The 46,883-nt window shown below is 72.9% G+C and carries 47 protein-coding genes and 1 pseudogene; 25 read left to right on the forward strand and 23 right to left on the reverse strand.

Going from position 1 to position 46,883, the window contains the following annotated elements:
- Positions 1-178 (forward strand): annotated as a pseudogene (locus tag ABTY56_RS38890) (peptide chain release factor 1); the annotation flags it as partial.
- Here the strand turns inward: ABTY56_RS38890 and ABTY56_RS33415 are convergent.
- Positions 149-934: an ABC transporter permease gene (locus ABTY56_RS33415; RefSeq protein ID WP_350633133.1), complete on the reverse strand. Its 786-nt coding sequence runs from the start codon at positions 932-934 to the stop codon at positions 149-151. The pseudogene ABTY56_RS38890 and the gene ABTY56_RS33415 sit on opposite strands and share 30 nt — an antisense overlap.
- On the reverse strand, positions 931-1,857 hold the full coding sequence (locus ABTY56_RS33420; protein WP_350633134.1) for an ABC transporter ATP-binding protein: 927 nt from the start codon (positions 1,855-1,857) through the stop codon (positions 931-933). The genes ABTY56_RS33415 and ABTY56_RS33420 overlap by 4 nt, the downstream gene beginning before the upstream one ends.
- Positions 1,858-2,020: 163 nt before the next feature.
- On the opposite strand from ABTY56_RS33420, the gene ABTY56_RS33425 reads away from it, so the two are divergent.
- The 8 genes from ABTY56_RS33425 to ABTY56_RS33460 are packed head-to-tail and all read left to right on the forward strand — an operon-like array spanning position 2,021 to position 8,789.
- The gene (locus ABTY56_RS33425; RefSeq protein WP_502893242.1) at positions 2,021-2,863 is read left to right on the forward strand and encodes a helix-turn-helix transcriptional regulator; all 843 of its coding nucleotides are present in this window, start codon (positions 2,021-2,023) and stop codon (positions 2,861-2,863) included.
- A 9-nt stretch (positions 2,864-2,872) separates the two neighbouring features.
- Positions 2,873-4,288 (forward strand): Fe-S cluster assembly protein SufB, encoded by a 1,416-nt coding sequence (gene sufB / locus ABTY56_RS33430; RefSeq protein WP_350633136.1) that lies wholly within the window; start codon positions 2,873-2,875, stop codon positions 4,286-4,288.
- Between the two features lie 57 nt (positions 4,289-4,345).
- Positions 4,346-5,575, forward strand: a complete 1,230-nt coding sequence (gene sufD, locus ABTY56_RS33435) for a Fe-S cluster assembly protein SufD (protein WP_350521374.1) — start codon at positions 4,346-4,348, stop codon at positions 5,573-5,575.
- 5 nt (positions 5,576-5,580) lie between these two features.
- Positions 5,581-5,898, forward strand: a complete 318-nt coding sequence (locus ABTY56_RS33440; protein ID WP_350633137.1) for a bifunctional 3-phenylpropionate/cinnamic acid dioxygenase ferredoxin subunit — start codon at positions 5,581-5,583, stop codon at positions 5,896-5,898.
- Positions 5,899-5,904: 6 nt separating this feature from the next.
- Positions 5,905-6,669: a Fe-S cluster assembly ATPase SufC gene (gene sufC, locus ABTY56_RS33445; RefSeq protein ID WP_196952639.1), complete on the forward strand. Its 765-nt coding sequence runs from the start codon at positions 5,905-5,907 to the stop codon at positions 6,667-6,669.
- On the forward strand, positions 6,666-7,925 hold the full coding sequence (locus ABTY56_RS33450) for a cysteine desulfurase (RefSeq protein ID WP_350633138.1): 1,260 nt from the start codon (positions 6,666-6,668) through the stop codon (positions 7,923-7,925). The genes sufC and ABTY56_RS33450 overlap by 4 nt, the downstream gene beginning before the upstream one ends.
- A gap of 15 nt (positions 7,926-7,940) precedes the next feature.
- Positions 7,941-8,393, forward strand: coding sequence for a Fe-S cluster assembly sulfur transfer protein SufU (sufU, locus tag ABTY56_RS33455; protein WP_350633139.1), 453 nt, complete (start codon positions 7,941-7,943; stop codon positions 8,391-8,393).
- A gap of 21 nt (positions 8,394-8,414) precedes the next feature.
- Positions 8,415-8,789, forward strand: a complete 375-nt coding sequence (locus ABTY56_RS33460) for a metal-sulfur cluster assembly factor (RefSeq protein ID WP_350633140.1) — start codon at positions 8,415-8,417, stop codon at positions 8,787-8,789.
- 168 nt (positions 8,790-8,957) lie between these two features.
- Here the strand turns inward: ABTY56_RS33460 and ABTY56_RS33465 are convergent, their stop codons facing one another.
- A complete protein-coding gene (locus tag ABTY56_RS33465) occupies positions 8,958-10,292 on the reverse strand; it encodes an MFS transporter (protein ID WP_350633141.1) in 1,335 nt (444 codons plus the stop codon).
- Between the two features lie 375 nt (positions 10,293-10,667).
- On the opposite strand from ABTY56_RS33465, the gene ABTY56_RS33470 reads away from it, so the two are divergent.
- On the forward strand, positions 10,668-12,227 hold the full coding sequence (locus ABTY56_RS33470) for a hypothetical protein (protein WP_350633142.1): 1,560 nt from the start codon (positions 10,668-10,670) through the stop codon (positions 12,225-12,227).
- 24 nt (positions 12,228-12,251) lie between these two features.
- Here ABTY56_RS33470 and ABTY56_RS33475 read toward each other — a convergent pair whose 3' ends face one another.
- A complete protein-coding gene (locus ABTY56_RS33475; RefSeq protein ID WP_350633143.1) occupies positions 12,252-12,731 on the reverse strand; it encodes a VOC family protein in 480 nt (159 codons plus the stop codon).
- 136 nt (positions 12,732-12,867) lie between these two features.
- Here ABTY56_RS33475 and ABTY56_RS33480 point away from each other — a divergent pair, with 136 nt between their 5' ends.
- Both ABTY56_RS33480 and ABTY56_RS33485 read left to right on the forward strand, forming a co-directional pair.
- Positions 12,868-14,058 (forward strand): hypothetical protein, encoded by a 1,191-nt coding sequence (locus tag ABTY56_RS33480; protein ID WP_350633144.1) that lies wholly within the window; start codon positions 12,868-12,870, stop codon positions 14,056-14,058.
- Between the two features lie 260 nt (positions 14,059-14,318).
- A complete protein-coding gene (locus ABTY56_RS33485) occupies positions 14,319-15,809 on the forward strand; it encodes an alkaline phosphatase PhoX (RefSeq protein ID WP_350633145.1) in 1,491 nt (496 codons plus the stop codon).
- 7 nt (positions 15,810-15,816) lie between these two features.
- Here ABTY56_RS33485 and ABTY56_RS33490 read toward each other — a convergent pair whose 3' ends face one another.
- Positions 15,817-17,448 carry a PucR family transcriptional regulator gene (locus ABTY56_RS33490; protein ID WP_350633146.1) on the reverse strand — a complete coding sequence of 544 codons (1,632 nt, stop codon included), beginning with the start codon at positions 17,446-17,448 and terminating at the stop codon, positions 15,817-15,819.
- A 188-nt stretch (positions 17,449-17,636) separates the two neighbouring features.
- On the opposite strand from ABTY56_RS33490, the gene ABTY56_RS33495 reads away from it, so the two are divergent.
- The 4 genes from ABTY56_RS33495 to ABTY56_RS33510 all read left to right on the forward strand — a co-directional run bounded on the left by ABTY56_RS33495 (position 17,637) and on the right by ABTY56_RS33510 (position 22,536).
- Positions 17,637-18,233, forward strand: a complete 597-nt coding sequence (locus tag ABTY56_RS33495) for a PadR family transcriptional regulator (protein WP_350633147.1) — start codon at positions 17,637-17,639, stop codon at positions 18,231-18,233.
- A complete protein-coding gene (locus ABTY56_RS33500) occupies positions 18,230-19,582 on the forward strand; it encodes an FAD-dependent oxidoreductase (protein ID WP_350633148.1) in 1,353 nt (450 codons plus the stop codon). Before ABTY56_RS33495 ends, ABTY56_RS33500 begins: the two co-directional genes overlap by 4 nt.
- A 233-nt stretch (positions 19,583-19,815) precedes the next feature.
- Entirely contained in the window at positions 19,816-21,444 is a 1,629-nt protein-coding gene (gene pruA, locus ABTY56_RS33505; protein WP_350633149.1) for an L-glutamate gamma-semialdehyde dehydrogenase, read from the forward strand.
- Between the two features lie 162 nt (positions 21,445-21,606).
- On the forward strand, positions 21,607-22,536 hold the full coding sequence (locus ABTY56_RS33510; RefSeq protein WP_350633150.1) for a proline dehydrogenase family protein: 930 nt from the start codon (positions 21,607-21,609) through the stop codon (positions 22,534-22,536).
- Positions 22,537-22,615: 79 nt separating this feature from the next.
- On the opposite strand, the gene ABTY56_RS33515 is transcribed toward ABTY56_RS33510, so the two are convergent.
- Positions 22,616-22,897, reverse strand: a complete 282-nt coding sequence (locus ABTY56_RS33515; protein ID WP_350633151.1) for a PDDEXK family nuclease — start codon at positions 22,895-22,897, stop codon at positions 22,616-22,618.
- A gap of 127 nt (positions 22,898-23,024) precedes the next feature.
- Here ABTY56_RS33515 and ABTY56_RS33520 point away from each other — a divergent pair, with 127 nt between their 5' ends.
- Positions 23,025-23,717, forward strand: a complete 693-nt coding sequence (locus tag ABTY56_RS33520) for an RraA family protein (protein WP_350633152.1) — start codon at positions 23,025-23,027, stop codon at positions 23,715-23,717.
- 5 nt (positions 23,718-23,722) lie between these two features.
- Here the strand turns inward: ABTY56_RS33520 and ABTY56_RS33525 are convergent, their stop codons facing one another.
- The 4 genes from ABTY56_RS33525 to ABTY56_RS33540 all read right to left on the reverse strand — a co-directional run bounded on the left by ABTY56_RS33525 (position 23,723) and on the right by ABTY56_RS33540 (position 28,234).
- Positions 23,723-24,211 carry a GNAT family N-acetyltransferase gene (locus ABTY56_RS33525; protein ID WP_350633153.1) on the reverse strand — a complete coding sequence of 163 codons (489 nt, stop codon included), beginning with the start codon at positions 24,209-24,211 and terminating at the stop codon, positions 23,723-23,725.
- Positions 24,212-24,322: 111 nt separating this feature from the next.
- Positions 24,323-25,288, reverse strand: a complete 966-nt coding sequence (locus ABTY56_RS33530; RefSeq protein WP_350633154.1) for an SGNH/GDSL hydrolase family protein — start codon at positions 25,286-25,288, stop codon at positions 24,323-24,325.
- Between the two features lie 185 nt (positions 25,289-25,473).
- On the reverse strand, positions 25,474-26,775 hold the full coding sequence (locus ABTY56_RS33535; protein WP_350633176.1) for a TerD family protein: 1,302 nt from the start codon (positions 26,773-26,775) through the stop codon (positions 25,474-25,476).
- Between the two features lie 196 nt (positions 26,776-26,971).
- Complete coding sequence (locus tag ABTY56_RS33540; protein ID WP_350633155.1) at positions 26,972-28,234, reverse strand: hypothetical protein; 1,263 nt, start codon at positions 28,232-28,234, stop codon at positions 26,972-26,974.
- A 329-nt stretch (positions 28,235-28,563) separates the two neighbouring features.
- On the opposite strand from ABTY56_RS33540, the gene ABTY56_RS33545 reads away from it, so the two are divergent.
- Positions 28,564-29,064: an SsgA family sporulation/cell division regulator gene (locus ABTY56_RS33545; RefSeq protein ID WP_350633156.1), complete on the forward strand. Its 501-nt coding sequence runs from the start codon at positions 28,564-28,566 to the stop codon at positions 29,062-29,064.
- Positions 29,065-29,156: 92 nt separating this feature from the next.
- Here the strand turns inward: ABTY56_RS33545 and ABTY56_RS33550 are convergent, their stop codons facing one another.
- From ABTY56_RS33550 to ABTY56_RS33560, 3 genes are all read right to left on the reverse strand, one after another.
- Positions 29,157-30,593: a GAF domain-containing protein gene (locus ABTY56_RS33550; RefSeq protein ID WP_350633157.1), complete on the reverse strand. Its 1,437-nt coding sequence runs from the start codon at positions 30,591-30,593 to the stop codon at positions 29,157-29,159.
- 147 nt (positions 30,594-30,740) lie between these two features.
- On the reverse strand, positions 30,741-31,895 hold the full coding sequence (locus tag ABTY56_RS33555; protein ID WP_350633158.1) for a M56 family metallopeptidase: 1,155 nt from the start codon (positions 31,893-31,895) through the stop codon (positions 30,741-30,743).
- On the reverse strand, positions 31,892-32,311 hold the full coding sequence (locus tag ABTY56_RS33560; protein ID WP_350633159.1) for a BlaI/MecI/CopY family transcriptional regulator: 420 nt from the start codon (positions 32,309-32,311) through the stop codon (positions 31,892-31,894). The genes ABTY56_RS33555 and ABTY56_RS33560 overlap by 4 nt, the downstream gene beginning before the upstream one ends.
- Before the next feature lie 229 nt (positions 32,312-32,540).
- On the opposite strand from ABTY56_RS33560, the gene ABTY56_RS33565 reads away from it, so the two are divergent.
- The 3 genes from ABTY56_RS33565 to ABTY56_RS33575 all read left to right on the forward strand — a co-directional run bounded on the left by ABTY56_RS33565 (position 32,541) and on the right by ABTY56_RS33575 (position 34,612).
- Positions 32,541-33,209 carry a DedA family protein gene (locus tag ABTY56_RS33565; protein ID WP_350633160.1) on the forward strand — a complete coding sequence of 223 codons (669 nt, stop codon included), beginning with the start codon at positions 32,541-32,543 and terminating at the stop codon, positions 33,207-33,209.
- Positions 33,209-33,877 (forward strand): phosphatase PAP2 family protein, encoded by a 669-nt coding sequence (locus ABTY56_RS33570; protein WP_350633161.1) that lies wholly within the window; start codon positions 33,209-33,211, stop codon positions 33,875-33,877. Before ABTY56_RS33565 ends, ABTY56_RS33570 begins: the two co-directional genes overlap by 1 nt.
- 219 nt (positions 33,878-34,096) lie before the next feature.
- On the forward strand, positions 34,097-34,612 hold the full coding sequence (locus ABTY56_RS33575) for a pyridoxamine 5'-phosphate oxidase family protein (RefSeq protein WP_350633162.1): 516 nt from the start codon (positions 34,097-34,099) through the stop codon (positions 34,610-34,612).
- Positions 34,613-34,680: 68 nt separating this feature from the next.
- Here the strand turns inward: ABTY56_RS33575 and ABTY56_RS33580 are convergent, their stop codons facing one another.
- The 7 genes from ABTY56_RS33580 to ABTY56_RS33610 form a co-directional block, all read right to left on the reverse strand.
- On the reverse strand, positions 34,681-35,172 hold the full coding sequence (locus tag ABTY56_RS33580; RefSeq protein WP_350633163.1) for a hypothetical protein: 492 nt from the start codon (positions 35,170-35,172) through the stop codon (positions 34,681-34,683).
- Positions 35,173-35,286: 114 nt separating this feature from the next.
- Positions 35,287-35,607 (reverse strand): DMT family transporter, encoded by a 321-nt coding sequence (locus tag ABTY56_RS33585; RefSeq protein ID WP_350633164.1) that lies wholly within the window; start codon positions 35,605-35,607, stop codon positions 35,287-35,289.
- Positions 35,608-35,614: 7 nt separating this feature from the next.
- Positions 35,615-36,322: an HAD family hydrolase gene (locus ABTY56_RS33590; protein ID WP_350633165.1), complete on the reverse strand. Its 708-nt coding sequence runs from the start codon at positions 36,320-36,322 to the stop codon at positions 35,615-35,617.
- A gap of 50 nt (positions 36,323-36,372) precedes the next feature.
- Complete coding sequence (locus tag ABTY56_RS33595) at positions 36,373-37,458, reverse strand: ABC transporter ATP-binding protein (protein ID WP_350633166.1); 1,086 nt, start codon at positions 37,456-37,458, stop codon at positions 36,373-36,375.
- 52 nt (positions 37,459-37,510) lie between these two features.
- On the reverse strand, positions 37,511-38,320 hold the full coding sequence (locus ABTY56_RS33600) for an ABC transporter permease (protein ID WP_502893243.1): 810 nt from the start codon (positions 38,318-38,320) through the stop codon (positions 37,511-37,513).
- Positions 38,320-39,297: an ABC transporter permease gene (locus ABTY56_RS33605; protein WP_350633167.1), complete on the reverse strand. Its 978-nt coding sequence runs from the start codon at positions 39,295-39,297 to the stop codon at positions 38,320-38,322. Before ABTY56_RS33605 ends, ABTY56_RS33600 begins: the two co-directional genes overlap by 1 nt.
- A 6-nt stretch (positions 39,298-39,303) precedes the next feature.
- Positions 39,304-40,467, reverse strand: a complete 1,164-nt coding sequence (locus ABTY56_RS33610) for an ABC transporter substrate-binding protein (protein WP_350633168.1) — start codon at positions 40,465-40,467, stop codon at positions 39,304-39,306.
- A gap of 441 nt (positions 40,468-40,908) precedes the next feature.
- Between ABTY56_RS33610 and ABTY56_RS33615 the strand changes: the two genes are divergently transcribed.
- Entirely contained in the window at positions 40,909-41,643 is a 735-nt protein-coding gene (locus ABTY56_RS33615; protein ID WP_254802083.1) for a GntR family transcriptional regulator, read from the forward strand.
- Positions 41,644-41,686: 43 nt separating this feature from the next.
- Here ABTY56_RS33615 and tmpA read toward each other — a convergent pair whose 3' ends face one another.
- A complete protein-coding gene (gene tmpA / locus ABTY56_RS33620) occupies positions 41,687-43,267 on the reverse strand; it encodes a 2-trimethylaminoethylphosphonate dioxygenase (RefSeq protein ID WP_350633170.1) in 1,581 nt (526 codons plus the stop codon).
- A gap of 182 nt (positions 43,268-43,449) precedes the next feature.
- Here tmpA and ABTY56_RS33625 point away from each other — a divergent pair, with 182 nt between their 5' ends.
- Positions 43,450-44,028, forward strand: a complete 579-nt coding sequence (locus ABTY56_RS33625) for a hypothetical protein (protein ID WP_350633171.1) — start codon at positions 43,450-43,452, stop codon at positions 44,026-44,028.
- A gap of 7 nt (positions 44,029-44,035) precedes the next feature.
- On the opposite strand, the gene ABTY56_RS33630 is transcribed toward ABTY56_RS33625, so the two are convergent.
- Together ABTY56_RS33630 and ABTY56_RS33635 are read right to left on the reverse strand one after the other, a co-directional pair.
- Complete coding sequence (locus ABTY56_RS33630) at positions 44,036-44,572, reverse strand: GNAT family N-acetyltransferase (protein ID WP_350633172.1); 537 nt, start codon at positions 44,570-44,572, stop codon at positions 44,036-44,038.
- Positions 44,569-45,843 (reverse strand): NsdA family TPR-like regulatory protein, encoded by a 1,275-nt coding sequence (locus ABTY56_RS33635; protein WP_350633173.1) that lies wholly within the window; start codon positions 45,841-45,843, stop codon positions 44,569-44,571. Before ABTY56_RS33635 ends, ABTY56_RS33630 begins: the two co-directional genes overlap by 4 nt.
- Before the next feature lie 183 nt (positions 45,844-46,026).
- Here ABTY56_RS33635 and ABTY56_RS33640 point away from each other — a divergent pair, with 183 nt between their 5' ends.
- Positions 46,027-46,446, forward strand: coding sequence for an ATP-binding protein (locus ABTY56_RS33640; RefSeq protein WP_350633174.1), 420 nt, complete (start codon positions 46,027-46,029; stop codon positions 46,444-46,446).
- A gap of 86 nt (positions 46,447-46,532) precedes the next feature.
- On the forward strand, positions 46,533-46,769 hold the full coding sequence (locus ABTY56_RS33645) for a hypothetical protein (RefSeq protein ID WP_350633175.1): 237 nt from the start codon (positions 46,533-46,535) through the stop codon (positions 46,767-46,769).
- Positions 46,770-46,883 lie beyond the last annotated feature (114 nt).

Below are 46,883 nucleotides of genomic sequence, written 5' to 3' on the forward strand. Positions count from 1 at the left end.
ACCGAGATCATCGACTCCAACGAGTCCGACCTCGGCGGCTACAAGGACGTCTCGGTGGCCGTGAAGACCAAGGGCAACGCCGAGCCCGGCCAGGGTGACGCCCCCCGGCCTCAGGCGGCCGGGGGGCGTCGCGCGTCGCCGGGGCGGATCACTCCCAGCGGAAGAAGCGGGCGGCCGCGGCCAGGCCGAGCACGGCCCAGCCGGCCAGGATCCCGAGGTCCGCCCAGGGCACCCCGGCGCCGGTCTGCAGCACCGAGCGCAGGCCGTCCGAGAGCGCCGAGATCGGCAGCAGCTCCAGCACCGACCGCACGGCGTCGGGGAACTTGCCCAGCGGCACGATCACCCCGCCCGCGAGCAGCAGCAGGATGAACACCAGGTTGGCGGCGGCCAGCGTGGCCTCGGCCTTCAGGGTGCCGGCCATCAGCAGGCCGAGCCCGGAGAAGGCGGCGGTGCCGAGGACCAGCAGCGCGACGACGGCCAGGGCCCCCTGCGGTGTCGCGAGCCCGTGCGGGGACCAGCCGAGCGCCAGCGCGATCACCGTCAGCAGCGTGATCTGCAGCGCCTCCGTCACCAGGACGCACCCGGTCTTGGCGGTCAGCAGCGTCCAGCGGGGGAGCGGGCTGGCGCCGAGCCGCTTCAGCACGCCGTAGCGGCGCTCGAAGCCGGTGGCGATGGCCTGCCCGGTGAAGGCGGTGGACAGCACGGCCAGCGCGAGCAGGCCGGGGGCGAGGAAGTCGACCCGCTTGCCGGGGCCCTCCACGGCGACGATGTCCACGGCGGAGAACAGCACCAGCAGCACGGTCGGGATGACCACGGTGAGCAGCAGCTGCTCACCGTTGCGCAGCAGCATCCGGGTCTCGAACGCGGTCTGCGCGAGCAGCATCCGGCCTACGGGCGCTGCGCCCGGCCGGGGGGCGTAATCGGTGGCACTCACGATCGGAGCTCCCGTCCGGTCAGGTCGAGGAAGACGTCTTCGAGGCTGCGGCGCTGCACGGACAGCCGTTCGGGCAGCACGCCGGAGGCCGCGCACCAGCCGGTGACGGTGGCGAGCAGCCGGGGGTCGACGGGCGCCTCGACGCGGTAGTTGCCGGGGGCGGTCTCGACCGCGGCGGCGCCCTCGGGCAGCTCCTTGAGCAGCGGACCGAGGTCGAGCCCGGGCGGGCCGTCGAAGCGCAGGGTGCTCTCGGCGCCGCCGCGGCACAGCTCCTCGGTGGTGCCGTCGGCGATCACCCGGCCGCGGTCCACGATGGCGACGCGGTCGGCGAGCTGCTCGGCCTCGTCCATGTGGTGGGTGGTGACGACCACGGTGACGCCGTCCCGGCGCAGGTCGCGGACCAGCTCCCAGGTGGCGCGGCGGGCCTGCGGGTCGAGGCCGGCGGTGGGCTCGTCCAGGAAGACCAGCTCGGGGCGGCCGACCACGGCCATGGCCAGGGCGAGCCGCTGCTGCTGGCCGCCGGACAGCCGTCGGTAGGTGGTCCGGCCGCAGGAGCCGAGGCCGAGGCGCTCGACCAGGGCGTCCACGTCCAGCGGGTGGGCGTGCAGCTTGGCGGTGTGCCGCAGCATCTCGACGGCGCGGGCGCCCGCGTACACGCCGCCGGACTGCAGCATGACGCCGATCCGGGGGCGCAGCGCGGCGTTCTGGGTGACCGGGTCGAGGCCGAGCACGCGGACGGTGCCGGCGTCGGGGCGGCGGTAGCCCTCGCAGGTCTCGATGGTGGTGGTCTTGCCGGCGCCGTTGGGGCCGAGGACGGCGGTGATCGCGCTGCGAGCGATGGTGAGGTCGAGGCCGTCCACCGCGGGCTTGTCGCCGTAGCGCTTGACCAGCCCGGCGATCTGGACCGCGGGTTCGGAGTGCATACCGGCGAGTCTAAGAGGCGCTCACACGGAGGCCGGACGGTGCCTCGGTGATCGTTTTCGCCGGTCAGGTAAGGCTTACCTGCGTGATCGATGACACCGGTGAGGCATGGATCACGGCTTGTCGCGGCGGAAGTAATTACGCAACACTGGTGTTGTGAAAAACATGCGCGAGCACGCCACGCAGCAGGAGGCCGAGTCGGCCTCCCACTGCGACGTGCCCGTGACGGCGGCCGAGGTGCTGCTGGACGGCCACCGTGCCACCCGGGACCGGGTCGCCCGGTCGATCCTGGACCACGGCCCCTCCTCCGCCGCCGACCTGGCGAGCCGGCTCGGCCTCACCGCCGCCGCCGTGCGCCGCCACCTCGACGGACTGGCCGCCGCCGGCCTGGTCGAGTCCCGCGAGCAGCGGGTCTACGGCAGCCGCGGCCGGGGTCGTCCGGCCAAGGTCTTCGCCCTCACCGACGGCGGCCGGGACGCCTTCTACCAGGCGTACGACCAGCTCGCCGCCGACGCCCTGCGCTGGATATCGGACTCGGTGGGCGGCGGCAAGGCGGGCGAGGAGGCCGTCGCCGCCTTCGCCCGGGCCCGTTTCGGCAAGCAGGGCGAGAAGTACCTGGAGGCGTTGGGCCGGGCCGGGGCGGGGGAGCGCACCGAGGCGCTCGCCCAGGCGCTCAGTGCCGACGGGTACGCTGCCACGGTGCGGCGTGTCCCGTCGGCCACGGCGAAGGCCCCGGCGGGCGCCCAGCTCTGCCAGCACCACTGCCCGGTCGCGCACATCGCCGAGCAGTTCCCGCAGCTCTGCGAGGCGGAGACCGAGGTCTTCTCCCGGCTCCTGGGCACCCATGTGCAACGGCTGGCCACCATCGCCCACGGCGACGGGGTCTGCACCACCTATGTGCCGGCACCCGGTGCCGCATCGTCGCCCGCCCGGGGTTCCGCGGGCCGCGGCTCCGATGCAGTGCCGACTGCCGGTACGTCCACCGAAGATTCTGCGTCCGCGCGTTAGGAAGCTCGCATGACTGACACCGTTTCGCACCCGGAGCTCGAGGGCCTGGGCAACTACGAGTACGGCTGGGCCGACCCGGACGCCGCCGGCGCCGTCGCCAAGCGCGGGCTCAGCGAGGAGGTCGTGCGCGACATCTCCGCGAAGAAGAGCGAGTCCGAGTGGATGCTGAACCTGCGGCTCAAGGGCCTGAAGCTGTTCGGCAAGAAGCCCATGCCGACCTGGGGCTCCGACCTCACCGGCATCGACTTCGACAACATCAAGTACTTCGTCCGCTCCACCGAGAAGCAGGCCGAGTCCTGGGAGGACCTGCCGGCGGACATCAAGGCCACCTACGACAAGCTCGGCATCCCGGAGGCGGAGAAGCAGCGCCTGGTCGCCGGTGTCGCCGCCCAGTACGAGTCCGAGGTCGTCTACCACCAGATCCGCGAGGACCTGGAGGAGCAGGGCGTCATCTTCCTGGACACCGACACCGCGCTGCGCGAGCACCCGGAGCTGTTCAAGGAGTACTTCGGCACCGTCATCCCGGCCGGTGACAACAAGTTCGCCGCGCTGAACACCGCGGTGTGGTCCGGCGGCTCGTTCATCTACGTGCCGAAGGGCGTGCGCGTCGACATCCCGCTGCAGGCCTACTTCCGGATCAACACCGAGAACATGGGCCAGTTCGAGCGGACGCTGATCATCGTCGACGAGGACGCCTACGTCCACTACGTCGAGGGTTGCACCGCGCCGATCTACTCCTCCGACTCGCTGCACTCCGCGGTCGTGGAGATCATCGTCAAGAAGGGCGGCCGCTGCCGCTACACGACCATCCAGAACTGGTCGAACAACGTCTACAACCTGGTCACCAAGCGCGCCGTGGCGTACGAGGGCGCGACCATGGAGTGGATCGACGGCAACATCGGCTCCAAGGTCACCATGAAGTACCCGGCCGTCTACCTGATGGGCGAGCACGCCAAGGGCGAGACCCTGTCGATCGCCTTCGCGGGCGAGGGCCAGCACCAGGACGCCGGCGCCAAGATGGTGCACATGGCGCCGAACACCTCGTCGCACATCGTCTCCAAGTCGGTGGCGCGCGGCGGCGGCCGGACCTCCTACCGCGGTCTGATCGAGATCGGCGAGGGCGCGCACGGCGCCAAGTCCAACGTGCTGTGCGACGCGCTGCTGGTCGACACCGTCTCCCGCTCGGACACCTACCCGTACGTGGACGTCCGCGAGGACGACGTGTCGATGGGCCACGAGGCGACCGTCTCCAAGGTCAGCGAGGACCAGCTGTTCTACCTGATGAGCCGCGGTCTGACCGAGACCGAGGCCATGGCGATGATCGTCCGCGGCTTCGTCGAGCCGATCGCGCGTGAGCTGCCGATGGAGTACGCGCTGGAGCTCAACCGGCTGATCGAGCTGCAGATGGAGGGCGCGGTCGGCTGACGTCCAGCCGCCACCGCCGTCCACCGAATTCCGAGGAAGAGAGCACTACGAACAGCCATGGCTGAGCAGAACACCACCGGCTCCACCACCGCCGGGTCGATCGAGGTCGGCACCGCCGGCGCGGGCGCGCAGCTCGCCGGCCCCGGCACCGGCCGTGCCACGGTCCAGCAGCCGATCGACGCGCGCGTCGCGGTCAAGCCGTCCTTCGACGTGAACGACTTCCCGGTCCCGCACGGCCGCGAGGAGGACTGGCGGTTCACCCCGCTGCACCGCCTCGGCGGGCTGCACGACGGGACCGCCGCCCAGGCCGAGAAGGGCGAGGACAAGGTCGAGTTCACGCTGCCGGACGGCGTCACCGCCGAGACCGTCGGCCGTGACGACGCCCGCCTGGGCAAGGCCGGCACGCCGGTGGACCGGGTCGCCGCGCAGGCGTTCAGCGCCTTCGAGCAGGCCCTCGTGGTCACCGTCCCCAAGGACGCGGTGCTGACCGAGCCGGTCAGGATCGACGTGCGCGGCGAGGGCGGCGTCCGCTTCGCCCACGTGGTGATCGACGTCAAGCCGTTCGCCGAGGCCGTCGTGGTGCTCAACCACGCGGGCACCGGCACCCGGGCCGCCAACGTCGAGCTGCTGGTCGGCGACGGCGCCAAGCTCACCTTCGTCTCCGTCCAGGACTGGGAGCGCGACGCCGTCCACGTCGCCCAGCACAACGCGCTGGTCGGCCGGGACGCCACGTACAAGTCCGTGGTCGTGACCTTCGGCGGCGACCTGGTCCGCCTGCACCCGCGGGTCAACTACGCGGGCCCCGGTGGCGAGGCCGAGCTGTTCGGCCTCTACTTCGCCGACGCCGGCCAGCACCTGGAGCACCGCCTGGTGATCGACCACGACACGCCGCACTGCCGGTCGAACGTGGCGTACAAGGGCGCGCTGCAGGGCCAGGACGCGCACGCGGTCTGGGTCGGCGACGTGCTGATCCGCGCCGCCGCGCTCGGCACCGACACCTACGAGCTCAACCGGAACCTGGTGCTCACCGACGGCGCCCGGGTCGACTCGATCCCGAACCTGGAGATCGAGACCGGCGAGATCGTCGGCGCCGGCCACGCCTCGGCGACCGGCCGCTTCGACGACGAGCAGCTGTTCTACCTGCAGGCCCGCGGCATCCCGGCGGACGAGGCCCGCCGCCTGGTGGTGCGCGGCTTCTTCGCCGAGCTGCTCCAGCAGATCGGCGTGGCCGAGGTCCAGGAGCAGCTCATGGAGAAGATCGACGCAGAGCTGGAAGCGGCGGTCTGAACGCGATGACCTTCCTCCGTGCCTGCGCGCTGAGCGACCTCCAGGAGGACGTCCCCAAGCGCGTGGACCTCAACGGCGTGCCGGTCTCCGTCGTCCGCACCGACGAGGGGGTGTTCGCGGTCAACGACGTCTGCTCGCACGCGAACGTCTCGCTCTCCGAGGGCGAGGTCGAGGACTGCATGATCGAGTGCTGGCTGCACGGCTCCAGCTTCGACCTGCGCACCGGCAAGCCCTCCGGCCTGCCCGCCACCAAGCCGGTCGCTGTCTACCCCGTAAAGATCGAAGGGGACGATGTGCTCGTCTCCGTCAACCAGGAGTCCTGAGTACACATGGCAACCCTTGAAATCCGCGACCTGCACGTCTCCGTCGAGGCCGAGAACGGCCCGCGCGAGATCCTGAAGGGCGTCGACCTGACCGTGAAGCAGGGCGAGACCCACGCCATCATGGGTCCGAACGGCTCCGGCAAGTCCACCCTGGCCTACTCGCTGGCCGGCCACCCCAAGTACACCGTCACCGGCGGCTCGGTGCTGCTGGACGGCGAGGACGTCCTGGAGATGTCCGTCGACGAGCGCGCCAAGGCCGGTGTCTTCCTGGCCATGCAGTACCCGGTCGAGGTCCCCGGCGTCTCGGTCAGCAACTTCCTGCGCACCGCCGCCACCGCCGTCCGCGGCGAGGCCCCGAAGCTGCGGCTGTGGGTGAAGGAGGTCAAGGAGGCGATGGCCGCCCTCCAGATGGACCCGGCCTTCGCCGAGCGCAACGTCAACGAGGGCTTCTCCGGCGGCGAGAAGAAGCGCCACGAGATCCTCCAGCTGGAGCTGCTCAAGCCGAAGATCGCGATCCTCGACGAGACCGACTCCGGCCTGGACGTCGACGCGCTGCGGATCGTCTCGGAGGGCATCAACCGGGTCCGCTCGACCGGCGAGGTCGGCACCCTGCTGGTGACCCACTACACCCGCATCCTGCGGTACATCCAGCCCGACTACGTCCACGTCTTCGCGGGCGGCCGCATCGTCGAGTCCGGCGGTGCCGAGCTGGCCGACAAGCTGGAGAACGAGGGCTACGAGGCGTATGTGAAGGGGGGCGCTTCCGAGTGACCCATACGTTTACGGGACTGCTCGACACCGACGCGATCCGCAAGGACTTCCCGGTCCTGCAGCGGCTGCTGCACGACGACAAGCCGCTGGTCTACCTGGACAACGCGGCGACCTCGCAGAAGCCGCGCCAGGTGCTGGAGGCACTGACCGCCTACTACGAGCGGCACAACGCCAACGTCCACCGCGGCGTGCACGTGCTCGCCGAGGAGGCCACCGCGCTGTACGAGGGCGCCCGGGACAAGGTCGCGGCCTTCGTCAACGCGCCGAGCCGCAACGAGGTGATCTTCACCAAGAACGCCTCGGAGTCGCTCAACCTCGTTGCCAACATGCTCGGTTGGGCCGACGAGCCGTACAAGGTGGACGCCGACTCCGAGATCGTCATCACGGAGATGGAGCACCACTCCAACATCGTCCCGTGGCAGCTGCTGTCGCAGCGCACCGGCGCGAAGCTGAAGTGGTTCGGGCTGACCGACGAGGGCCGGCTCGACCTGTCGAACATCGACGAGCTGATCACCGAGAAGACCAAGGTGGTCTCCTTCACCCTGGTCTCCAACCTGCTCGGCACCGTCAACCCGGTCGAGACGATCGTCCGCAAGGCCCAGTCGGTCGGCGCGCTGGTCGTCATCGACGCCTCGCAGGCCGCGCCGCACATGGTGCTGGACGTGCAGGCGCTGGAGGCCGACTTCGTCGCCTTCACCGGCCACAAGATGCTGGCCCCGACCGGCATCGGCGTGCTCTGGGGCCGCCAGGAGCTGCTGGAGGACCTCCCGCCGTTCCTCGGCGGCGGCGAGATGATCGAGACCGTCACCATGGGCTCGTCCACCTACGCCCCGGCGCCGCACAAGTTCGAGGCCGGCACCCCGCCGATCGCCCAGGCGGTCGGTCTCGGCGCGGCCATCGACTACCTGCAGGGCGTCGGCATGGAGAAGATCGCGGCGCACGAGCACGCGATCACCGAGTACGCCGTCGAGCGGCTGCTGGAGGTCCCCGACCTGCGGATCATCGGTCCGCGCACGGCCGTGGACCGCGGCGCGGCGATCTCCTTCACCCTCGGTGACATCCACCCGCACGACGTGGGTCAGGTGCTGGACGAGCAGGGCATCGCCGTGCGCGTCGGACACCACTGCGCGCGACCGGTCTGCCTCCGGTACGGAATTCCTGCGACCACGCGGGCGTCGTTCTACCTGTACTCGACGCCGGGCGAGGTCGACGCGCTGATCGACGGCCTGCACCACGTCCGGAACTTCTTCGGCTGACGGGACGCGCAGGACATGAAGCTCGACTCGATGTACCAGGACATCATCCTGGACCACTACCGCAACCCCCACGGCAAGGGGCTGCGGGACGGCGACGCCGAGGTGCACCACGTCAACCCGACGTGCGGCGACGAGATCACCCTGCGGGTGAAGCTCGACGGCGCGACGGTTGCCGACGTCTCGTACGAGTCCCAGGGCTGTTCGATCAGCCAGGCGAGCGCCTCGGTGCTCAACGACCTGGTGGTCGGCAAGACCGTGGGCGAGGCGCAGGCGGTCCAGGAGGCCTTCCTGGAGCTGATGCAGAGCAAGGGCCAGGGCGAGGGCGACGAGGAGGTGCTGGAGGACGCGGTCGCGTTCGCCGGCGTCTCCAAGTACCCGGCCCGGGTCAAGTGCGCCCTGCTCAGCTGGATGGCCTGGAAGGACGCCACCGCCCAGGCGCTCGCCCAGCACCCCGCCGTGAACGACTGATCCCGCAGAGGAGGACAGACCATGAGTGACGAAACCCCCTCCGCTGCGGAGGAGCAGACCGGCATCATCGTCGGCACCACGGCCGGCACCGTCTCGGTGGAGGACCTGACCGAGGCCCTGATGGACGTCGTCGACCCCGAACTGGGCATCGACGTCGTCAACCTGGGCCTGATCTACGGCATCCACATCGACGAGTCCGACGTGGCCACCATCGACATGACGCTCACCTCGGCGGCCTGCCCGCTGACCGACGTCATCGAGGACCAGGCCAAGACCGCCACCGACGGCCTGGTGAAGGACCTGCGCATCAACTGGGTCTGGATGCCGCCGTGGGGCCCCGACAAGATCACCGACGACGGCCGCGAGCAGCTCCGCGCCCTCGGCTTCAACGTCTGACGGACGGGCCTTCGTCCTTCGTCAACCCACTGCCGCGCAAACCTCTCCCTCGGGGGAATGGTTTGTGCGGCAGTGGTATATCTGCCAGCCGTGGGAGTAGAGACGAAACGCCGCTGCCCGGGACTTCTTCGGAAGTCCCGGGCAGCGGCGTTTCGGTGTCTCCGGGGGTCAGGCCGTGCGCTCGGGCTTGCGGGCGACGGCCACCGCCAGGGCGGCGCAGAGGACGGCGGCGAGGGTGGCGAAGCCGCTGACGGCGGGGAGGAGGCCGTACTGCTGGACGAGGGCGCCGACGCCGATGATGGGCGCGGAGCTGCCGAGGTAGACGATGATCCACAGGGCGCTCAGTTCGGAGCCGCGGCGCTCCGGGTTCATGGCGGCGACGGCGGTGGTGAACAGGGAGCGGAAGGCCACGCCCTGGCAGATGCCGCCGAGGACGCTGCCGATGAAGAGCAGCGCCGGGGTGCCCGTGTACCCGGCGGCGACGACCAGGCCGAGGCCGGTGGCCAGGCCGGTCATGCCGAGGGCGATCACCGTGCGGTCGGCAGTCGGCGGGACGACGAGCTGGGCGGCGGCCGAGGAGCCGAGCAGCAGGGCGGCCACGATCGCGCCGGTGAGGTGCGAGGACGTGTGCAGCAGCTTGGCGGAGAAGGCCGGGGCGAGGGCCAGGTAGACCCCGAAGACGCCGTACGAGATGAAGCCGGCGCCGGCGGCGAGCAGGAACTCGCGGCGGCCGGTGCGCGGCAGCCGCAGGCGCTGCGGGCGCAGGTGGGCCGGGGTGGTGATCCGGGGCGGGGCGGCCGGCGGGCGGTTGCGGCCGGGCATCCGGGGGTGGACGAGGGCCAGCGGCACGCAGAGCGCGAGGAGCGCGATGGCGTGCAGCAGGAACGGCGTCAGCAGCGGGTCGGAGCCGCCGGTCAGCAGGGCGCCGACGACGGGGCCGAGCGCGACGCCGCCGGCGGAGCAGGCCAGGGTGAGCTTGGCGGCCAGGGTCGGGTGCTCGGGCAGCAGGTCGCCGAGGGCGGCTCCCGCGGCGCCGGTCGACAAGCCGACGGCTATGCCCTGGATCGCCCGGCCGGCCGCGAGCTGCCAGAAGCTGCCCGAGGTGGCGAAGACGACGTCGCCGGCAGCGGCCATGGCGACGGCGGGCAGGATCAGGGCACGGCGGCCGAGGTGGTCGGACCAGTGGCCGACGATGGCCAGCACCGGGACGAGCGCGAAGACGTAGATCGTGAAGAGGATCGTGGTGTCGAGCGGGCCGAGCCCGAGGCGCTGCTGGAGGAGCGGGTAGATCGGCGTCGCCAGGTTGGCACCGATCAGCATCAGCAGCAGGGCGGCGGCCACCAGGCCGACGCGGACTCCGCGCATCGCGTTCCAGCGGCTGATCGCGGAGAGCTGGAGCTGGGCGCGCGGCGCGAGCTCCAGGGGAAGCAGGGCCTCCGACAGTCGGCGTCCGTCGAGCTGCGCGGTGCGCAGGCCGGCGCCGGCGGGGGAGAGGTCCGCCATGTGAGGGGTCTCCTGTGGCAGGGCGCCACCGGGGTCGGCGGGGTATGCCGGCGCGCCCGTCCTGAGGCGCTGTGGTGGTGGCCGCGGTGCGGGGCTCCCTGGTGGAGCGGATGAGCTGAGAGAAGGGGGGCTTCGTTGCCCGGTGGCCCGCGCGGGGTGTGCACGGTACCAATGCGAAGGATAAGGGGTGGGCGCACGGATGCGGCGCGCGCCCCTGCGTGCGCCCCTTGCGGCCGGGCATCGGGGGTGCCACACCTATACGCTGAGGTGGTAGATCGGTACGCGGAGCTGTTTGGGCTGACCGCTGGCTGAGGGAGAGCGCAAACGATGGCCGGACGACGTCGGAAGAACGCCGGGGCTGCAGGGGGAGAAGGCGTGGCCGAGGCGGTGCTGCCAGCCGACATGGAGCTGCAGGACCTCTACGGGGCGTTCGCCGCGCACGGCCTGGACGAGGAGGACCTGGACGACGCGGCCGTGCTGGTCCCGCCCGTCAAGCTGCCCGCCGAGCAGGAGCTGGCCGAGCAGGCAAAGGCCGTCCCGATGTTCGGGTACGCGCTGACGCTGGCCCGCTGGGCGGCCCCGCACCGGGCCGTGGACGAGTTCGGCGACCTGGTGGAGGCGGACCGGGCCCCCGCCGCGCGGCTGCTGGGCCTGGCCCCGGCCGAGGGCGAGGTGCCGGAGGAGGCCGAGGTCGAGGCGCTGCGGGCCTGGTCGCTGGCGTGCGACCTGGACCTGGTGGAGCTCGGCACGACCGCGGAGGACGAGCACGTCGCCGTCCCGGGGCCGGACCTGGAGCCCGCCGAGCAGGGCGATCCGGAGACCGTCCTGGAGCTGTGGCTGACCGCCGCCGGGATCGTCCGGGAGCTGGCGGTGGAGGCGGACTCGATGCCCGAGGAGGGTACCGAGGAGGCGACGGCCGAAGAGGACGAGGACGGCCTGAACGAGGTCGAGGAGGCCCGGGACGAGGCCGCCGAGCTGCTGGACGAGGCGCTGCAGGTGCTCTACGAGACCACCGCCTTCGCCGACCCGGGCAACGAGACCGTGCCGCTGGGCGTGCTGGCCGCGCTGCTGGTGGTGCCGGAGGGCGAGGAGCCGAGCGAGGAGCTGCTGGGCGACATCACCGACGTGATGGTCGCGCTGGACCCGATGCTGGGCGACCTGGCCGAGCTGGGCCTGCTGGAGTACCGCCCGATCGACCCGGAGCTGTTCGACGAGGAGGAGGGCGAGGAGCCCGCCGTCGTCGGCGAGGAGCCGCTGGACGAGGAGGAGTCGGCCCGCTTCGGCCTGGTCCGGCTCACCCCGCTCGGCCAGTACGGCATCCGGCAGTGGCTGCTGGAGGACGGCTACGACGCGCCGCTGGTCGGCGAGCTGGCCCAGGGCGACGCGGCCGAGCTGCTGCGCGGTGTGTGCGAGTCGGCCAACGTGCTGCCGGAGGAGGAGCTGCGGGTGTGGACCGCCGGCCGGGAGCCGGTGGCGGCGGCGCGCGAGCTGCTGGCGGCGGCGCGCGGCGACGACGCGTACGGGCCGCTGCGGCGGATGCTCTGCGTCTCGGCGCTCGACCTGCTGGGGCCGGGCGCCGAACCGGCCGTCCGGGAGGTGCTGGACGACCCGGAGCTGGGCGGTGCGGGGCGGGCCTGGCTGACCGCGCAGGGCGCGACGGACGTGCCGGTGCCGCCCCGGACGATGACGCTGTGGACGGTGGTCGACACCTTCGCCGCCCAGCTGCTGGACAGCGGCGGTGACGCCGCGCTGCTGCGCGAACTGGTCGCCGACCTGCCGGTGAAGGGCGATCCGGCGACCTGGTTCGGCGAGCTGTGGCGGGTCGACCACCCGTACACGGCGGACGTCCTGGAGGCGATCGGGGAACTGCACCTGGACCGGGCGGTGGCCAAGGAGGCGCGCAAGGCGGCCTTCAAGGCCCGTTCGAGGAAGTGAGCGGGCCCGGGAGAGCCCGGGGGGCTACTCCGGGAGGTCCAGCGAGCCGTCCTCGGTGAAGGGGAAGAACGGGTTGTGGGCCAGCTCCCAGAGGTGGCCGTCCGGGTCCTCGAAGTAGCCGGAGTAGCCGCCCCAGGTCGTCGGGACCGGCGGCTTGACCACGACGGCCCCGGCCTCGACGGCCGTCTTCATCGCGGCGTCCACCAGCGCGGGGGACTCCAGGTTCACCGCGAGGGTGACGCCGCGGAAGGACGGCTCGCCGGTGGCGGGCACGCCCGCGTCGGCCGCCAGCTCGTCGGTGGGGAAGAGGCCGAGCGCCGAGTCGGCGGTGCGGAACCAGACGATCTCCGGGCTGGAGGCGGTGGAGCGCCGCCAGCCGAGGCCTTCGTAGAAGCGGGCGCTGCGGTCGAGGTCGGAGACGCCGAGGGTGACGACGCTGATCCTGGCGGGGACGCCGTCCGGTGCCGTGCTGCTGCCCGTGGTGGTGCTGCTCTGTGCTGTCATGCGGCCAGGTTAGGGAGGGCGGCTGACAACCGGGGGTCCTGACACGGCCACCGCCCGCGTCCGGCAGTCGGGCTGATGACCCGGCAGCTGCGGGCACGTAAGGTGGCGTCAGCGGTGCGGGCGCGAGGAGTCGGGGGTGCGGCACAGGATGGTGCGGGAGAGCGGCGGCAGGCCCCAGGAGTGGAACACCGGGCCCTTGGGTCGCGCCCCGGTCCCGGACCGGTCGGGCCAGGAGGATCGATTCGCCGACCAGGAGGACTTCTCCCGCCGAACCCTGGCCGCGCTCGACTTCCCGGTGTACGGCGTGACCGCCGGGCCGGGCCGCACCGGAGAGGCGCTGGCCGCCTTCGAGACCTCCGGCGGCGTGCTGCGCTGGGTCGAGGTGCTGTGCGGCGACTGGCGTTCGGCGGCGGGCCCGTACGTGACGGTGCGGACGTACCGGCCGGGCGCCGAGCGCTGCGAGCCGCTGCCCGAACTGGAGGACGTGGTCGAGGACGAACGGGACCGCGTATACGAGCAGTTGGGCGTCGACGAGGGCGACGGGCCGGGCCGGGTGCGGGCGCTGCGCGCGTGGATCACGGTGGACGGCGAGCCGCGCGCGGTGGAGGTGCACGAGGACCGGCCGGTGCTGCGACCCGGGGCCGCGGCGGCCGACGGGCCCGGGCCGGTGTGGGCCGGGCGGCTGCGGATCGGCGGGCTGACCGTGACGGTCTGCGGGCGCGGGGTGGACCCGGGCGCGGTGGAACTCGGCGGGATCGGCGACTTCGAGCGGTACCTGTGCGGGCGCACCGACCTGCTGCGCGACCTCGCCTCCCGGCGGGCCCGGTACGTCCCGGTCGAGGAGCGCGAACTTCCGCCCGCCGTCGGGCTGGAGGCGCACCGGTCGCTGATCGCGCAGAGCATCGCCGAGACCGCCGCGATCGAGGCGCAGGTCCGGGCCGGGCGCACGCCGCGGCTGCCGCGCGGGCTGCGCGGGGACGCCTGCGCGGTGCGCTGGGAGGCGGCGGTGCGCCAGCAGATGCGGCTGGCCACCGAGACCCGGGAGGAGGCCGCGGCGGCGGTGACCTCGATGGTCAACCACCTCAACCGGCTGTCCCGGCAGACGCACTGGCTGGTGGGCACGGCGGAGGGGGAGGCGGCCGTCGAGGAGGTCGTCCGGTACACGGTGTTCGCGAGCGAGGTGGCGAGCCTGCCCGCGCAGCGGGCCTGGGCGCAGCTGTGGCGGGAGCGGCCCGGCGGCGGTGGGGCCGGGGTGTGGGAGGAGCACCGGCTGGCCGAGCAGCTGTGGCTGGCGGCCTGGGAGCAGTGGCGGACGGCGCGGCGCTGAGGGGGTGGCGCGGCGCTGAGGGGACGGCGCCGTGCCGGGCGATCGGGGCCGGGAACGGGGTGGGGCCGGAGCCGGGAGTGCCGCGAAACCGGTGCTCCCGGACGGGCACTTGGCAAAGCAGAGGTCATATGAAGGTCATCGGTCGGCAAATGGCCGCTCGGATGTGAGGTGGGCGTCACGTCGGGTTCACCCGCCCGGCGGAGCCTGCTGGGCGTCGGCATCCCGCCCCGACGCCCGCTCATCCTTCAGGAGTTGCTGCCATGTCGCTGTCCCGCCGGGACTTCGTCAACCGTTCCACCCTCGTCGGGGCCGGCGTGCTGATCGCCGGCAGCGCCGAGGCCCTGGCCAGCGCCCCCGGTGCGATCGCCGCCCCGGCCGGCGGCGAGGCTCCGGCCGCGGCGGCCGCCGGGACCAACGCGGCGGGCGGCACCGCCGTCGGCTACGGCCAGCTGGTGCAGGACCAGGCCGGACTGCTGTCCCTGCCGAAGGGCTTCTCGTACAAGGTCCTGAACCGGGCCGGCGTCACCAAGCTGCGCACCGGCGAGTTCACCCCGAGCAACCACGACGGCACCTCCGCCTTCGAGGACGAGCACGGCGGCAACTTCATGGTCGTCAACCACGAGCTCTCCGGCGCCCGCGCCAACTGGCCGCACCCGGTGCCGCTGACCGAGGGCCACGTCTACGACCCGGGCGCGGCCGGCGGCTGCACCATCGTGCACGCCAAGCGGGACGGCTCGGTCGAGCAGTGGGTCGGCATCGCCGGCACCGCCACCAACTGCGCGGGCGGCGTGACCCCGTGGGGCACCTGGCTGTCCGGTGAGGAGACCGAGGACAAGGCCGGCAAGAACGGCTTCACCAAGGACCACGGTTACATCTTCGAGGTCGACCCGTTCGACGACGACTACAACCGTGACCCGCAGCCGGTGAAGGCCTTCGGCCGCTACGCGCACGAGGCCGTCGTCGTGGACCCGAAGCGCGGTCAGGTCTACCTGACCGAGGACGCCTCGAACCCGAACGGCCTGCTGTTCCGCTGGACCCCGCCGGCCGGCTTCAAGCACGGCCGCTACCAGCTGCGCAAGCTGGCCGCCGACGCCGGTGTGCTGGAGGCCTTCAAGGTCTTCGACGCGCAGGGCAAGTTCATCGACGACCTCTCCCGCGCCACCAAGGTCGGCACCACCTACGGCGTGGACTGGGTCAAGGTCCAGGACCGCGACGCCACGACCGTCTCCGTCCGCAAGCAGTTCAAGGACGGCGAGGTCACCCGCGCCCGCAAGCTGGAGGGCATGTGGTGGGGTGACGGCGGCTTCTACTTCGTCTCCAGCTTCGCCCGCTCGGAGAGCCCGCTGCAGCACGACGGCCAGGTGTGGTTCTACAACCCGGCCCGCCGCACCATCACCCTGAAGGTCCTGCTGGGCGTCAACACCGACGTCTGGGGCGACCACGACAACTACGACGGCCCGGACAACATCACCGTCTCGCCGTACGGCGGCATCGTGATCTGCGAGGACGGCGAGGGCGTCTCGCACCTGTTCGGCGCCACCGAGGACGGGCTGGTCTACCCGATCGCCCGCAACGAGCTGAACATCGGCACCGCCGAGAAGCCCGAGTTCAGCGAGTTCACCGGGGTGACCTTCTCGGACGACGGCAAGACCCTGTTCGCCAACATCCAGACCCCGGGCATCCAGCTGGCCATCACCGGCCCGTGGCGCCGGCTGAACGAGCACAAGCGCGGCCAGGGCTACGGCGAGTGACGGTCCGTCAGTCCTGATCCCGACGGCTGCCCGCGGACCACTCGTCCGCGGGCAGCCGCAGTTGCAGCATCGCCAGCAGCCGCTGCTGCGGCTGGGCGAGGTCGATGCCGGTCAACTGCTCGGCGCGGCGCACCCGGTAGCGCAGGGTGTTGGGGTGGATGTGCAGGGCGTCCGCGGCCACCCGGACCTCACCGAGCGCGTCCAGCCAGGCCAGCACCGACTCGGCCAGCCGGGTGCCGTGCCGGCGGTCGTACTCGGTGAGCGCGGTGAGCCGCGGGTCCCGCAGGCCGGTGCGCTCCTGCAGCAGCGCGACCATCTCGCTGACCAGCACCTCCGCCTGGACGTCGATCAGTGCCGCGACGTCGAGGTCGACGCCGCCGCGGCCCATCGCGTCCAGGATGCGGTCCGCCTGCGCGCGGGATTCGGGCACCTGGGCCAGGCCGTCGACGGTCGAGCCGATCGCGGCGCGCAGCGTGACGCCGAGGTGCTCCCGGGTCGCCGTCACCACCTCGGAGGCCCAGTCGCGCACGGTGGTCATCGGCAGGCCCGGCGGCAGCTCGGGCAGCAGCACGTACACCCTGGACTCGATCGGGGCGAGCAGCGCGGTGCGGTGCCGGGCGGCGGTGTGCACCGAGATCAGGCCGGTGACGTCGGCGCGGTGCAGCGCCTCGGTGGTGTGCGCGCCGTACGCCAGCACGGTGGCCGGGCGGCGCAGGTCCAGGCCGAGGTGGGTGGCGAGCGACTGGGGGCCGGTGGAGCCCTCCAGCAGCCCGGTGAGCAGCGTCTGGGTCAGCCGGACGTCGGCGGACAGCTCCCGGCGGCGGCGCACCAGCTGGGCGGCCGCGACGCGGGCGGCGCCGACCAGCGCCTGCTCGGCCAGCGGGGCCAGGGGTTGCGCGCCCTCCTGCACCCAGATGGTGCCGAGCGGCTGCGTCCCGGCCCGGATGCCGACGGCCAGGCGGCGGCGCAGGCCGAGCTCGGGGTGCGGCTCGACCGCGATCGGGGTGTCCGAGCTGCGCAGGTGCTGGAAGATGCCCCACTCGCGGAGCTTGGACAGGTACGGCTCCGGGCCCTGCCAGCCGAGGATGGAGAGCCGGCGCAGGTCGTCGACCTCGTCGGAGTCGGAGGAGCGGGAGTAGGCCAGCACCCGGCTCGAGGTGTCCTCGATCGAGACGATGCCGTTGGTGAGCACGGCGACGGTCTGGGCGAGGGAGAAGAGGTCGCCCGCGTTGGGCTCGGGGGCGCCGGGCGCGTCCGGGGCGTCCGGCCCGGCGATGATCGCCCGGGCCAGCGAGTCGAGGTGCTCCCAGCGGGTCTCCCGGCGCACCGAGAGCAGGGCCACGCCCGCCTCGGTGGCGGCCTCGCGCAGCGCGTCGGCCTGGCCGGGGCCGTCCAGCTTGACCGCGACGGCGGCCGCGCCGGCCCGGCCGGCCGCGCGCAGGGCGGGGAAGGCGGCGCGGCCGCGGGCGCCGATCGCGAGGACGAGTTCGCCGGGGGAGGCGGTCGGCGGGTCCTCCGGGTCGAGGATCGCGACGTCGCGGACGGGGACGTCCAACCCCTGCGGAGCGGCCTGGAGTTCGACCAGGGGCTCGCCGAGGGACATCAGCAGCCGGCGGAGTGGCAGGCCGGGCGTGGTCACTGTGGGCCTCCTTCCCGCCGTCCTCATCCGTCTTCGTCCCCCTTCATTCCGCCTTCATCCGTTCGGACAACGGCGTGTGGTTGATTTTAGCCGGATGGACAGAGTCGGGATTCGTCGATCCTGAATAGTTGACCCTGACTATCCGAGAATGGATAGTCAGTACCGACCAAGTGATGGGGAACGCTCTCATGGCGAAGCGACGCAAGGTGTCGAACCCGCTGGCCCTCGCGGTCATGGCCGAGCTCACGGCCGAGCCGATGCACCCGTACGAGATGGGGCGCCGGCTCAAGGAGCACGGCAAGGACCGCAACATCAAGTACAACCGCAGCTCGCTCTACATGGTCGTGGAGCAGCTGCGGAAGGCCGGGTTCGTCGCCGAGCAGGAGACCGTCCGCGACACCCAGCGGCCCGAGCGCACCGTCTACGCCCTCACCCCCGAGGGCAAGGCGGAGCTCGACGACTGGATGCGCGAGTGGATCGCCGAACCGCAGGTGGAGTACCCGGCCTTCGGGGTGGCGCTGTGCCTGCTCGTGGTGGTGCCGACCGCCGAGGCGGTCGACCTGCTCGGCCGGCGGCTGGCGGCGCTGGACGCGCGGATCGACGAGACCCGCGGCCAGCTGCACAAGGCCGCGGGGATGGCCGTCCACCCGATGTTCGTCATCGAGGACGAGTACGAACTCGCGCTGCTGAGGGCGGAGCGGAGCTTCACCGAGAACCTCATCGCACAGCTCGGGGACCCGGAGTTCAACCGGACCCTGCAGGACTTCATGAGGAGCCTGGAATGAGCACCATCGGAACCACCGGCAACACCGGAACCACTGGCAACTCCGGCACTACCGGCAACCCCGGCACCACCCGGAAGGCGCTGGTCATCGGCGGCGGCATCGCCGGACCGGTGATGGCGCTGGCACTGCGCAAGGCCGGCATCGAGCCGGTCGTGTTCGAGGCGTACGGCAGCTCCGCCGAGGGCATCGGCGGCGCCTTCATGATCGCCCCCAACGGGCTCGGCGCCCTGGCCGTCGTCGGGCTGGAGGCGGAGGTCGGCCGGATCGGGCAACCGGTCGGGCCGATGGTGATCGAGGACGGCAAGGGCGGCGTGCTGGCCGAGTTCGCCGGCCTCGCCGACCTGCCGCGTGGCCGGGTGATGCGCCGCGCCGAGCTCTACGAGGTGCTGCAGCGGCGCCTGCAGGAGACCGGCGTCGAGGTGCACTGGGGCAAGCGGCTGGTCGGCGCCGAGGAGGGCGCCGACGGCGTCACCGCCCGGTTCGCCGACGGCAGCAGTGCCACCGGCGACCTGCTGATCGGCACCGACGGCACCCGCTCCACCGTCCGCACCCTGATCGACCCGGCCGCGCCCGCCGCCCGGTACACCGGACTGTTCGGCATCGGCGGCTACAGCTCCTACCGGCTGCCAGGCCGGGCCGGACGCGGCGAGTCCGTCCACTTCGCCAACGGCGCCCGCGCCTTCTTCGGCTACTGGGGCCTGGCCGACGGCAGTGGCACCGCCTGGTTCAGCAACATCCCGCAGCCCGAGCCGCTGGCTCCCGAGGAGGCCCGTGCCGTCGGCATGGCGGAGTGGCTGCGCCGCTGCCGCGAGCTGCACTCCGCCGACGTGCCCGCCCGCGAGGTGCTGCGGATGGCGGACGCGGAGACCATGGACATCTTCCCGCGGCTGGAGATCATGCCGTCCGTGCCGCGCTGGTACCGCGGCCGGATGGTCCTCGTCGGGGACTCGGTGCACGCCCCGTCCAACAGCTCCGGCCAGGGCGTCTCGCTGGCCGTCGAGAGCGCCGTCGAACTCGCCCGCTGCCTGCGCGACCTGCCCGACCACACCGCCGCCTTCGCCGCGTACGAGGCGCTGCGGCGGCCCCGGGTCGAGAAGATCGCCGCCGACGCGGCCCGCACCAACAGCCAGAAGTCCTCCGGGGCGGTCGGGCGGATGATGTTCAAGCTGGTCGCGCCGATCGCGATGCGGACCTTCATGAGCCCGGAGAAGATGCTCCGGCCGGTGCACGGCTACCGGATCGACTGGGATCGCCGGGTGGCCCCGGTCGCCCTGGATGGCCCGGGTGCCGGCACGCGGACGGGCGCGGGTGCGACGGGGCGTCACGGGCGGGACAAGCACGCGGCCTGACGGTCGGGCGCGGGGACGGCGGCGGAGACGGTAACGGGTCGGCCGACGCGGGGGCGGGGCCGACCGTGACCGCGGCGTGACCCCCTTCGTCGGGCCGGACAACGCCGTACGGGGGAATTTAGCCGCCCGGCCAATCAAGAGGCCGGGTAGCCAGGAATAGCGTTCGTGCTGTGGCCGGCGTGCGACCCGCGCCGGCAATCCCCCCGCATTGAACGAAGGAGAGCGTGCGCTCTATGGACGCTGTGACCCAGGTCCCCGCGCCGGTGAACGAGCCGGTCCACAGCTACGCCCCCGGGAGCCCGGAACGGGCCCGTCTGGAGGCCAAGCTGAAGGAGCTGGGCGGCCAGGAGCCGGTCCAGCTGACCATGACGATCAACGGTGAGCGCCGGATGGGCGGCGGCACCGAGATCCACGTCGTCCAGCCGCACAACCACGCGGCTCGGCTCGGCACCCTGCGCAACGCCACCCAGGCCGACGCGCAGGACGCCATCGACACTGCCCTGGCCGCGGCCCCGGCCTGGCAGGCGCTCTCCTTCGACTCCCGCGCCGCGATCTTCCTCAAGGCCGCCGACCTGCTGGCCGGCCCCTGGCGCGAGACCCTGGCCGCCGCCACCATGCTCGGCCAGTCCAAGACCGCGCAGCAGGCCGAGATCGACACCCCCTGCGAGCTGGTCGACTTCCTGCGCTTCAACGTGCACTTCGCCCGCCAGATCATGGCCGAGCAGCCGGTCTCCTCGGACGGCGTGTGGAACCGCAGCGACCACCGCCCGCTGGAGGGCTTCGTCTACGCGATCACCCCGTTCAACTTCACCGCGATCGCCGGCAACCTGCCGACCGCGCCCGCGCTGATGGGCAACGTGGTGCTGTGGAAGCCGTCCCCGACCCAGCAGTACTCCGCGCACCTGCTGATGCAGCTGCTGGAGGAGGCCGGCCTGCCCAAGGGCGTCATCAACATGGTGACCGGCGACGGCCTGGCCGTCTCCGAGGTCGCGCTGAAGCACCCGGCGCTGGCCGGCATCCACTTCACCGGCTCCACCGCCACCTTCCAGCACCTGTGGCGCGAGGTCGGCACCAACATCTCGCAGTACCGCACCTACCCGCGGATCGTCGGCGAGACCGGTGGCAAGGACTTCCTGGTTGCCCACCCGTCGGCCGACCCGAAGGTCCTGAAGACCGCGATGACCCGCGGCGCCTTCGAGTTCCAGGGCCAGAAGTGCTCGGCGCTCTCCCGCGCCTACGTCCCCGCCTCGCTGTGGGCCGGACTGAAGGACGAGTTCGCGGCCGAGGTCGACGGCCTCACCATGGGCGACGTCACCGACCTGTCGAACTTCATGTCGGCCGTCATCGACGACCGCGCGTTCGCCAAGAACAAGGCCGCGATCGACCGCGCCCGGGCGGACTCCTCCGTGGAGGTCCTCGCCGGCGGCACCTACGACGACTCGGTCGGCTACTTCGTCCGCCCGACCGTCCTGGTCTGCCAGGACCCGGCGAGCGAGTACTTCAAGGACGAGTACTTCGGCCCGATCCTGGCCGTGCACGTCTACGAGGACGAGAAGTACGAGGAGATGCTGGCCCAGATGGAGTCGGTGTCCGCGTACGGCCTGACCGGCGCGATCATCTCCCAGGACCGCGCGGCGGCCCAGGACGCGATGCACAAGCTGCGCTTCGCCGCCGGCAACTTCTACATCAACGACAAGCCGACCGGCGCCGTCGTCGGCCAGCAGCCCTTCGGCGGCGGCCGGGCCTCCGGCACCAACGACAAGGCCGGCGCCAAGCAGAACCTGGCGCGCTGGACCTCGACCCGCTCGGTCAAGGAGACCTTCGTCCCGCCGACGGACTACCGCTACCCGCACATGGGCTGACACGCCCCGAAGTGCCGACCGCACGGTTCGTCCAGTAGCCACCGGTCACCCGCGACGCCCGGCCCCGCAGCCGGGCGTCGCCCGCCGGGGCGGCGGACCACCCCCGTACCGCCGCCCCGGCCCTTCTGCCACCCTTAAGAAGCACCAGCTCCAGGAGTCACGATGCTCCGTTCCGCCCTTCTCGCGGCCTCCCGGTCCCCGCAGGTCCGCACCGTGGTCGAGAAGTTCCCCCCGACCCACGCGATAGTCGAGCGCTTCGTCGCGGGCGAGGCCCTCGACGACGCGGTCACCGCCTGCGACGACCTGGTCGCCACCGGCCGCAAGGTCACCCTGGACCACCTCGGCGAGGACACCCAGGACGCCTCCCAGGCCGCCGGCACCGCCGAGGCCTACGAGCACCTGCTCAAGGCCCTCAAGGAGACCGGCCTGGCGGCCGGCGCCGAGGTGTCGGTCAAGCTGTCGGCCGTCGGCCAGTTCCTCCCGGTGGACGGCGAGAAGATCGCGCTGGAGAACGCCCGCCGCATCTGCGAGGCCGCCGCCGACGCGGGCACCACGGTGACCCTCGACATGGAGGACCACACCACCACCGACTCCACCCTCGCCATCGCGCGCGAGCTGCGGGCGGACTTCCCCTGGCTGGGCGTCGTGCTCCAGGCCTACCTGCGCCGCACCGAGGCCGACTGCCGCGAGTTCTCCGGCCCCGGCTCGCGCGTGCGCCTGTGCAAGGGCGCCTACAAGGAGCCCGAGTCGGTCGCCTTCCAGGGCAAGCACGACGTCGACCTCGCGTACGTCCGCGCGCTGAAGATCCTGATGGCGGGCGAGGGCTACCCGATGATCGCCTCGCACGACCCCAACATGATCAAGATCGCCGGCCAGCTGGCCCAGTGGAACAACCGCACCCGGGACTCCTTCGAGTACCAGATGCTCTACGGCATCCGCCCCGAGGAACAGCTGCGCCTCGCCGGCGAGGGCAACACGATGCGCGTGTACCTCCCGTACGGCCAGGAATGGTACGGCTACTTCATGCGCCGCCTCGCCGAGCGCCCGGCCAACCTGACCTTCTTCCTGCGCGCCATGGCCACCCGCAGCTGACCCCGGCGCCACCGAACGGACGGCCCGCACCCCTGACGGGGGGTGCGGGCCGTTTTCGTGGTTTCCGGAGTACGTGGTTCTAGAGGAAGTCCTTGGTGTCCAGGTCGAACTCGAAGGGGGCGGGGATCGTGAGCGGCTCGCCGAAGGCGGCGAGGCGAATGCCCTTGTGCTGCGACATCTGCATCTCGGTGGCCGACTCCTGCCACACCTGATCGGCCAACTCGCTGAGGAGGTGGGCGTGATGGCCGTCACCGGGTGGTTCGATGAGGATCTCGCCTTCGAGGAGTTCGGCGCGGAGTCCTTCAGGGGTGTCGAGATCGAGAAACAGCTCGAGGAGGATGGCGCTCTCGGTCGCGTCCATGGAAGTCCTCTCGTTCCGGCTTGCGCGCAGCCTATTGGGTTCGATGATGTGTCGGGCGGGTTCGCGTGGAGATCACTCGATGGCGTGGTTTGCTGGTGAACTGGGCTTTCGGTGGGAGGAGTTGGGGATGCTGAAGGAGTTCGCGGGGCTGTCGACCCCGTTGGTGGCGGATGCGTGTGTGCGGCTCGGGGTGGGGCTGCGGGCGGCCCCGGTGGGGGTCGGCGGGGTGGCCGCGGGGAGCCGGGTGGCGGGGCGCGTGCTGCCGGTGCGCCACTACGGGAGCGTCGACGTGTTCCTGGAGGCGTACGGGGCCGCGCGGGACGGGGACGTCCTGGTGATCGACAACGGCGGGCGGACGGACGAGGCCTGCATCGGGGACCTCGCGGTGCTGGAGGCGCGGGCCGCCGGCGTGGCCGGGATCGTGGTCTGGGGGCTGCACCGCGACACCCCCGAGCTGCTGGAGATCGGGCTGCCGGTGTTCAGTTACGGCGCGCTGCCGCTCGGGCCCGTGCGGCTGGACGAGCGGGAGCCGGAGGCCCTGCTGTCGGCGCGGGTCGGGCCGCACGCGGTGACCGTCGGGGACGTGGTGTTCGCCGACCCGGACGGGGTGCTGTTCGTCCCGGCCGACCGGGTCGAGGAGGTACTGGAGACGGCGGGCGCGATCGCCCGGACCGAGCGCGCGCAGGCCGGGCGGATCGCCTCCGGGGACACGCTGCGCCGCCAGACCGCCTTCGACGACTACCTGGAGCGCCGCGCCGCCGACCCGTCGTACAGCTTCCGGCAGCACCTGCGGCGGGTCGGCGGGGCGATCGAGGAGTAACCGCTCTACAGGGGGCGGTACATGACGTGCAGGCCGACGTAGCCGTCGACGGGGTGGCGGAAGGCCTCGGGGACGGTGCCGACGATCTCGAAGCCCAGCGACTCGTAGAGCTTCACGGCGTGGTGGTTGTTGGCGACCACCGCGTTGAACTGCATGGCGCGGAAGCCCGCCCGGCGGGCCCAGTCGAGGGTGTACTCGACCAGGGCCCGCCCGATGCCCTTGCCGTGATGGGCCGGGTCGACCAGGTAGCTGGCGCTGGCGACGTGCGAGCCGTTGCCGGGTCGGTTGCGGTTCATGTTGGCGGTGCCGACGATCCGCCCGTCGTCGTCCACCGCGACCACCGTGCGGTTGGGGGCGGTGAGCATCCACCACTCCCGGCCGAGCTCGGAGGGCATGTCGAGGGGGTAGGGGAAGGTCTCGCCGGCGGCGACGACGGTCCGGAAGAACGGCCAGATGGCGGGCCAGTCGTCGGGGGTGGCTTCGCGGATGATCATCGGACAAGGATGATCCGGAGCGCCGAGCCGGGCCAGTGGTTTTCCACGGCGTTCCGAGGCGCCGTCCGGTGGTCGGAGGGTCGGTGGCCGGCCCGCTCGGTGGTCGGCGGGTCAGCTGCCGAGGATGGCGTTCTCGACGATGGCGGCGGCGTTGGCCTGGCCCCGGGCGTTCGGGTGCACCAGCGCGTACTTCAGGGGGAGGATGCTGGTCAGCAGGCCGTCCAGCCAGTGGTCGGCGTCGCAGACGCTGTGGCCGGCGGTGGAGGGGTAGAGGTCGACGAAGGTGTCGCCCTGGGCGGCGGTGGTCCGGGCGATGGCCGCGTTGAGCGGCTCCACGATCGCGGTGCGGGCCCAGGCGAGGTCGCCGGTGGTGAAGGTGGCGAACTGGCGCAGGTCGCCGTACGTGCAGAGGTTGACGTCCTCGGGGACGAGGTGCGGGTAGCCGACGGTGAGGACCTTGGCGGACGGGGCCTTGGCGTGCAGGGCGCTGAGCATCCGGTCGTAGCCGTCGCGGAGTCCGACGAAGCGGCCGGGCAGGCTCGCGTCGTACGCGTCCTTGCAGGGGGTGCCCTGGCCGAGGTGGGTGGCGCCGAGTTCGATGCAGTTCTTGAGGATCTCGGCGAAGCCGAGGTCGTTGCCGCCGATGCCGACGGTGATCAGGTCGGTGGCCGGGCCCACGGCGTCGATCTGCGGCGGGACGGGCGGGTAGGGGGCGTTCGGGTCGGAGCCGAGCGGCGGGAGGGGGCGGCCGAGCGGGGAGAGCTTGGTGGCGCGGACGTTCTCCGTGGTGGCGCCACTGCAGCTGACGTTGTGCTGGTCGACCAGGGAGCCGAGGTCGCGACGGACGATCTCGGGGTAGGACCCGACGGTGCGGGCGCAGCCGTCGACCGGCTCGGTCTCGTCGCCGGTGGCCTCGATGACGCCGGCGGTGTACGAGTCGCCCATCGCCACCCAGGCCAGGGCCTGGGCGCGGGCGGACGGCCTGGCGGCGGCCTGGGCGGCGGTGGGGGTGGTCAGCCCGGCGGCGAGGACGACGGCGGTGCCGGCGACGGCGAGGCGGGACGGGAAGTGTGGCACGGTCTCTCCTCAGCGAGTGCGGGGGAGAGTGCGATTCACCCCCCTGAGAGTCAATCGAGCCGCTGCGTGGACGACTTGATGCCTCAGGAGGGTGAAATCGTGGGCGTGGGCGTGACGAGGGCGGCGGGTGGCGGGGTGATGGCCCGGACCGGCCGGGACCGGCCCGGACCGCCGGGCCCGCTCGCTCAGAGCAGCGCGGCGGCGGGCTCGATCATCGCCCGCGCGGTCTTGCCGTCGACGTACTCGCCGAGCGCGGTCATCTCCCACTCGCCACCCGGGCGGCGGACCAGCTTGCACATCACCACGCCGGTGCGCGGCTCGGAGTGGGTGAGGTCGAAGCGGACCAGTTCCTCGTTGCTGCCCGCGTCCAGCAGGCGGCAGTAGGCGTTCTTCACGTCCGTGAACTTCTGGCCGGAGAAGGAGTTGACGACGAAGACCAGCCCGTGGACCTCGGCCGGCAGGCCCTCCAGGTGGACGGTGATCATCTCGTCGTCACCGTCGCCGCCGCCGGTGAGGTTGTCGCCGGAGTGGGCGATGGCGCCGTTGAAGATGTTCAGCTTCATGAACCAGGCCGTCTCCAGCCGCTTGTGGCGGGCGTCGAAGGCGAGGCAGGAGGCGTCCAGGTCGACGCTGCGGCCGCGGCCGGCCGGCTCCCAGCCCAGGGCCATCCGGACCGAGGAGAGGAAGGGGCGGCCGTTCTTGATCAGGGAGACGGAGCTGCCCTTGACCAGGCTGACCCGGCCCTTGTCCAGGGTGATCTTCGCCGGCGCGGCCGGGGCCGGGGGCGCGGCGGGCGGCGCGGGCGGGACCGGGGGCAGCTGGTGGGAGCCGGTGGCGAGGGCGATCCGGGGGTCGACCGGGGCGGCGGGCGGGGCTGCGGGGGCCGCCGGGGGAGCGGGCGGGGTGGGGAGCTGGACGGTCGGGGCGGCCGGGGCCGGAGCCTGCGGGGTGCTCGGGGCGGGGGCCGGGGCGGCCTCGGCGGCCGGGGCCGGGGTGTCCTCGACACTGACGCCGAAGTCGGTGGCGATGCCCGCGAGGCCGTTGGCGTAGCCCTGGCCGACGGCGCGCACCTTCCAGGCGCCGTTGCGGAGGTAGACCTCGACCACGATCAGCGCGGTCTCCACGCCGAGCCGGGGCGGGGTGAAGGTGGCCAGGACCTCGCCGCTGTCGGCGTCGCGGACGGTGGCGGTGGGCTCCGTCCCGGCGAAGGTGGAGACCTGGTCGGCGGGGCTGGCGGTGACCACGATCTTGGTGATGTCGGCCGGGACGGCCCGGGTGTCGACGGTGATCGCGTCGGGAGTTCCGGCGGCGGCCGGGCGGTGGCTGACGCCGGGGCCGTTCGGGGCGTTGAAGAAGACGAAGTCGTCGTCCGAGCGCACCTTTCCGGCGTCGGTCAGCAGCAGGCCGGAGACGTCCAGCGCCTTGGGCGCGGTGACCTCGACGGTCACTCGCGCGGCGGTCAGCGGTGCGTTGCCGCCTTGGGTCAGGACGGTGGGCACGGACTCCTCCTCGGGTGCGGAACGACGGCCCCGGGCGGGGGCTGTTGGGGCGCCCGGCCGGGTGCTGCCCACAGTAACGAACGAGGGTGCGGGGATGCGCCCGTCCGGGCAGGTCAGCTGTCGGATCGTCGGACTGTTGGAACGTTGTAACAGCGGACCGTCGTCACAGCGGACCGTCGGACCGTCAGCGGGGTTCGGGAGCCGCCGGGCCGACCGGGGTGCCCGGAGGCCGGGGCGCGGCGGGCAGTGCAGGGGTGGGGCCGAAGGCGCCGAGCGTGGCGACCGCGCGCGGGTGGTCGAGGGCGAAGGCGGAGGCGCTCCAGCTCTCCGCGGGGGCCGACTTGCGGGCCGCCGACGGGTCGGCCACGGCCGGACGGGCGCCGCGCACCCCGAAGGTGTAGTGGCCGGGCCGGACGTCCGTGCCGGGCGGCGTGGTGAAGCGGTACACCAGGGTGCCGCGCTCCTGCTGGACGGTGACCACGGCACCGGGAAGGTCGGTCCAGGCGGTGCCGGGGCCGGCGGCCGAGTCGCCGGGGGCGAGCCGGAATTCGGCCTGCAGGGCGGTGACCGACTCGGTCACGGTGAGCGCCAGCTCGTGCCGCAGGCCGTCGCGGCCGAGCGGGGAGACCAGGGCGACGCCGGACAGGGCGTGGTCGGCGCTCGGGTCCGGGTCGACGGGGCCGGGAACGACGGGAACGGGCGCCGTGGGAGCGGGGGCGGTCGGGTCGGGCGCGGTGGGGCCGGGGGCACCCGTCGGTGCGCCCGCCGGAGTGCCGGTGTCGCCGCCCGGGTCCGTCGCGCCGGGTGGCGGCACGGGGTGGGCGGTGGGCTTGAGACCGGGCCGGTTCGGCGGCCGGTCGTCGGTGGGCCGGCCGACGGGCTGCTCGGTGGGCGGGGGCGGGGCGACGGGCGAGGGCCCGGTCGGCGCCGGAGTGCCGGGCTCGCCCACCGGCTCGCTGCCCGCGAGCTGGGTACCGGAGGGAGGCTGCGCGTCCTGCCCGGCGGCGGCCCGGCCGCCGGGCAGCTCGCCCGGGTGCGCCGAGCGCTCGGTGGGCGTGGCCAGGACGGGTGCCGCCCCCGAGGGGTGGGTCGAGGGGTGTGCGGACGGGTGCCCCGACTGCCGGGCGGCGGACGGCCCGTCGGGGGCCGGGGTGGCGGCCGGGGTCGAGGCGGAGACCGCCTCGGCTTGGTCGGTGGCCCCCGGGGTGGGCGGCGGGGTGGAGCCGACCCGGGCCACGCCGGCCCGACGGCCGATCCCCTGCTGCTCGTTGAGCAGGAGGGTGGTGGCGATGCTGATGCCGACGACGGTGGACATCGCCATCGCGGCGCCGGAGAAGCGCAGGGTGGGAAGTCGGAGCCGGCCGCCGAACGGACGCGGTCGACCGTGCCGGCCGTGCCGCTCGGGCTCGTGCCGCACGTCCTGCGTGGTGTCCTCGCGCACAGCCACCGGACCCCTCCCTCCCCGAAGTCGCCGTCGCGTCGCCGTATTCTCCCACGCGCAACCGTCGGGCCCGGCTCCGGCCGCCGCGGGGGCCGGTCCGCCGCGTGCCCGCGTCGGGGAGGGGGAGAGCGTAGCAGCGGGCGGTCACACCGTGGACGGTTTCCATCCATTTCGTGGACATCCGTTCGATGTACGGAAGTTGACGCTCCGTCCGACAAGCGCCGTAAGGGGTGGTTGCCCCGGACGGGGGTTATTGCAACCCCCTTGCAACCCTTGCCGCCCGGCCCGGGGTGGCGCAGGCTGGGTCCATCCCACGCCGTCCCGGAGAGACCGTCATGCCGCCCGACCCGCTGTCCGCAGCCTCCAGTGCACCCCTCGCCGCTACCCCCACGGGCGGCGATGGGGACGGCTCCACCGCCGCTCCGGCGGCGGTGGAGGAGGTGCTGACCCTGCGGATCTCGCTGGGCGAGGAGGTCGTCGGCGAGGTGCGCACCCGGTTCCGGTTCGACGCCGTCCGCCCGTACGAGGTGCTGCTGACGTTCCACCCGGGGCGGCCGGACGAGGCCGACTGGGTGTTCTCGCGCGAACTGCTGCGCGACGGCCTGCGCACGTTGAGCGGCCAGGGCGACGTCAAGCTGTGGCCGGCGTACTGCCCCTGCCACGGATCGACGTTGCACCTGGCGCTCGAATCCCCGCACGGCAGCGCCCTGTTGGAGGCCTCCAAGCCCCGGGTGCAGGCCTGGCTGGACCGGACGTACGCGCTGGTCTCCGAGGCCCGGGAACGCGACTGCGGGCCCACCGACGCCGACCTGGCCGCGCTGCTCGCGGGCGGCTGACGGGCGGTACGACCGCAGTCGACGGGGCTGACGGCCGGCCGGTGGCGGTCGGTCGTGGCGGCGCCGGTGGCGGGGCCTCGGTGGCCCAGGACTCAGTGGCCGAGCGGGGCGTCCCCGGGAGCGCGCGGCGGCGGGACGGGCGCCGCGCCGGGCAGTCGTGCGCTCCCCGCCGCCAGCGCGGCCCGCAGTCTCCGGACGGCCGGGGCCGAGGAGGCGGGCAGCAGGTCGTACGGGTCGTCCGGCGCCTCGACCGTGACCGGCACCGACTCGGCGATCCGGTACGGCCGGTGGGCCAGCAGTCCGCCCAGGTAGCGGCGCAACCGGGACAGCTCGGCGCGGACCGTCACCGTCCGCCCCGCGTCGCCGAACAGCGCCTCGGCGAGCTGGGCGGCGGTGCTGCCCTCGCGTGCGGTGGCGAGCAGGAGCAGCAGTTCGGCGTGGCGCGGGCTGAGCGGGTGGGACCAGCTGCCGGCCGCGCCCCGGACGGACAGCTCGGGGCGGTCCGGCCGGCGCAGGTCGAGCCGGAGCCGGGCGCCCTCGGCCTGTTCGGTGTCGATCGGGCCGGTGCCGTCCTCGCCGGGCGGCCGGACCGGGCGCACCAGCCAGCCGTCGGCGAGCGGTTCCAGGACGCACTCGCCGAGGCCGGGTACCCAGTGCACGGCGGCCGGGGCCCAGCCCTCGCTGGGCATCCGCAGCCGGTCGGGCGGTGGCAGCCCGGCCGCGGCGGCGGTCCAGCCGGCCGCGTCCACGACCAGGGCGGGGCCGCCGACCCGGGCGAGCATCGGGGCGGCCAGGGTGCGCAGCTGGTGCAGCGCCTCCAGTCGGTGGGCGCGCAGCTCGGTCTCGGCGAGCCGCGCGGCGGTGGCGGTGAGCTGGAGCAGGTACGGGCGGATGCTGTGCGCGGGGCCGCTCAGGTTGACGGCGCCGACCAGCCGGCCGGTGCCGGGGTCGTGCACGGGTGCGGCCACGCAGGTCCAGGTGTGGTGGCTGCGCAGGTAGTGCTCGGCGGAGTGGACGTGCATGGGGCGCCGGGCGCGCAGGGCGACGGCGATGCCGTTGGTGCCGACGCTCTCCTCGACCCAGCGGGCGCCGGTGATGAAGCCGATCCGGTCGGCGCTGCGGCGCAGGCCGCGTTCGCCCTCCTGCCAGAGCACGTGGCCCTCGGCGTCGGCGACGGCGAGGATCAGCGGGACGGCGTCGGTCGGCTCCAGCAGGGTCTGCCGCAGGACTGGCATGACTGCGTCAAGCCCGCTGGCGCGGCGGCGCTGTTCGACTTCGGCCGGGCCGAGCAGGACGGTGGCGGCGCCGGTGTCGGGGTCGAGGCCGAGCCGGCGCAGCCGGGCCCAGGAGTCGCCGATCTCCGGGCGGGGTTCGAGCAGGCCGGGGGCGCCGCCACCCTCCGGGGGCGGTCCGGTCAGCTCCCGGGCGGCGGCGTCGGTGAGGGTCCGCTCGTGGACCTTGGCCAGCTCCGTCGCGGTCGGCGGGGTGCGGCGCTCTGGTCGTCGGGACTGCCGTCCGGTCTGCCGCACTCGGTCCGCTCCTCGCCGCCGTTCGAGGTCGCGCCGGGGTCGACGCGCTGACGAAAGCGTACGGGTGAGGTGGGCGCGTGGGGATGGGGTCTGCCAACTCGGCATACCGGGCGGTACGCAGGAGCGGCCCCGGGGGCGCGGGCGGCCTCAGTGGTGCGCGCCCGTGCCCAGCTGGGCCACCTCGACGGTGTGGTGCAGGTCGGCGGTGGCCTCCAGGGTGGCGCCGGTGCTCAGCGCCAGGCAGGCGGCCAGGGCCAGGGCGACGGCCCGCAGCCGGGCGCCGGGGGTGGCGGCCGGGCGAGGCTGGAGCAGCGCGGCGACCCGGCGCGGGACCGGCCCGGAGTGGGCGGCGGGCGCGGTTCGGGGCCGGTCCGGCCAGGGGGAGCGGCTCGCGGCGAGGGCGGCCCGGCCGACCGCGCGGGCGGTCACGGTGCGGTCGCCGACCCGGGTCGCCGCCACTTCGTCGGCCCAGCGCTCCAGGTGGTACCCGAGGGGCGCGCGCAGTGCCCGGAGCGCCGGGTGGACGTGGGCGGCGTGCTCGGCCATCGCCAGGAAGACGTGGTGGCGGGCGGCCAGGTGGGCGCGTTCGTGCGCGAGCAGGGCGGAGCGCTCCGGCCCGCTGAGGGCGCGCAGCATGCCGGAGGTGACCACGATCCGGCCCGGTTCGCCGGGGCGGCCGGGGCGGCGCAGGCGGCCGGGCAGCGCGAAGGCGTCGGCGCACTCGTCGTCCAGGACGCTGAGCGGGGGCTCGGTGGGCCGCAGGAGGGCCGCCAGCGTGGATCCGGCGGGGCGCGACCCAGCCGCGGCGCACGGTTCGGTGCGGAGCGCGGGAGTCGTGGCGCAGGGTTCGGCGGGCCCCGGCGCCGGGGCGGTGAAGCGCTCCGGGGTGCGCGCTCGGCGCATGGTGGCGCCTCGGGGGCGCACGTCCGGATGCCGATCACCGGGCGGGAGGGCGGCCCGGGCCGTCCGCAGTTCCAGCCGGCGTCGGCGGGCCGTGCGCACCGCCAGCACGGTGAGCGCGACGAGCGCCAGGGCGGCCGCGGCGGCGGCGAGCGGGGCGTCCGGCGCCGCTGCGGTGAGCCACCGCAGCGAGAGGTGGCCGAGGGCGGCGACCGGCGGCAGCTGGAGCAGTCCGGCGGTGGCGAGCAGGCCGAGCGAGCAGACGGTGCCGCCGGCCAGCACGGCGGTGCTGCCGACCAGTGTCCAGGCGGCGGCCCGCGGGGGCAGGGCCTCGGCGAGGCGGCGGGCCAGGGGTGCGGCCAGGAAGGGCAGCAGCAGCGGGGCCCAGACGGCGATCATCATCGGCCGGCCGACCCCCGGGGGTCCGGCCGCAGGCGGTCGTCGCCGGCGGGGCCGTCGCCGAGCAGGTCGCGCAGGAGTTGCTCGTCCTCGGCGGAGAGGTCGGAGACGAAGCGGGCCAGCACGGTGGAGCGGTCGGCCTCGCGGCCCAGCTCGGTGTGCATCCGGCGGGCCGCCAGTCCGGCGGTGTCCTGGACGGTCGGGGTGTACGCGTAGGCGCGGCCCGCCCGGGTGCGCTCGACCGTCCCCTTGTCGTGCAGCCGGGCCAGGATGGTCGCGATCGTGGTGCGGGCGAGGTCCCCGCCGAGCGCCGTCTGGACGTCCTGCGGCGTCATCGGCTGCCGGGCCGACCACAGGGCGGCCAGCACCTCGGCCTCCAGCTCCCCGGCGGGCCGGCGGGCGGACGGTACGTCGGACATGGCGGCGGTTCCTCCAAGTTTCGTCTACAGTCATGTAGACCGTCTACGTGACTGTAGACGGCCGGGCGGGTCCGGCCGTGAACCCACCGGTCCGGGTGGTCCCCTGTGAACCGCCGCCGGGGCGGGGTTCGCTGTGAACAGCCGGCCTGGGCGGATCCGCTGTGAACCGATCGGTTCCGGGGCGGATTCCGCCTGAACCGCCCTCCAACGTACGGGAGGTCCGCCAGCCTTGCTCCAGTTCCCCGGCGATCCGGCCGTTCACCTCGCGGTGAACCCGCTGGACGCGTCCTCACTGCTCGGCGCCTTCGGCGCGCTCGGCATCGCCGTCGTGCTCTTCGCCGAGACCGGCCTGCTGGTGGGGTTCTTCCTGCCCGGCGACTCGCTGCTGTTCACCGCGGGACTGCTCTGCGTGCCCGGTGCGACCCGGGGGCCGCAGCTGGAACTGTGGCAGGTGCTGCCCGCCGCCCTGGTCGGGGCACTGGGCGGGGCCCAGCTCGGCTACCTGATCGGTCGGCGCGGCGGCCGGGCGCTGCTGCGCCGCACCCGGCGCAAGAGCCTGCTGCGGGGCGTCGAACGGGCCGAGGAGCTGCTGGCGAAGTACGGCCACGGCAAGGCCATCGTGCTCGCGCGCTTCATCCCGGTGGTCCGAACGGTGCTGAATCCGCTGTGCGGCGTGCTGGAGGTGCCGGTCCGCTCGTTCACCCGTTGGCAGGTCGTCGGCGGCGCGGTCTGGACGGTCGGCGTGGTGCTCGCCGGGTACGCGCTCGGATCGTCTGTACCCGGGATCGACCGGTATCTGCTGCCCGTCATCGGTCTGGTAGTAGTTGTCTCCGTGTTCCCCATTGTTCTCGAACTGTTCCGCGCCCGTAAGGCGCCACGTCACGGAGGTGACGCGTGATGCCTACTCGGGCCCTGGCCGTCTACGACGGCAGCGGCATCGACGGCAGCCTCTACACCCGGGTCAACGGGTGGGCGCAGTCGGCCCCGCACTGGCTGGACGAGCTGATCAAGGTCTGGTCGGCCCTCGGCCTCGGACTGTTCGCGCTCTTCATGCTCTGGGCGTGGTGGCGCGCGCGCGGCGCGGACTCCGCGGTGATGGCCAAGGTGCTGGCCTCGCCGGTGATCGTGGTCCTCGCGTACGCCGTCAACTCGGTGTTCAAGGGGATCGTCGAGGAGGTCCGGCCCTGCGCGCAGATCCCCGGCAGCATCTCGCTGGAGACCTGCCCGGGCAACGGCGACTGGTCCTTCCCGAGCAACCACTCGGTGATCGCCTTCGCCGCCGCGGCCGCGCTCTGGTTCGTCAACCGGAGGCTCGGCTGGGTGGCCGTCCTGTTCGCGGCGCTGATGGCCGCGTCCCGGGTCTGGGTCGGCGTGCACTACCCGCACGACGTGGCGGTCGGCGCGCTGGTCGGCCTGCTGGTCGCGGTGGTGCTGGCGCCGGTCGCCGGTCGCTGCGGGCCGCTCGTGGACCGGATGCGCTCCGGCGCGCTGCGGCCGCTGCTCGGACCGGGCCGGCTGCCGCCGGTGAGCCGCGGGTACGCGGAGTACGAGGCGCAGCGGCACTGAGTACCCGACGGCGTCGCACCCGCCGGGTGCGGCGGATGCCGGTGACGCCGGTGCGGCGGCGCCGATTCCGCTGATTCCACCCGTTCCGCGGCCCTTGTCCGGCCGGGGCGGCGGGTAGAGCATGTGAGCCGGGCGCGGGGCCTCCTCAGGGGGCGCCCGCCCGGCTCAGTCGTGTTCGGGGCGCGAGGGCGCCGGGCGTGCCAGCGGAGGGAGTGCCGTATGCCGTACAGACTCGACATCACGCAGGGGGACTGGCCGGGCGACCTGCTGCACAAGGGCGTCGAGGGCCTGCTCGCGGAGGCCATGGTGCTCACCCTCGCCACCGCCGGCCACGAGCACGGGCCGCACGCCAACCTGGCCTTCTTCGCGTACGACGACGAACTCGTCCTCTACTTCGTCAGCGAGCGCTCCACCCGGCACAGCCACCACCTCGCCGAGGAGGCCCGGGCCGCCGCCACCGTCTTCCTGCCGCCGCCCGTCTTCGGCGAACAGCTGCGCGGGCTGCAGCTGACCGGCAGCGCGAGCGAGGCCTGGGGGCGGCAGGCGGAGGCGGCGCTGACCGCGTACCAGGGGCGCTACCCGGCCTTCGCGCAGGACGAGGACGTCCGGCGGCAGTTCCTCACCGGTGGGGGTGCGGCGGCGCTGTACCGCTTCCAGGTGGACGAGCTGACGGCGGTGGACGAACCGAACTTCGGCCGCCGCAACTACCTGCGGGCCCGGGTGGTCCGGTCGTAGGCGCCTCCGGGAGGTGGCGCCCCGAGGTCCGCGGCGGACGCCGGCCCGGCGGTTGGGGTCGGGAGGCGTCAGCGGCGCCGGAAGCCGCGCTTCTTCGGAGTGACGAGTTGCACGACGGACGCGACGAAGAGTTCGGCGACGGGGGAGGGTCCCTGGCCGTGGTTGAGGTGGCTCTCGGCGGTCCACTCGCCGAGGACGGTGCCGGGGCTGCCGTCGAAGGGGCTGAAGGCGTGTTCCAGGGTCAGGTAGCGGACGGTCCTGCCGCCCTCGGGGTGGACGGCGGCGGCGAAGTGGGCCTCGGTGGCGCCGACCGGGGTGGGCAGGGTGACCAGCAGCATGTGGTGCCCGTCGACCGACAGGTGGCGGCAGTCGAGGCCGTGGGTGGCCAGGCGCTCCTCGGGCGGGAGGGTCCGGCCGAGGTCCTCCCAGATCTGGGTGACGACGGGCAGCAGGCTGCCACCGTCCGGGGCCGGGGTGGCCACGCGCGGGCCGAACTCCAGCACCTGGCGGGCGAGCTCGCGGTGGACGAAGCGGTAGTGGTGGGGCCGGGGTTCCGTCATGGGGGACACCGTAGCGAACGACGCGGAGCGGGAAGTCGGAACGTCCGACTTCCCGCTCCGGTAAGCGAGTTGACCAGCTTGTTGGCGAACTGACGAATCGTCAGGAAGTGATCGTCAGTGGCTGCCCTTGAGGTTGAGCACGACCACCCCGACGATCACCAGGGCGATCCCCACCCACTGCAGCCGGCCGAGCGACTCGCCGAAGGCGACCACGCCTATCCCGGCGACCGCCGCCGTGCCGGCCCCCGACCAGACCGCGTAGGCGACCGAGACCGGTATGTGCTTGAGCGCGCGGCCGAGCAGCAGGAAGGAGAGCGCGTAACCGAGGCCGACCCCCAGGCTCGGCCAGAGGCGGGTGAACCCGTCGGTGAGTTTGAGGCAGCTGGTGGCGCAGACCTCGCTCATGATGGCGAGGGCGAGCAGGACGTAAGGCATGTCGGGGTCAAACAGCCGGAGCGGCGGTGAGCTTCCCGAGCAGCGCGAGATCGGCCTGCTCCAGGCTGGCGAGCAGCGTGATCCGCTCCCCGTCCGGCATCGGCGTCGCCGTGGACGGCACGGCGAGCACGGCGCAGCCGGCCGCGGTGGCGGAGGCGACCCCGGTCGGGGTGTCCTCGACGGCGAGGCAGGCGGCCGGGTCCAGACCGAGCCGCTCGGCGGCGGCGAGGTACGGGTCGGGGGCGGGCTTGGTGCGCTCGGTGTCCTCGGCGGCCAGGGTGACGGCGAACCAGTCGCGGCCGATGGCGGACAGCACGAGGTCGACGACCCGGCGCGGGGAGGCGGAGACCAGCGCGGTGGGCACCCCCGCGTCCCGCAGCGAGGCCAGCAGGGCGAGCGCGCCGGGGCGCGGCACCGTCTCGGCGGCGACCTTGCCGGCGAAGGACTCGCCCAGCCGGGCGGCGAGTTCGGCCTCGTCGAGGGTGGTGCCGCTGACCCGGTGGAGGTGGGCGGCGGTGTGCTCGACGGCCTGGCCGAGCACCTCGGGGGCGTCCTGGTCGGTGAGCGGGTGGTGCAGTTCCTCGGCGATCTCGGCGGCGGTCTGCCACCACAGCTGCTCGGTGTCGACCAGGGTGCCGTCCATGTCGAAGAGGACGGCGGCGGGCAGGGCGGGGTCGACGGGGGCCGCGGTTGCGGGCACTACGGGTTCAGGCATGGCGGTACCTTCGGTGGTTCTCGATGTCGGAGCGGGGACGTGCAAGGCTCTCAGGCCGGGCGGCGGTCCACCAGCACGGGGCGCTCGGGCAGGGTGAGCTCGGCGCGCGAGCCGGCCGGCAGCGCGGCGGTGGCCTCGGTCGGCAGGTCGGCCTTCACCTCGGTGCCGTCGTCGAGACGGACGGTGAGCCGGGTGACGGCGCCCAGGAAGGAGGCGTTGACCACCAGCGCGGGGCCGTTCTCGGCGGGCGTCAGGCTGACGTTCTCCGGGCGGACCAGCACGTGCAGCTCGCCGTCGGCCGGGATCTCGCCGTCCACCGCGTGGCGGCGGCCGAGCACCTCGACGCCGTCCGAGGTGCGGGTGCACGGGATGCGGCTCATGGTGCCGACGAACTCGGCGACGAAGGCGGTGGCCGGCCGGCCGTACAGCTCGGACGGCGTGGCGCACTGCTCCAGCCTGCCCGCGCGCAGCACCGCGACCCGGTCGGCCATCGACAGCGCCTCCTCCTGGTCGTGGGTGACGAACAGGGTGGTGATGCCCAGCTCCTGCTGCAGGCGGCGGATCTCCTCGCGCAGCTGCAGCCGGACCTTGGCGTCCAGCGCGGACAGCGGCTCGTCGAGCAGCAGCACGCGGGGCTGCAGGGCGAGCGCGCGGGCGAGCGCGATGCGCTGCTGCTGGCCGCCGGACATCTGGTGCGGGTAGTGCTCGGCGCGGTGCGGCAGGCCGACCAGCTCCAGCAGCTCCTGGGCGCGCTTGCGGCGGTCGCCCTTGCCGGTGCCGCGCATCCGCAGCCCGAAGGCGACGTTGTCCAGCGCGGTCAGGTGCGGGAAGAGGCTGTACGACTGGAACACCATGCCCGCGTCGCGCTTGTGCGCGGGGATGGCGGTGATGTCCCGGCCGTCGACCAGGACCTCGCCGGAGTCGTGCTGCTCGAAGCCGGCCAGGATGCGCAGCGCGGTGGTCTTGCCGCAGCCGGACGGGCCGAGCAGGGCGAGCAGCTCGCCCGGGTGGACGGTGAGGTCCAGGCCGTCGAGGGCGGTGGTGGCGCCGAACGAGCGGCGCAGCGAGCGGAACTCGACGGTGGCGCTGCCGGGGGCGAGCGCGACGCCGGTGACGGGGGCGGGGGCCGTGGTCATGGCAGGGGACTCCTGGAAAGCGTGGTGGTTCAGGACCGTACGGGCGGTGCGCTCAGGAGCGCGCGGTCTTGCGGCCGCGGCCGACGGCGGACATCAACAGCAGGACGAGCCAGACGATCAACAGGCTGAGCATGGAGACCGCGACGGACATCTGGCCGTCGCTCTTGCCGTTGGAGTTGATCCACACCGAGAAGGGGGCGAAGCCGAGGATGGAGGCGGTGGTGAACTCGCCGAGCACCAGGGCGACGGTGAGCACGGCCGCGTTCAGCAGCGCGCTGCGCAGGTTCGGCAGGACGACGGTGAACACCGCGCGCAGCCAGCCGGCACCGCAGTTGCGGGCGGCCTCGACCAGGGTGACGACGTCCACGCCGCGCAGGCCGGCGTCGATCGCCCGGTAGGCGAAGGGCAGCGCCATCAGCACGTACGCGATGACCAGGACGATCGGGAAGCCCGGGTCCTGGATCGCCACGATGGTCTGGAACAGCGGGGTGTCCTGCAGGTAGTCCGGGCCCCAGCGCAGCACGCCGATGATGCCCGTGGTGAGCGCGACCACCGGGACGACCAGCGGCATCGAGCACATCACCTCGATCACCGGGCGCAGCCTGGGCGCGCCGAGCCGGGCGGCGAGCATCGCCGGGACGAGCAGGAGCAGCAGCACCGCGACGGTGACGCCGGCCAGTTCGAGGCTGAGCACCAGGCTGTCGGTGAAGCCGGGGGCGTTCAGCAGCTCGGTGTAGGCGCGGAAGGTGGTGCCGCCCTTGTTGTCGTCGACGCTGAACCACAGCGAGGCGGCCATCGGCACGGCGAAGTACACGCCGCAGAGCAGCAGGACCAGGCCGCGGCCGAAACGGATGCGATTGATCAGGCGAGCCACTTGGCACTCCGGCGCTGAAGGGGAAGGTACACGGCCATCACCAGGCAGGCGACCACGATCATGTCGAGGCCGAGGGCGAGGGCGAGGTTGCCCTGGCCGACCAGGACGTTGCCGGACAGCGCGTCGCCGATCTGCATCGAGATCAGCGGCACCGAACTGCCCACCATGGCCTCGGCGGTGGCGTACGCGGCGAAGGAGGCGCCGAACAGCAGCACGAAGCCGCCGAGCAGCGAGGGCAGCAGGACGGGCAGCGCGACGTGCCGCCAGTACTGCAGCGAGGTGGCGCCGTTGTTCTGGGCGGCCTCGCGCCACTGGACGCGCAGGCCCTCCAGGGCCGGGGTGATGGTGATGACCATCAGCGGGACCAGGAAGTAGAGGTAGACCACCGAGAGGCCGGAGAAGGTGTAGAGGTTCCAGCCGTGCGCGGTCAGGCCGAGCTTCCTGGTGACCTCGCCGGAGTTGCCGAGGGTGGCGACGAACATGAAGGCGAGCGGCACGCCGCCGAAGTTGGCGAGCACGCCGGAGGCCGACATCACCGCCTCGCGGAACATCCGGAACCGGGACGTCGCCACGGCCTGGGCCAGCGGCAGGCCGACCACGGTGGCGATCAGCGCGGTCAGCAGCGAGAGCTTCACGCTGCCCCACAGGGCGGTCCAGTAGGCGCCCTGGAGCGAGCCGGTGAGGTTGTCGGTGGTGAAGGTGCCGCCGCCGTCGGGCGCGTCCGAGGACGTGGTGAAGGCGCCGATGGCGATCGCGACGGCGGGCAGGCCGAAGCCGATCACGAAGAACAGCAGCAGGGGGAGGGCGGCGAGCCAGGCTCGGCCGCCGCCGGCCCGGCGCTTGCCGGGGCGGGGGGCCTTGGCAGTGCGGGCCGAGGACGTGGTGGGGGAGGCGGGGCCGGGGGCGCCCCCGCCGCTCTGGGCGGCGGAGGCGGAGGCCGGCACCGGGGTGGGAGCCGTGGTCATCTCAGGTCAGCCCGCGATCGCCTTGGCCCAGTTCTCGGTCACGGTCTTCTTGGCCGCGTCCGTCTGGTCCTGGGTCGGGAAGGTGGTGAAGGGCTTCTCGACCGGCGGGAGCTTGGCGGCGGCGGCCGTGTCCAGGGTGCCGGCGGTCTTCATGGCGTCGAACAGGGCCGGGGTGGCGTAGCCGCCGAGGAAGCCGTTCTGGCCCTGGGCGCTGTAGAGGTACTCCTCCCACAGGCGCGCGGCGGCCGGGTGCGGGGCGTCCTTGTTGATCGCCTGGTTGTAGTACTGGGCGTAGGAGCCGTCCGAGGGGATGGCCACCTGCCAGTCGAGGCCCTTGTCCTTGAACTTGTCGGCGTAGCCGGCGTTCAGGTACGACCAGTCGATGCTGATCGGGGTCTCGCCCTTCTCGATGGTCGCCGGGGTGACCTCGACCGGGTTGAAGTTGCCGGCCTGCTTGACCTTGCCGAAGAAGTCGATGCCGGGCTGGATGTTGTCCAGCGAACCGCCGTTGGCGAGCGCGGCCGCGTAGACGGCACCGAAGGCGGCACCGGCCTTGGTCGGGTTGCCGTTGAGGGCGACCATGCCCTTGTAGTCGGGCTTCAGCAGGTCGGCGAAGGTCTTCGGGCAGACGGACACCTTCTTGGCGTCGCAGCCGATCGACATGTAGCCGCCGTAGTCGTTGTAGTGCCGACCGTCGGCGTCCTTCATGGTGGCCGGGATCTTGTCGAAGTCGGTCACCTTGTACGGGGCCAGCAGGCCCTGCTTGGCGGCGCTCAGCGCGAAGGCGGAGCCCAGGTCGACGACGTCGGGGGCGCGGTCCTGGCCCTTGCGGGAGGTGACCGCGTTGATCTCGTCCTGGCTGGAGCCGTCCGGGTTCTCGTCCTCGATCTCGATGCCGTACTTGGCCTTGAAGTCGTCCATCAGCTTGCCGTAGTTCGCCCAGTCGCGCGGCAGCGTGATGACGTGCAGCTTGCCCTCCTTCTTGGCGGCGGCGACCAGGGCGTCCATACCGCCGAAGTCGGCGACGGAGGTGGCGGTCTTGGCGTTCTTGCCGCCCGCCGTGTCGCCGGACTTCGCGGAGGAGCCGGCGGAACCGCAGGCGGTGAGGGAGAGCGCGGCGGCGGTCAGAACGGCCGCGAAGGCGGCGGTACGGGCGCGGTGCACGGACACGGGTCAGTCTCCTGAGAAGGGGGAACTGCGAGTGGGCGTCTCGATCGGGGGATCTGGCGAGTGGCGGTCCGGAGTCGTCCGGGCTTCGGGGGCTGTTCGGAACCGTCCGAGTTGACTAGCCAACTTCGCTGACGGGGGTAAGTACGCCGGAGTCCGGTGACGGGAAGGTGAACGGACGGCCCAGAACCGGGGTCGGCTGCGGGAACGGTGGAATCCGGCCACCGGAGCGTGATCCGTTCGGTGCGATGCTTCGAAGGCGTAGCGGGATAGGGTCTGGCTGTCCGCGCCGGTACCGCTGCGCAGGACACCGCCCCAGGAGGGACATTGACTGACGTGGCAACCGAGCCCCAGCGCCCCGAGGCCGAGGGGCGCCCCGCCGCCGGGGAGCGCCCCGCCGCCGGGGAACGCCCCGTCGCGAACGAGGAGCGGGCCTCCGGCGCGCTGTACCGGAAGGTGGCCGCCGACCTGCGCGAGGCCATCACCACCGGTGCCTACGGCGAGGCCGGCCGGCTGCCCGCCGAGGGCGCACTGGCCGAGCAGTACGGCGTCTCCCGCGGCACCGTCCGCCAGGCGCTCGCGGTGCTGCGCTCCGACGGGCTGGTCACCTCCCGCCGCGGCACCCGCCGGGTGGTGCTCGGCGGCGCGCGGGTGCAGAGCTTCTCCGAACTGCTCAGCTTCACGCACTGGGCGTACTCGATGGGCGAGGAGCCCGGCGGCATCCTGGACTCGCTGGTGCGCCGCCCGGCCGACGCCGCCGAGCGCGAGCAACTGCGCCTGGAGCCGGGCGCCGAGGTGTACGTGACGGTCCGGCTGCGGACGCTGTCCGGCACACCGGTGATGGTCGAGCGCACCGTCTACCCGCCGCGGGTCGGCGAGATCGTCGCCGAGCTGCCGCCGGACGTGGTCTCGCACACCGAGGTGCTGCGCGAGCACGGCATCCTGTTCACCGACGCCGACCACACCATCGACATCGTCGCCGCCAACGCGGAGGACGCCCGGCTGCTCGGCTGCCGCCGCGGCGGCCCGCTGCTGCGCGAGCGGCGCCGGACCACCGACCCGACCGGTACCCCGGTGGAGTGGTCCCAGGACCGCTACCTGCCCGGGACGGTGGCGTTCAGCGTGCACAACTCCCTTGCCACCTCGGCGCTTTCGCGGCACGCGCGGGAGCTGGACTGAGGCTCCTCCCGCGCGTGCCGGCGCTGCCGCGGGCTGCCGCGGGCTACCGCATGAGGGTGGCGAGCAGCGGCCGGTAGTGGTCGAAGCCGGGGGTCGGAGCGCCGGCCACCTTCGCCTGCTCGTCCCAGCGCCGTACGGCCACCGCGTCGACCGCGCCGGGGAGTTCGGCGAAGGCGGCGGCCTCCGCGCCGGACATCGGGCCGCCCTGGACGGTCAGCGTGTACTCGGAGGCCGCGGAGAGCCGGTCCCGGTACCCGGGCTCGACCGCGCAGAGGTAGCGCTTGGCGGCCACGTGCAGCCGGACCGGCTCGGTGACCTCCGGGCCGAACCAGCGGGCCAGCCAGTCGGCGCCGGTGTCGCTGTGCCGGTTGTCGTTCCCCTGCATCAGGTCCCGTCCGTGCAGGGCCCCCCGGAAGTGGCCGACGTCGTGCAGCAGGGCGGCGGCGACCAGGTGGTCCGGCGCTCCGGCGGCCTCGGCGGCAGCGGCGGCCTGCAGCATGTGTTCGGCCATGGTGACCTCCTCGCCCAGGTACTCCCCGGCGCCCTCGCCGGCGAACAGCCCGGCGACCGCGTCCAGGGCGGCGGCGCGGCGGTGCAGCACGGCGAGGGTGCTCGCCAGCGAGTCCAGGTCGGCGTAGCAGCCCTGGAGGTGCCGGTGGCCGTCCTGCCGGAAGGCCGTACGGGCGTGCAGCAGACGGGTGTTGTCGAAGACCAGGCAGTCGCCGGGGCCGAGGCGGAAGGTGAGCTGCAGCTCGGGGCGCAGGGTGATCGCGGCGAAGCGGCGGTAGGCGGCGTAGAAGGCGCTCACCCGCTCGCCGCTCCCGCGCAGGGTGCCGATCGAGCGGTTGTTGAACCGCACCTCCCGGATCCGGCCGAGCGGGTCGACGTCGATCAGCGGACGGTCGGCGCGCAGCTCGGTGCGGCGGTCGCGGAAGACGAAGGGGACGGGCGTGCGGGTCAGCGTCTCGAAGTCCGCCGGCGCCTCCTCGCGGAGGACCGCCGCGGCCTTGAAGCCGTCCACCAGTCCGGAGTCCCCGCCGGTCGCCGAGTTCTCCAGGCAGTGCAGCAGCTGCAGCGTCGGCACCGGGTCACGGTACGGGTTGTCGGTGTGCGGCGCGATGGCGGCGCTGGTGAAGGCGAGGTTGTTCGGGTCCGGCTCGACCCGGACGTCGAACAGCTCCCCGTAGTTGGTGACCCGCACGTACCCGAAGCTCTCCGCCACCCGCAGCACCTGCCCCTCCACGACCGGCACCCCGCGCAGCACCGCGAACCCGCTGCGGCGGACGGCGGCGAGGACCGCGGCCTGCTCGGCGGGGTCCTCCAGGTACCCCTCCCACCCCGCCTCCGGGATCCCGCGGGCGAAGTCCGTGGCCGCCCAGAGCCGCTTGCCCTGCTCGGTGCGGCCGTCCCCCTCGTCCTCCTCCGCCAGCCAGGCGAGCGGGTAGCGGGAGCGGTGCCCGTCCGACCAGAGCACCTCCAGCCGCCCGTCGGACTCGGTGCTCGCCGCGATCGTCAGGTCCTGCGGCAGGTCGTCGATCCGGAACAGCTTCTGCCCGTTGCGCGGGTCCCGGCACTCGGCGCACGGGCAGTTGTCGCGCAGCCAGTACGGCGGCAGCTCGGTCATGGGGTCTCCTCCTTGGCGGCATCTCCGGGCAAAGTTGTATAGCCAACTTTGCCCGCCTGCTGGAGCCTGCCTGCCGACGGTGAGTTCCCGGTGCCCGGCAGGTGAACGCTGCGGGAACTGTGCGAGGGGGCGGCTTCCGCAGCCGGTTGCAGGGGGTGGTCCAGACCTGCTCGGATGTGCCGGTGAATGATCGACTCCCGAGAGCCGTCGCCCTGACGACCCTGGCCGTACTGGCGGCCTCCTGCACCGGCCACGCCGCCACCCCGGCCGCCGCGCCGTCCGCCGTTGAAACTGCGGCGGGGTGGAAGTACCGCCCGCCCCAGGAATTCGACGGTCTTCCGTCCGTTCCGGACTCCGACTTCGTGAAGCTCATCCGCAGCGGGGTCGCCAAGGGAGACCTGCCCGCCACCGCCGTGGGCAGCAGCTACATCAGCGCCGACCAGACCCGGAAGATCTCTGTCCGCGGGGTGCCGCAGCACAACACCGATCCGGCCGAGGCCCTGGACGTCCTGCTGCGGAAGGAATTCCCCAACGGAGACATGTGGACCCTCTACACGGACGCCGACCCCGGCCGGCGCGGCGGCGCGATGCGCTGCGGCTCGATCAGTGGGGACGACGGTACGGTGACCGCGATCTGCTTCTGGAGCGACGGCAGCATGGTGGGCATCTACGGCGAGTACGTTCGCGGCACGGACCTGGGCATCGACCTCGCCGCCCAGCACGTCCGCGACTTCCGCACCCTCGCCGAGGTGTCGTCCTGAGCGGGCCTCACAAGTCCAGCAGCATGACGTCGTGCTCGGCCGCCCCCTCCCACGGGATCGCCGCGCCGACCCGGCGGTAGCCCCACTCCCGGTAGGCGGCCTGTGCCGCCGTCGCCTCGGGACGGCTGTTCAGCATCACGCGGCGGTTTTCCAGTCCGGACACCAGGGCGCGGTGCAGCTCGGTGGCGACGCCCCGCCTGCGCCAGGCGGGGCGTACCGCCAGCTCGAAGAGGCCGAACGTCCGATTCCCGTCCTCGCGGCGCAGCTCCTCGGGGACGGGTCCGATGAGGGTGTCCCACCACCCGGTGCTCGCGGCCAGGGGATGCCCGTATGCCATCCCCACTGCCGGCTTGCCGTCGAACGCCACCGCCGCCCGGAACCCCCGCCGCCGTACCTGTGATCGGAAGCGACGGAACGCGCGCTCGACGTCCGGTGGGCCTTCCCCGTACGGCGGTTCCGCGAAGGCCTCGGCGAACACGGTCTTCAGCTGCTCCTCCAGGTCGGCCGTCTGCCCGCCGTCCAGGACCTCGACCGCCACCGTCACGCTGTTCTCCCCTTCTTCGGAGTCACACCGACTGCTCGAAGCCGCTCCATGAAGTCCCGTGCCGATGCCGTGTCGATGCGCTCGGCAGACATCGCGACCGCCCGCAGTCTCTCCACCAACCGGGCGGACGTCATGCCTTGCGCCGCATCGGCGCTCGCGCAGGCCTCTGCGCAGGCCTCCTCCACTTCGCCGGCTCTCATGAGCACCTCGGCCAGGCGTGCCCGGTAAAGCGCCGCGTTGCGGCTGTAGGTCGGCCCGAGCCGCCTCACCGCAGACCGCAGGAACGGGATCGCATGCACAGGGCGACCGGTCTCCACGTGCCACGCGGCAGTGGCGTAGGCGACCTCGACCTGACCGGCGAACGCCGTCCACCGTGGCGCGTCCGTGTCCTTGTCGGACCGCTCGTGCCAGGTCAGCGCCACCGAGAGCGCGCGCCGGGCGGCCGCGTGATCTCCGGCGGCAGACAGTGCCCGAGCGAGCCGCAGAGCCACGACCGATCGCACCTTGGGGCCGCCATGAGCCTGGGCCAGTTCTCCGGCGGCCACGGCCGCAGCCACCGCCTCCCAGGGCCGCCGCTGCTCAACGGCAAGCATGGACAGCTTGTCCAGCGCCCGGACCTCCAGCAGTGGATCGCCCACCAGCCGGGCAGAAGCCAGCGCCTCGGTACAGGCCGCCCGTGCTTGCGCCGGGCGGCCTGCATCGAACTCGATCCACCCGAGGTGGGAGTGCAGCGCGCCGGACAAGGCATGCAGCTCTCGTCCGACGCGTTCGAGATACGACCCGTCCGCCATGGCCCTCTCGACCCGCCGCAGGATCTGCACTGCCACCTTCTGCGCGACCTTGCCGCCCCGAGAATGGTCGAGGGTGTACAGATCGGAGACCTTCGCCTGCAGGAGCTGCACGTCCGAAGCTCCGATCCGTCGGCCGTGGGCAGCCGGCATGGCGGTGGCGCCCAGGATCGCGCCCACATCTACGACGAACTGTCGACGGTCCACATCCTCATGGTGCCCGTTCGACGGCCCACGGCGCGTCCTCTCCGGCGGAACATCGAATCCGAGCTCGACGAGCGGGATGCCCAACATGGCCTCGATCACCGCCTGTTGACCGGGATGGGGCAGCGGAGGACTCGGCGACTCCCACCGGCGGAGCTGGCGGACGCTCACTGCCGCGTTGATCGCCATGTGTTTCGCCATCTTCGAGAACGCATCGACGAAGGATTCTTGCGTGTAACCGGCGGCCTTTCGGAGGCCGGCCAGTGATCGCGCAGCCAAAGCGCTCCCCTCGCGCAGAGTCCATTACTGGTAACACTCTGACACTTCCGGCACCCCGGCAGGCGCCGCTGTCGCCAAACGTCCGGCGAAACGTCCGGTCGCTCAGAGTCCACGGCCCGGCCACAGACGGTGAACTGGAAGTGGCCCACCACTGGGCCGCCGGACCATCCGAGGGAGCGAACCGTGTCCGTCACCGTCGAAGCGCCGCCCCGGGCGGCGGCCCCGGCTACCGCCCGTCTCCACTATCGGCCGGAGTCGGCGAGCGCGGCGCGGCGACTCGTCCGGCGCAAGCTCATGGACTGGGAGTTGCACGAGCTGGCTGACGACGCCGAGTTGATCGTGTCCGAGCTGGTCGGGAACGCGGTCAGGACGGGCTGCCTCACCTTCATGACGGTCAAGATCCGCCGGGTCACGGCACACATCGTGCGGATCTCGGTGCGGGACGGCTCCCGCACGATGCCGGTCCTCCTCAAAGCGGGTGAAGACGAGGAGTGCCACCGTGGCCTCGCCCTGATTCACAAACTCACGCATGGCCAATGGGGCGTGACCCCGGACGAGTTCGGCAAGTCGGTGCACGCCGACCTTCGCGTGCCGTTCGGCTGACCGTCCCTTCCGTCCACACCGGACGGTTTCAGATTCCTCCCCGCAAGCGGGGAGGCGGCATTGATCGAATCGACAAGGAGAACACCATGAATGAGTTCATCGGCTTCGACCCGGTGTCGCACCCCGGTCTGGACTGGTCGGTGGCCCGCGACTCCCACCTGGACGACACGGTGGAGTGCGCGGCGCTCGCCGCGATGCCGAACGGCCTGATCGCGCTGGCCAACACCAACAACGCGGACGCCGTGGTCGAGCTGACCCCCGGTGAGCTGCGGAAACTCAAGGACGCGTTCGTCGCGGGCCAGTACGACCACCTGCTGGGCTGACAGCCAGGAATCCCGTGCGGCGGCCGCCCTGCCACGCAGGGCCCCCGGAGAGCCGCACCTTCCCGGCGGGCACGTACTCGTACTTCGTGGCGTACGAGAGCGGCAACCGCTGGC

Source organism: Kitasatospora sp. NPDC097691 (genome assembly GCF_040302665.1).
Lineage (GTDB): Bacteria > Actinomycetota > Actinomycetes > Streptomycetales > Streptomycetaceae > Kitasatospora.

Bases quoted from the DNA above. Each gene is read 5' to 3' on its own strand.
- ABTY56_RS33420 (WP_350633134.1), bottom strand. From the start codon at position 1,857: ATGCACTCCGAACCCGCGGTCCAGATCGCCGGGCTGGTCAAGCGCTAC.
- ABTY56_RS33425 (WP_502893242.1), top strand. From the start codon at position 2,021: ATGCGCGAGCACGCCACGCAGCAGGAGGCCGAGTCGGCCTCCCACTGC.
- sufB (WP_350633136.1), top strand. From the start codon at position 2,873: ATGACTGACACCGTTTCGCACCCGGAGCTCGAGGGCCTGGGCAACTAC.
- sufD (WP_350521374.1), top strand. From the start codon at position 4,346: ATGGCTGAGCAGAACACCACCGGCTCCACCACCGCCGGGTCGATCGAG.
- ABTY56_RS33440 (WP_350633137.1), top strand. From the start codon at position 5,581: ATGACCTTCCTCCGTGCCTGCGCGCTGAGCGACCTCCAGGAGGACGTC.
- sufC (WP_196952639.1), top strand. From the start codon at position 5,905: ATGGCAACCCTTGAAATCCGCGACCTGCACGTCTCCGTCGAGGCCGAG.
- sufU (WP_350633139.1), top strand. From the start codon at position 7,941: ATGAAGCTCGACTCGATGTACCAGGACATCATCCTGGACCACTACCGC.
- ABTY56_RS33460 (WP_350633140.1), top strand. From the start codon at position 8,415: ATGAGTGACGAAACCCCCTCCGCTGCGGAGGAGCAGACCGGCATCATC.
- ABTY56_RS33465 (WP_350633141.1), bottom strand. From the start codon at position 10,292: ATGGCGGACCTCTCCCCCGCCGGCGCCGGCCTGCGCACCGCGCAGCTC.
- ABTY56_RS33475 (WP_350633143.1), bottom strand. From the start codon at position 12,731: ATGACAGCACAGAGCAGCACCACCACGGGCAGCAGCACGGCACCGGAC.
- ABTY56_RS33485 (WP_350633145.1), top strand. From the start codon at position 14,319: ATGTCGCTGTCCCGCCGGGACTTCGTCAACCGTTCCACCCTCGTCGGG.
- ABTY56_RS33495 (WP_350633147.1), top strand. From the start codon at position 17,637: ATGGCGAAGCGACGCAAGGTGTCGAACCCGCTGGCCCTCGCGGTCATG.
- ABTY56_RS33500 (WP_350633148.1), top strand. From the start codon at position 18,230: ATGAGCACCATCGGAACCACCGGCAACACCGGAACCACTGGCAACTCC.
- pruA (WP_350633149.1), top strand. From the start codon at position 19,816: ATGGACGCTGTGACCCAGGTCCCCGCGCCGGTGAACGAGCCGGTCCAC.
- ABTY56_RS33510 (WP_350633150.1), top strand. From the start codon at position 21,607: ATGCTCCGTTCCGCCCTTCTCGCGGCCTCCCGGTCCCCGCAGGTCCGC.
- ABTY56_RS33515 (WP_350633151.1), bottom strand. From the start codon at position 22,897: ATGGACGCGACCGAGAGCGCCATCCTCCTCGAGCTGTTTCTCGATCTC.
- ABTY56_RS33520 (WP_350633152.1), top strand. From the start codon at position 23,025: ATGCTGAAGGAGTTCGCGGGGCTGTCGACCCCGTTGGTGGCGGATGCG.
- ABTY56_RS33525 (WP_350633153.1), bottom strand. From the start codon at position 24,211: ATGATCATCCGCGAAGCCACCCCCGACGACTGGCCCGCCATCTGGCCG.
- ABTY56_RS33545 (WP_350633156.1), top strand. From the start codon at position 28,564: ATGCCGCCCGACCCGCTGTCCGCAGCCTCCAGTGCACCCCTCGCCGCT.
- ABTY56_RS33555 (WP_350633158.1), bottom strand. From the start codon at position 31,895: ATGATGATCGCCGTCTGGGCCCCGCTGCTGCTGCCCTTCCTGGCCGCA.
- ABTY56_RS33560 (WP_350633159.1), bottom strand. From the start codon at position 32,311: ATGTCCGACGTACCGTCCGCCCGCCGGCCCGCCGGGGAGCTGGAGGCC.
- ABTY56_RS33570 (WP_350633161.1), top strand. From the start codon at position 33,209: ATGCCTACTCGGGCCCTGGCCGTCTACGACGGCAGCGGCATCGACGGC.
- ABTY56_RS33575 (WP_350633162.1), top strand. From the start codon at position 34,097: ATGCCGTACAGACTCGACATCACGCAGGGGGACTGGCCGGGCGACCTG.
- ABTY56_RS33580 (WP_350633163.1), bottom strand. From the start codon at position 35,172: ATGACGGAACCCCGGCCCCACCACTACCGCTTCGTCCACCGCGAGCTC.
- ABTY56_RS33585 (WP_350633164.1), bottom strand. From the start codon at position 35,607: ATGCCTTACGTCCTGCTCGCCCTCGCCATCATGAGCGAGGTCTGCGCC.
- ABTY56_RS33590 (WP_350633165.1), bottom strand. From the start codon at position 36,322: ATGCCTGAACCCGTAGTGCCCGCAACCGCGGCCCCCGTCGACCCCGCC.
- ABTY56_RS33595 (WP_350633166.1), bottom strand. From the start codon at position 37,458: ATGACCACGGCCCCCGCCCCCGTCACCGGCGTCGCGCTCGCCCCCGGC.
- ABTY56_RS33605 (WP_350633167.1), bottom strand. From the start codon at position 39,297: ATGACCACGGCTCCCACCCCGGTGCCGGCCTCCGCCTCCGCCGCCCAG.
- tmpA (WP_350633170.1), bottom strand. From the start codon at position 43,267: ATGACCGAGCTGCCGCCGTACTGGCTGCGCGACAACTGCCCGTGCGCC.
- ABTY56_RS33645 (WP_350633175.1), top strand. From the start codon at position 46,533: ATGAATGAGTTCATCGGCTTCGACCCGGTGTCGCACCCCGGTCTGGAC.